At 46.5% G+C, this 42,825-nt stretch carries 40 protein-coding genes and 1 pseudogene; 36 read left to right on the forward strand and 5 right to left on the reverse strand.

Annotation, left to right across the window (positions count from 1 at the left end; translation table 11 throughout):
• Positions 1-423, forward strand: a pseudogene (locus KKC1_RS01100) (anaerobic carbon-monoxide dehydrogenase catalytic subunit); the annotation flags it as partial.
• Positions 424-478: 55 nt separating this feature from the next.
• Here the strand turns inward: KKC1_RS01100 and KKC1_RS01105 are convergent.
• Entirely contained in the window at positions 479-1,195 is a 717-nt protein-coding gene (locus KKC1_RS01105; protein ID WP_088552676.1) for a YybS family protein, read from the reverse strand.
• Positions 1,196-1,388: 193 nt separating this feature from the next.
• Here KKC1_RS01105 and KKC1_RS01110 point away from each other — a divergent pair, with 193 nt between their 5' ends.
• The 35 genes from KKC1_RS01110 to KKC1_RS01285 all read left to right on the forward strand — a co-directional run bounded on the left by KKC1_RS01110 (position 1,389) and on the right by KKC1_RS01285 (position 40,995).
• The gene (locus tag KKC1_RS01110) at positions 1,389-3,161 is read left to right on the forward strand and encodes a cytochrome c3 family protein (RefSeq protein ID WP_088552677.1); all 1,773 of its coding nucleotides are present in this window, start codon (positions 1,389-1,391) and stop codon (positions 3,159-3,161) included.
• A gap of 367 nt (positions 3,162-3,528) precedes the next feature.
• Positions 3,529-4,638: a cache domain-containing protein gene (locus tag KKC1_RS01115; protein ID WP_088552678.1), complete on the forward strand. Its 1,110-nt coding sequence runs from the start codon at positions 3,529-3,531 to the stop codon at positions 4,636-4,638.
• Between the two features lie 527 nt (positions 4,639-5,165).
• Positions 5,166-8,183: a formate dehydrogenase-N subunit alpha gene (gene fdnG, locus KKC1_RS01125; protein WP_143288648.1), complete on the forward strand. Its 3,018-nt coding sequence runs from the start codon at positions 5,166-5,168 to the stop codon at positions 8,181-8,183.
• 33 nt (positions 8,184-8,216) lie between these two features.
• A complete protein-coding gene (locus KKC1_RS01130) occupies positions 8,217-9,008 on the forward strand; it encodes a 4Fe-4S dicluster domain-containing protein (RefSeq protein ID WP_088552681.1) in 792 nt (263 codons plus the stop codon).
• Between the two features lie 6 nt (positions 9,009-9,014).
• Positions 9,015-10,199, forward strand: coding sequence for an NrfD/PsrC family molybdoenzyme membrane anchor subunit (nrfD, locus tag KKC1_RS01135; protein WP_238134155.1), 1,185 nt, complete (start codon positions 9,015-9,017; stop codon positions 10,197-10,199).
• A 79-nt stretch (positions 10,200-10,278) separates the two neighbouring features.
• Positions 10,279-11,088, forward strand: coding sequence for a formate dehydrogenase accessory protein FdhE (locus tag KKC1_RS01140; protein WP_192868018.1), 810 nt, complete (start codon positions 10,279-10,281; stop codon positions 11,086-11,088).
• 31 nt (positions 11,089-11,119) lie between these two features.
• Complete coding sequence (locus KKC1_RS01145; RefSeq protein WP_088552683.1) at positions 11,120-11,326, forward strand: Sec-independent protein translocase subunit TatA/TatB; 207 nt, start codon at positions 11,120-11,122, stop codon at positions 11,324-11,326.
• A 473-nt stretch (positions 11,327-11,799) separates the two neighbouring features.
• Entirely contained in the window at positions 11,800-14,037 is a 2,238-nt protein-coding gene (gene fdhF, locus KKC1_RS16970) for a formate dehydrogenase subunit alpha (protein ID WP_088552684.1), read from the forward strand.
• The gene (locus KKC1_RS01155) at positions 14,030-14,593 is read left to right on the forward strand and encodes a 4Fe-4S dicluster domain-containing protein (protein WP_088552685.1); all 564 of its coding nucleotides are present in this window, start codon (positions 14,030-14,032) and stop codon (positions 14,591-14,593) included. The genes fdhF and KKC1_RS01155 overlap by 8 nt, the downstream gene beginning before the upstream one ends.
• 6 nt (positions 14,594-14,599) lie before the next feature.
• Entirely contained in the window at positions 14,600-16,621 is a 2,022-nt protein-coding gene (gene hyfB, locus KKC1_RS01160) for a hydrogenase 4 subunit B (protein WP_088552686.1), read from the forward strand.
• Positions 16,622-16,637: 16 nt separating this feature from the next.
• On the forward strand, positions 16,638-17,579 hold the full coding sequence (locus KKC1_RS01165; RefSeq protein ID WP_088552687.1) for a respiratory chain complex I subunit 1 family protein: 942 nt from the start codon (positions 16,638-16,640) through the stop codon (positions 17,577-17,579).
• A gap of 18 nt (positions 17,580-17,597) precedes the next feature.
• Positions 17,598-18,248, forward strand: a complete 651-nt coding sequence (gene hyfE, locus KKC1_RS01170; protein ID WP_088552688.1) for a hydrogenase 4 membrane subunit — start codon at positions 17,598-17,600, stop codon at positions 18,246-18,248.
• 8 nt (positions 18,249-18,256) lie between these two features.
• Positions 18,257-19,735, forward strand: coding sequence for a hydrogenase 4 subunit F (locus KKC1_RS01175; protein ID WP_088552689.1), 1,479 nt, complete (start codon positions 18,257-18,259; stop codon positions 19,733-19,735).
• Between the two features lie 5 nt (positions 19,736-19,740).
• On the forward strand, positions 19,741-21,468 hold the full coding sequence (locus KKC1_RS01180) for a hydrogenase large subunit (RefSeq protein ID WP_088552690.1): 1,728 nt from the start codon (positions 19,741-19,743) through the stop codon (positions 21,466-21,468).
• A 26-nt stretch (positions 21,469-21,494) separates the two neighbouring features.
• A complete protein-coding gene (locus KKC1_RS01185; protein ID WP_088552691.1) occupies positions 21,495-22,049 on the forward strand; it encodes a formate hydrogenlyase complex iron-sulfur subunit in 555 nt (184 codons plus the stop codon).
• 1 nt (position 22,050) lies between these two features.
• On the forward strand, positions 22,051-22,830 hold the full coding sequence (locus KKC1_RS01190) for an NADH-quinone oxidoreductase subunit B family protein (protein ID WP_088552692.1): 780 nt from the start codon (positions 22,051-22,053) through the stop codon (positions 22,828-22,830).
• Entirely contained in the window at positions 22,820-23,218 is a 399-nt protein-coding gene (locus tag KKC1_RS01195; RefSeq protein ID WP_088552693.1) for a formate hydrogenlyase maturation HycH family protein, read from the forward strand. Before KKC1_RS01190 ends, KKC1_RS01195 begins: the two co-directional genes overlap by 11 nt.
• Positions 23,215-23,685, forward strand: coding sequence for a hydrogenase maturation peptidase HycI (gene hycI, locus KKC1_RS01200; RefSeq protein ID WP_088552694.1), 471 nt, complete (start codon positions 23,215-23,217; stop codon positions 23,683-23,685). The genes KKC1_RS01195 and hycI overlap by 4 nt, the downstream gene beginning before the upstream one ends.
• A 237-nt stretch (positions 23,686-23,922) precedes the next feature.
• A complete protein-coding gene (locus KKC1_RS01205) occupies positions 23,923-24,345 on the forward strand; it encodes a phosphate-starvation-inducible PsiE family protein (RefSeq protein WP_088552695.1) in 423 nt (140 codons plus the stop codon).
• A 331-nt stretch (positions 24,346-24,676) separates the two neighbouring features.
• Positions 24,677-26,059 (forward strand): sigma-54 interaction domain-containing protein, encoded by a 1,383-nt coding sequence (locus tag KKC1_RS01210; RefSeq protein WP_088552696.1) that lies wholly within the window; start codon positions 24,677-24,679, stop codon positions 26,057-26,059.
• A 194-nt stretch (positions 26,060-26,253) separates the two neighbouring features.
• Positions 26,254-26,838, forward strand: a complete 585-nt coding sequence (locus KKC1_RS01215; RefSeq protein WP_088552697.1) for a 4Fe-4S dicluster domain-containing protein — start codon at positions 26,254-26,256, stop codon at positions 26,836-26,838.
• Positions 26,835-27,695: a CoB--CoM heterodisulfide reductase iron-sulfur subunit B family protein gene (locus KKC1_RS01220; protein WP_088552698.1), complete on the forward strand. Its 861-nt coding sequence runs from the start codon at positions 26,835-26,837 to the stop codon at positions 27,693-27,695. Before KKC1_RS01215 ends, KKC1_RS01220 begins: the two co-directional genes overlap by 4 nt.
• Before the next feature lie 12 nt (positions 27,696-27,707).
• The gene (locus KKC1_RS01225; RefSeq protein ID WP_088552699.1) at positions 27,708-29,657 is read left to right on the forward strand and encodes a CoB--CoM heterodisulfide reductase iron-sulfur subunit A family protein; all 1,950 of its coding nucleotides are present in this window, start codon (positions 27,708-27,710) and stop codon (positions 29,655-29,657) included.
• Positions 29,654-30,085 carry a hydrogenase iron-sulfur subunit gene (locus tag KKC1_RS01230; protein WP_088552700.1) on the forward strand — a complete coding sequence of 144 codons (432 nt, stop codon included), beginning with the start codon at positions 29,654-29,656 and terminating at the stop codon, positions 30,083-30,085. Before KKC1_RS01225 ends, KKC1_RS01230 begins: the two co-directional genes overlap by 4 nt.
• Positions 30,078-31,046 (forward strand): NADH-quinone oxidoreductase subunit B family protein, encoded by a 969-nt coding sequence (locus KKC1_RS01235; protein ID WP_088552701.1) that lies wholly within the window; start codon positions 30,078-30,080, stop codon positions 31,044-31,046. Before KKC1_RS01230 ends, KKC1_RS01235 begins: the two co-directional genes overlap by 8 nt.
• On the forward strand, positions 31,040-32,500 hold the full coding sequence (locus KKC1_RS01240) for a Ni/Fe hydrogenase subunit alpha (protein WP_088552702.1): 1,461 nt from the start codon (positions 31,040-31,042) through the stop codon (positions 32,498-32,500). Before KKC1_RS01235 ends, KKC1_RS01240 begins: the two co-directional genes overlap by 7 nt.
• Positions 32,479-32,973, forward strand: coding sequence for a hydrogenase maturation protease (locus KKC1_RS01245; RefSeq protein WP_088552716.1), 495 nt, complete (start codon positions 32,479-32,481; stop codon positions 32,971-32,973). The genes KKC1_RS01240 and KKC1_RS01245 overlap by 22 nt, the downstream gene beginning before the upstream one ends.
• A 137-nt stretch (positions 32,974-33,110) precedes the next feature.
• Positions 33,111-33,443, forward strand: a complete 333-nt coding sequence (gene hypA, locus KKC1_RS17260; RefSeq protein WP_368731541.1) for a hydrogenase maturation nickel metallochaperone HypA — start codon at positions 33,111-33,113, stop codon at positions 33,441-33,443.
• Positions 33,444-33,455: 12 nt separating this feature from the next.
• A complete protein-coding gene (gene hypB / locus KKC1_RS01255) occupies positions 33,456-34,118 on the forward strand; it encodes a hydrogenase nickel incorporation protein HypB (protein WP_088552704.1) in 663 nt (220 codons plus the stop codon).
• Positions 34,111-36,402, forward strand: coding sequence for a carbamoyltransferase HypF (gene hypF / locus KKC1_RS01260; protein WP_088552705.1), 2,292 nt, complete (start codon positions 34,111-34,113; stop codon positions 36,400-36,402). Before hypB ends, hypF begins: the two co-directional genes overlap by 8 nt.
• Positions 36,393-36,623 carry a HypC/HybG/HupF family hydrogenase formation chaperone gene (locus KKC1_RS01265; RefSeq protein ID WP_088552706.1) on the forward strand — a complete coding sequence of 77 codons (231 nt, stop codon included), beginning with the start codon at positions 36,393-36,395 and terminating at the stop codon, positions 36,621-36,623. Before hypF ends, KKC1_RS01265 begins: the two co-directional genes overlap by 10 nt.
• Complete coding sequence (gene hypD, locus KKC1_RS01270) at positions 36,610-37,692, forward strand: hydrogenase formation protein HypD (protein ID WP_088552707.1); 1,083 nt, start codon at positions 36,610-36,612, stop codon at positions 37,690-37,692. Before KKC1_RS01265 ends, hypD begins: the two co-directional genes overlap by 14 nt.
• A 4-nt stretch (positions 37,693-37,696) precedes the next feature.
• The gene (hypE, locus tag KKC1_RS01275) at positions 37,697-38,704 is read left to right on the forward strand and encodes a hydrogenase expression/formation protein HypE (protein WP_088552708.1); all 1,008 of its coding nucleotides are present in this window, start codon (positions 37,697-37,699) and stop codon (positions 38,702-38,704) included.
• Between the two features lie 310 nt (positions 38,705-39,014).
• The gene (locus KKC1_RS01280) at positions 39,015-39,515 is read left to right on the forward strand and encodes a bifunctional nuclease family protein (RefSeq protein WP_088552709.1); all 501 of its coding nucleotides are present in this window, start codon (positions 39,015-39,017) and stop codon (positions 39,513-39,515) included.
• Positions 39,516-39,555: 40 nt separating this feature from the next.
• Positions 39,556-40,995, forward strand: a complete 1,440-nt coding sequence (locus KKC1_RS01285; RefSeq protein WP_088552710.1) for an MFS transporter — start codon at positions 39,556-39,558, stop codon at positions 40,993-40,995.
• A gap of 1 nt (position 40,996) precedes the next feature.
• Here the strand turns inward: KKC1_RS01285 and tatC are convergent, their stop codons facing one another.
• The 4 genes from tatC to KKC1_RS15930 form a co-directional block, all read right to left on the reverse strand.
• Positions 40,997-41,743, reverse strand: a complete 747-nt coding sequence (tatC, locus tag KKC1_RS01290; RefSeq protein WP_088552711.1) for a twin-arginine translocase subunit TatC — start codon at positions 41,741-41,743, stop codon at positions 40,997-40,999.
• A 52-nt stretch (positions 41,744-41,795) separates the two neighbouring features.
• Positions 41,796-41,999, reverse strand: coding sequence for a twin-arginine translocase TatA/TatE family subunit (gene tatA / locus KKC1_RS01295; RefSeq protein WP_088552712.1), 204 nt, complete (start codon positions 41,997-41,999; stop codon positions 41,796-41,798).
• A 133-nt stretch (positions 42,000-42,132) separates the two neighbouring features.
• Positions 42,133-42,594, reverse strand: coding sequence for a hydrogenase maturation protease (locus tag KKC1_RS01300; protein WP_088552713.1), 462 nt, complete (start codon positions 42,592-42,594; stop codon positions 42,133-42,135).
• Positions 42,595-42,627: 33 nt separating this feature from the next.
• On the reverse strand, positions 42,628-42,768 hold the full coding sequence (locus KKC1_RS15930; protein WP_153802834.1) for a hypothetical protein: 141 nt from the start codon (positions 42,766-42,768) through the stop codon (positions 42,628-42,630).
• Positions 42,769-42,825 lie beyond the last annotated feature (57 nt).

Below are 42,825 nucleotides of genomic sequence, written 5' to 3' on the forward strand. Positions count from 1 at the left end.
TGTAATCTTGCCGCCCTGGATATAGTTGGACCGGGTCTTAAAGAAGTTTGTGGCAGTTTAAAAATCCCGCCGGTTCTCAGTTTCGGTACTTGTACCGACACGGGACGCATTTCCCTTCTGGTAAACGATGTGGCTAATGCTTTAGGTGTAGATACCGCCGACCTGCCGGTGGCAGTGACTGCCCCCCAGTACCTGGAGCAGAAAGCTACCATAGATGCCATATTTGCCCTGGCTTTCGGATTGTATACTCACCTTTCCCCCACTCCGCCGATAGCAGGAGGGCCCGAACTGGTTAAATTGTTGACCGAGGATATAGAAAAACTTACAGGAGGTAAAGTGGCCCTGGGAGATGATCCCGTCAAAGCGGCCGATGGAATTGAACAGCACATCACCAGCAAAAGAGCCAATTTAGGATTAGCATGAACAACTCCTGCCTGAAGGCAGGGTTTCTATATGTCTGTGGCGCGCCCGGACGCGATCACATGATTGACTTTAAAATACGGTTGCATGTCATATCTATTAGAAATACCCAGGCTGAACTATAAACCAGGCAGAATAAAAAGATGAAGGAGTTGGCCAGGATTAGTCCTTGCTGTGCTATCATGCCGGAGAATTCTATGCCGGCGATAAAGGTCAGGGTAACAATGCCTGTAAAGAGTCCTAAGGCGCCGAACAAAACCAGTATTCTTTTGGCGAAACCGTAATAAATTCCGCAACCAATAATTAACCCCAATAGACCGGTATTGAAGAGAAGAATCAGTGTGCTTACAGGCTGAACGAAAAGAACCAAAGCTGCAGCGACTAATAAGGTGAACACCCCGTTTGCCGGGTTTAAGCTGGCCGCTATGGCTACCGGAAGGGTACTGAAGGCGCTGATAAAATATCCTGGTCCCGGAAAAAAGACGTACGAAATCTGTAACCCAAAGGTTAGCGCGGATAACATTCCGCCCATGGTTGCCATTTTAACCCAGCCATCAGCAGTAGAGGTTTTTCTAAGTTTTGGAACAGTAACGCTCACAGTTTTACGCCAGTATTTTCGGTCTTTTTGTTTAGTAGCCAGCAACAGAACAAGCAAAGTTCCACCCCATACCGCAAAGTTTAGGGTTAGGTGGGAGGAGCCTTTAATTTTAAAACTCAAAAGCCAGGCGGCTACTAACGCGAGGAGCAACATTTTCAGGAAAAAGTTTTTTCTCAAGAGCTTCTCCTCCTGGGGGTAGTAATTAAAAGAGTACGCTAACCTTGAGCCTTTAACTCTGAAGAGTCTCTATATGATGGTCATGTTTCCCTAACTATATTATTATGAAGAAACTACGTAATTGTGATTATAAAGATTTTTGTCTACGGGAATGTTGTTCGGGAAAGAATATATGTAAACGGAGGTGTTAAAATTGGTAAGGAAGTTCAGGTGGATTATTTTAATCGTGGCATTGTTTCTTCTCATAGGTGCTGGGATATACACTTTTTACGTCAAGGCTCCTCCCGTTCAGCTGGTCAGTAGTTGTGTCTCCTGTCATGGGGATAAAGAAGCTATGGAGAAAGCCGGATTCCCCGAATTCTACATAACAAATGAAATGGTAGTCAAACAAAGCCGCATGCCCGGAGTCAAATGTGAAGACTGCCATTTGGGCAATCCCAAAGCGACCGACAAGACCGAGGCACATGAAGGCCTACTCAGGGACATGGTTATCGGTGTCAGCAAGACCTACAAGATGGAACCCACCGATGATACCGTAGTGATCGGGGTCCGTAGTGATAATGATGTCAACAAGCTTCTTCCTTCTATAGAGGGGATAAAAGTTCTGGGCCTGGTTTACGGGCTAAAAGAGAAGGGTTTGTTGACTTACGATCCTGAATTAGCACAAAGGACTTGCGGTAAATGCCATGAAAAAGAGGTTACAGAATACAACGCAACACCTATGGCTTCTTCCAGGTTTCAGAGCCTGAATACCGATCTGTTAACCATTGCCCCGCATAATTGCAGGCCATGGTTAGTATACAGTGACGCACAGAAACGGCTCCTGAAAGAACAACTGGGCAAGGGAGCAGCCGAGATATATGTCTCGGGTCATAACCTGGACCGACTGAATTCGCAGATGGCAACCAAACTGGGTTTAAAAGAAGCTTCTGCAGCCCAGAGGGCGTGTAACCGTTGCCACGCAGGGTGCAACGATTGCCATTATGTACCCCAGAGTGGAGACGGCTCTCATGTTTTTACCAGAACCCCCCCGTCCAACACCTGTTATGGAGGGGGAAGAGGGTCCATATGTCACGCGGGGCCGGAAGACCGGCGCAGAGGTGCTGGATACTTTCGTGGAGATTATGCTTTTCCGGCGGGGTTGCCCACCGGTGCTCATGTTCAAGCCGGGGTTGAGTGCTTGAACTGTCATGAAACGAAAAATCATGATGTAGCCAGGCGAGTTGACCGACAAAAGGTTTGTGGTAAATGCCACCCCCGCCAGGTAGAGGATCTAAGCGCATCGGCTCATCGGAATGTGGCCTGTGAATCATGTCATATTCGAGAGGTAGGCGGATACCAGGCGACGGTCATGGGTTTCGGAAAGACCTCTGGTCTTCCTTTCCCGTTGACCAAGCACAAGCAGTATTACGGAATCCTTCAGCGGCCGCTGTTGATCAAAAACGGGGAAGGAGTATGGATCCCTGTAAAGCCGGTTCCGCATGTAGTACACGGCGTGAAAAAACAGGTCGATCCTGCGAAGCAGGTTGCCTTCCGGAATATCGTTCCTTACCGTACTGACTCTCAGGACGCTTACTATACTGTAGGTACCGTTGATGCCCCCGATGGAACCCGTTCTCTCCTCTGGATCCAAATGGACAAAATGTCTCATGCTTTAGGTCCGGGAAGAGAATGCCAGGACTGTCACGGGACGGGACGGCAAGTATATGAGGCCCGGTGGACTTACAGCGGTCAGGGGGTGACGGAGAAAATATCAGGAAGCCACCTTGTGGAGGCAGATGAAAAAGGACTGCGGATTACCCAGATTAAAGTACAAGATCCGGTTCCTGTAGGTGAAGGATATCGACTGGTAAATTTCGCCTATTGGATTTATGGAGAGAGCTTCCGGGTGCCGGGAGATTTTTCCTTGCCCCAGATTGATACTGAATTTTATCGAGGTGACCCGCATAAAGTAAAAGCGCAATAGAGCGGGGACTGTTATGGGAAATGATTTTGAGCCAGACGCGAAGAAAGGGTAATGAAAAACTAGAGGAGGTTTCGAAAATAAAGTAAATTATTTTATTTTTTTTATTTTTTTATTATACAAATACGCGTTTAATCATGGTTCACATCGGCACGCGTGGGACTTACACCCATAACCTTTTCCTGAAAGAACAACTCAGTGCCGTCAGTAAAGATAAGTTTTACTGAGATCCAGAAATCTAATGTTTGACAGGCCTGTTTTTGAGGTATATTATATTATTTGGTCAATATAATTGCGTAAGTTCTGAAAAGTATTTATTAATGGTTTAAGTTTTTTAATGAAGCTTTTACGATAAAGGTGGTGAGGGGTTATGCGTTCCCTCAAGCAGCAACTTCTATTTTTAGTAATTGGACCGTTGCTCCTGCTGTCCATCAGCACGACTTTTATTATTGGAATTCATATGAAAGACCGTGCTGAACTGGCTGCCATAACCAAGGCTAAAAGTGACCTGGCAACGGGTGAAGCCATTATCGATTTGATGTACCCCGGTCCCTGGGAAGTACGAGACGGCGTCCTTTACAAAGGTGGAGTCAAGATTAATAATAATTTCATTCCGGTAGATTTTATCGCTAATTTAACTGGCGATACGGTGACTATTTTTCTCGGTGATACCCGTGTTTCTACTACAGTGCGTAATAAGAACGGTGAAAGGGCGATAGGAACTAAGGTTTCGGATATTGTAGCCACTACCGTACTAAAATACGGTCAGGAATACCTTGGAGAAGCTAATGTGGTAGGTGAGTATTACCAGACGGCATACAAACCTATCCGTAATCAACAAGGGAATATTATTGGAATGCTGTACGTCGGAATTTCCAAAAAATTTTCTAATCAAATGATCCGCAACTCCCTAATAACTCTTGTAATCATCAGCGGAGGGTTAACTCTTTTGGTAGCTCTGGGGGCCTGGTATTTTACCCAGCAGGTAATTATCGGTCCGCTCCAAAAGATAACTATGGGTACCAGAGAGGTAGCTTCCGGTTATCTTGGGAATAAATTGGAAATTAAGAGCCAGAACGAAATTGGCGAACTTGCCGCTGCTTTCAACCAAATGGTGGAAGGGCTGCAACGTCTGGCCTTACAAATTTCTAAAGCTACCGGGAATGCTGGGAACGGTGCTGAAGGTAACCTTCCTGATGAAAATGGGAAAAAGCAAAGTCCTGGTTTCAACACTGAGAAAGCGGATGTAGAAGATGAATTACCCAAAGGTTTAAATGAGGTGACTTTAAGGCAAATATTGGCTTTTTTAGAAAGCAAAGATATAGCCATGTCTGCAGAGGAAGTAGGGGAGGGGGTTAATCTAACCAGGGTAACGGCGCGCCGCTACCTGGAATATTTAGAGAAAAACGGACATGTAGAGGTAGAACTCAAATATGGTACCGTAGGCAGACCTGTAAAATTATACAAAAAGATTTCCTAAGATCCCGGCAAGGGGTCTTTTTTATTGGGTTTTGAAAATTAAGATCTATAAATTAATTTTATTTAATTTAAAAATTTGTGCCCTGTTTTCTTTAATTTAATTATTTACAAAAAGTTGTACTGGCTAAGAAAAATTGTTAAATTCATTTTGCTACAATTTTTTGAATTTTAGTCTTTTGTTTGAATAAAGCAAAAGCTAAAGCTACCGGCGCTAATGACTTGATAATAAAGCCATTAGCGCTCAGGCTTTAGAGTTGTCCGATGGGCATTTTTATTCAGTCATTCTTACTAACTAAAGGGGGTGGTGCAAATAAGGGAGGGGGCAATGGCCGCGAGAATTTCCAGAAGAGATCTTCTCAACATTTCAGGCGTAACTGCCGCTACTATTACTGCAGCCCAGCCGGATAACAGTATGCAAATTTTGAGTTAACAGCGAGATGTTAAGAGATGAAATATTTATATTAGTTTGAAAATAATGAAAAATTATTACTTTTAAAAGAATTCTGGAAGGGAGGTCTGAAGAAAACGATGGCTGGATTAAGTAGGAGAGCATTTCTCAAATCTTTAGGTGCCAGTACTCTTGGTCTGTCTTTTCTGGGAGGGATTACTGATTCTGCTGATGCTTCACAAAAATCACCTATTGACCTGGGACCTTACCGCTTGAAGTTTACCCGGGAGACTACCACTATTTGTCCTTACTGTGCTGTGGGTTGCGGTATTATTGTTCACACTCAAGAAGGTAAGGTCGTTTATACTGAGGGAGATCCAGACCATCCCATTAATGAAGGATCCCTTTGCCCTAAAGGATTATCCATTTCTGATTTAAGTTTTATAGTGGACAAGAATAACAAACGTGTGCCAAATCCTAGACGTTTAACCAAAGTTTTATATCGCGCGCCTAGAAGTGACAGGTGGGAAGAAAAGCCTTGGGACTGGGCGCTGAATAAAATAGCTGAAAGGGTTAAGGCAACCCGTGATGCTACCTTTGAGATCAAGGATGAAAACGGGGTTGTGGTAAATCGCACCCAGGCCATTGCTCATTTGGGCAGCGCTTCTATTGATAACGAAGAAAACTATTTAATGCACAAGTTGGCCCGGGCTCTGGGTATTATCAACATTGAACACCATGCCCGTCTCTGACATTCCACTACTGTGGCCGGTCTGGCCAATTCGTTTGGTAGAGGAGCAATGACCAATCACTGGATTGATTATAAGAATTCAGATGCCTTTTTGGTCATAGGTGCCAACCCTGCCGAAAACCATCCGCTGGCCATGAAATGGATTAACAAGGCCAGAGAGACCAGAGGGGCTAAGCTTATCGTAGTAGACCCGCGATTTAGCAAAACCGCAGCTCAGGCGGACATTTATGTGCGCCACAGACCTGGCAGTGACATTGCGTTTATCAACGGTCTTATGAACTACGCCATCCAAAACAATCTGTATCACCACGAATATGTGGTGAACTATACCAATGCTTCCTTCTTGGTTAATCCGGAGTATGGCTTCCACGATGGCTTATTTTCAGGATTTGTTGATGGAAAATACGACAGAAATTCATGGCAGTACCAAAAAGATGGAGACGAAATTAAAAAAGATCCCACCCTGCAGGATCCTAACTGTGTATTCCAGTTGCTGAAGAAACATGTATCCAGGTATGATATTAAAACCGTGAGCGAAATAACCGGTGTACCGGAAAAAGTTTATCAAGAGGTATGTGAAACTTTCTGTGCAACCGGTCGACCGGGCAAGGCAGGTAACGTTATCTATGCCATGGGTATTACCCAACATACCCACGGGGCCCAAAACGTTCGGGCTTTGGCTATCCTCCAGCTATTATTGGGTAACATCGGTATTCCCGGTGGCGGGGTAAATGCCCAGCGCGGCGAAAGTAACGTTCAGGGATCCACTGATCTGGCTATGCTCTACCACCTCTTGCCTGGGTATCTAGGAATGCCACGGGCTAACAAACATGCAAATTTACAGGAATACATTGAAAAAGAAACGCCCAAGAGCGGTTATTGGTCCAATAAGCCCAAATTTTTAATCAGCATGCTGAAGGCCTGGTACGGTGAAAAGGCCACCAAAGAGAATGATTTTTGCTTCGATTACCTTCCGAAATTAACTGCCGGGGAACATTCCCATATGGCAATTTTTCAGGATATGATGAGAGGCAAAATCAAGGGCATGTTTGCCTGGGGGCAAAATCCAGCCGTGGGTGGTCCCAATGCTTCCATGGAAAGAAAGGCCCTGGAAAAGTTAGATTGGCTGGTAGTTATTGACCTCTTTGAGACGGAAACCGCTGCATTCTGGAAAGCTCCGGGTGTTGATCCTAGAAAGATTGACACGGAAGTATTCTTACTACCGGCTGCTGCGTCCTACGAGAAGGAAGGGTCCATTACTAACAGTGGTAGGTGGATACAGTGGCGTTATCAAGCCATAAATCCCCCCGGAGATGCTAAGAGTGATTTATGGATTGCTGATCGGTTATTTAAAGCTGTCAGGGAACAGTACCGGAAAGACAAATCTGCTGTATTCCCTGAACCAATATTGAATATGGTATGGAACTATGACAAACCGGGCCAGGAGGAGCCCGATGTTGAACAGGTGGCCATCGAGCTTAACGGCTATGATGTTGCTACCGGCAAACCACTGAATAGTTTCGGAAAATTAAAAGATGACGGCTCTACGGCGTGCGGTATGTGGATTTACACCGGTTACTATGCGGACCGGGAGAAGCCTGCTTGCAAGAACCGTAATCCGGAAAAGGATGGTCTGGGTTCTAACCTGGGCTGGGCCTTCGCATGGCCGCTGAACAGAAGGATACTCTACAACCGTTGCGCTACTGATCCTAAGGGTAAGCCCTGGAATCCTAAGCTCCCTCTTTTTGCTTGGAACGGCGTAGACTGGGTGAAAAACGACGTTCCAGATTTTAACGCCAAGGTGTCACCGGAGGTGTCGGCCGCAAATCCGTTCATTATGCTTCCTGAGGGCCACGGCAGGTTGTTTACCCAGGGTCTCAAGGACGGTCCCATTCCGGAGCATTACGAGCCTGTGGAAAGCCCGGTAAAGAACAAAATGTCCAGCAGGCAGTTTAATCCGTGTATAACCTTCTACGGTCCGGAACTGGGAGAGTTAGCCGAGGTAGGCAGTGATGAATATCCTTACATTGCTACTACCCACCGTTTAATCGAGCACTACCAGAGCGGTGCCATGACCAGGAACTGTCCATACTTGGTTGAGTTAATGCCTGAAATGTTTGTGGAAATATCACCAAACCTTGCCCGAAAGCTGGGTATCAGGAATGGGGATGAAGTGGAAGTAATTTCCAAGAGAGGTAAGATCCGTGCCAAGGCGTGCGTAACCCCGATCATGAGGGCTGTCAAGGTAAACGGTAAGGAATGTGAAGTTGTGGGCCTGCCCTGGCATTGGGGTTACCAGGGACTGGCTCCGGGTAGCACCGCCAACGACTTAACACCTTGTGTGGGTGATCCCAATACAGCTATTCCCGAGTACAAGGCGTTCCTTTGCAACATCAAGAAAGTTTAGGGTTGCCGGCAGGCATAACAGGAGGTGTGATAGGTGCCAAAGGGGATGCTGATCGATATATCGAAATGTATCGGTTGTCGAGCTTGCCAGGTTGCATGCAAGCAATGGAACAACCTACCTGCAGAGAAGACCACATTTAATGCAGATTGGAGTAACCCTCCCAAGCGTTCTGCTACTACCTGGACCAAGGTGGATTACCACCTACTGGAAGAGGAAGACGATATTAAATGGAAATTTGTGAAAACCCAGTGCATGCACTGCTTGGAACCGGCATGTGTGTCGGCCTGTTTTGTTGAAGCGTTTAAGAAAACTGAGGAGGGAGCGGTAGTATACCAGGAAAACAAATGCGTAGGGTGTCGTTATTGTATGTTGGCATGCCCGTTCGGGGTCCCCAAGTATGAATGGGAAAAGAGATTTCCCGCGGTGAGAAAGTGCCGGTTGTGCATTGACCGCCTGGCACAGGGACTGGAACCGGCCTGTGCCACGGCGTGTCCTACCGGAGCCATTAAATTTGGTGAAAGAGATAAATTGGTAAAGGAAGCCTGGGAGCGGATTAGGTCCGGTAGAGGAAAGTATGTCGAACATGTATTTGGGGAGAAAGAGGTTGGAGGGACATCGGTACTTTATATCTCTGACGTACCGTTCGAAAAGTTGGGCTTCCCCGCCAACCTACCCCATGAACCGCTTCCCGACTATACGTGGAAGGTGCTTACCAAGATTCCCGGCGTACTAGTTGGGTGGAGCGCTTTGCTAACCGCCATGTACTTCTATACCAAGCGGCGCAATGAGCTGGATAAGCCTGAGAAAGATAGCCATAGGGGGTGAAAAGAGTTGAAACGTAGAAAATTCAGCTTTAAGATAACTCCCTTTAGGGTAGTTTTGATGTTCCTGTCAGCCCTTTTTATAGGTGTTTCTATTTACCGTTTAATTAACGGACTGGGCGTCGCCACTAACCTCAGCGACGAATGGCCTTGGGGTCTATGGATCCTTGTAGATGTCAAGCTGGGCGTTGCTTTAGCGGCCGGTGGTTTCACCACCGTGGGACTTTACCATATTTTCGGCGTGAAGAAGCTAAAACCCATTGTTAAGCCTGCGGTCCTTACCGCTTGGTTGGGATACCTAATGGTAGGTGTTGGACTACTGTTGGACCTCGGGCGGTGGTATAACTTCTGGCACCCCATTGTATACTGGGGACACCATTCAGTAATGTTTGAACTTTTCTGGTGTGTGTTACTGTATACCCTTGTCCTCACGGGTGAGTTTGGCCCCACCATTTTCAAAAGACTGGGGTGGAAAGGGATTGCTAAAGGGTTAACTGGTGTTACCATACCTTTGGTTATTTTAGGGATTGTTTTATCCACCCTGCACCAGTCATCGCTTGGTTCTTTATACATCCTCATGGCTGGCAAGTTACACCCGCTTTGGTGGAGTATGTTGTTACCTGTGTTCTATTTCCTGACTGCGGTGGCGGTGGGTCCCGCTATGGTTACGGTTGAGTCATACTTAAGCGCCCGGGCCTATAAGCGGGAATTTGAACTGGATATTATGCAAACCCTGGGTAAATTCTCGGCCTGGGTTTTGGGCATATACTTTGTACTCAGGCTGATAGACTTGGCCTATCGGGGTTACCTGGGTGCCGTGTTTTCAGGGACCTTGGAAGGCAATATGTTTCTGCTGGAGATTATGTTGGGAGTAATTTTACCCCTTTTAATCTACCTTGTACCAAACTTCCGTAAAACGGTAGGGGGAGTGGTTACCGCTGCCACATTGACAATCGTGGGTGTGATTCTTAACCGTACCAATGTGGTGTTTACAGGTATGTGGGCTTCCGCCGGGACAAGTTATGTCCCGTCCTGGATGGAAGTGGCAATTACCCTTGGCCTGATATCCACTGGAGTATTAGCCTACCAGTTCTTTGTAGAAAATTTTGAGGTGTTCGCTGAAGAGAGCCATGAGAGTGAAGGTGCATTAAAGATGGGGAGACCACAAAAGTTCGGAACCCGGGTCGCCAGTTAAAATTTGTTTTTCATAAGCGGGAATGATTTTTGTCATTCCCGCTAATCTTCCAAAAGCTAGCGTAAAGGGAGTTGATTTCATGCCAACGGAAGAAGCTCGGCAAGTTATGTCCCGTATGATAAACTTTTACGATGAACTCTTACAACTGGATTTGGAGGAAGAGGCTCTGAAAATAAGCAAGCCGGGAGAAGATGCTCTACAACAATGGCTTTCAGGGACACCGCTAATCAAGTGTCATTTGCCCACTATAAATACTTCCTTTTTTTTACAGCTAATGGATAAAGTGAAAGATTTAATAGTTTCATACCAACCAGAACGTCAAGAGGAACTGAGCAAAATCATCGACGCTTTGAGGGATGATGTTCAGATGCAGCAATCGTTGGCTGCCGGTTTATTTAACCTTGACCAGCAATCGATATATAGTATAGCCGCGCAGTGGGGAGTAGCAGTGGAACAGCTAGAATTGTTATTAAATCACACATTAAAGTTATTTCTACAACGTTATGCCCAGCGTGTCGCTCCCTTTCTTGATCTAAAATATTGGGACAGCGGTATTTGTCCTGTTTGTGGTAATGTTGCCCATCTTGCTCGTCTTGAAAAAGAAACGGGTAAAAGATTTCTGTACTGTTCCTTGTGTGATACAGAGTGGCCGTTCAAGCGGGTGGCTTGTCCCCGGTGTCTAAACGAAAATCAAAAGGATTTGCAGTATTTCACCGTTGACGGCCAGGAGAAATACCGGGTCTATACCTGCGCAAAATGTAAGGGGTATATCAAGACTGTTGATGAAAGGAAAATGGGTGGAAAAACTGTTGATATGTTCCGGGAAGATTTGCAGACGATTCATTTGGATTTATTGGCCCGGCAGGAAGGCTACAATGTTATTAGTTAAGATAAAATTTGGTTAGGATGGTGATGGCATTATGTTCACTTTTGCATTGCTACCCAGCATAGGTATGCAGGAATTAATTATTATCCTTGTTCTTGTGCTTATTATCTTTGGCCCGGGTAAGTTGCCGGAAGTAGGCAAAGCTATCGGCAGGGGAATAAGAGAGTTTCGTAAAGCATCAACAGATGCTAAAAAAGAATTGGAAGAAGCTACTGACATTGCAATAGAAAAAAGAGAATAAGAGGGGCCAAATTTCGTTTTTATAATGTGTACACAATAGTGTACACTTTTTGTTTGTATGCCGGAGTTTCAGATCGCTGGGGTAACAAGTGGAATACTTTGGAAAAATTTTTTCTCGCCGTGGAATGGCTGGCAATAAGAAATTTTAGTCGTTTAATATTTTGATCACCGGTCGCGATTTGAAAAATATGGTTGAAATAAAAGTTATTCCGGATTGGACTGTACAAAAATTAGACAAATATAGACTGTTAACCAATGTTTACATAAAGAGTGGCGTAACGGGCCGAGTGTCAACATGGGTGAACACTTTTGGCCCTTTTTGATTTAATTTTAAACACCTTCCAAAGCCTCAATATAGCGGGTTTTATAAAAAGCAAGAGTCAGAAAATTATTAATGGCAACAATTTTGAATATCGTGATGTATTAATAATCTGATCCGTTCCAACTTGAAATGAGCCTAAGGAGGTTTTCGTCATGAAACATCATAAATCAGAAAAAGTTTTGACCATATGTCCTTTCTGCGGTACGGGTTGCGGCATCTATCTGAAAACCGCAGAGGGAAAGATTATTGGGGTTGAGCCGGACGACCTTCACCCTGTAAGTGAAGGAGAACTGTGTGTTAAGGGCTACTACGGATATGAACATGTTCGGGATCCCCGCCGCTTGACTTCTCCATTAATCAAGAAAAACGGAAGTTTTATTTCCGTTTCTTGGGACGAGGCGCTGGACTACATTGCCGACCAGTTAACAAAGATCAAGCGGGAGTCTGGACCGGACGCCTTTGCCCTAGTTACTTCAGCCCGAGCAACTAATGAAGATAACTATGTGGCCCAAAAGTTTGCTAGGGGGGTAATGGGTACCAATAATGTGGACCACTGCGCCCGTCTCTGACACGCGCCCACCGTCGCCGGTCTGGCGATGACATTGGGAAGCGGGGCCATGACAAATTCCATTCCTGAATTTAGTGCTCATTCGGATGTTATCTTTATTATTGGTTCAAATACTGCCGAGTGCCATCCCTTGATAGCCCGGCATGTTTTGAAGGCCAAGGAACGCGGTGCCAGGTTGATCGTGGCAGATCCGAGAATGACGGAGATGGCTAACAAAGCCGATATTTGGTTGAGGGTACCTGCCGGATACAACATCCCGCTTATAAACGGAATAATTCATGTAATTATCAAGGAAGGACTTGCCAAGACCGATTTTATCCAGGAACATGCTGTGGGTTTTGATGATCTGGCTCGAGCGGTGGAGAAGTATACCCCGGACTACGTTGAGGAGCTTACGGGGATTCCACAAAAAGATTTGGTCGAGGCGGCCCGCATTTACGGCCAGGCGCGGGCGGCGGCTATTCTGTACTGCATGGGTATTACCCAGTTTAGTCACGGTACAGGAAACGTGGTGAGCCTATCCAACCTGGCGGTGATTACCGGTAACCTGGGTCGCCCCGGGGCTGGGGTATGTCCGCTTAGAGGCCAGAATAACGTGCAAGGGGCTTGTGACATGGGTTGCCTACCTAATGTTCTACCGGGCTATCTGGATGTAACCAAAGAAGATCTCCGCGCTCGTTTTGAGAAAGTATGGGGGGGCAAGCTGCCGTCAAGCCCTGGATTCAAGCTGACAGAGGTTCCGGACGCTATTTTGCAACACCGGGTTAGAGCTCTGTATGTCTTTGGAGAAAACCCCGTTATGAGCGATCCTGATGCCGATCACCTGCGCCATGCGCTGGAGCACTTAGATCTGCTGGTTGTCCAGGATATCTTCCTTACTGAGACTGCGCGCCTGGCTGACGTGGTGTTGCCTGCCGCTTGCTGGGCAGAAAAAGACGGTACGTTTACCAACACCGAGCGCAGGGTACAGCGGGTACGCAAGGCCGTTGACCCGCCGGGTGAGGCGCAGCCTGACTGGTGGATTTTTAGCAGGTTGGCCCAGAAAATGGGTTATACCGGGATGAATTACCGCCATCCCCAGGAAATCTGGGATGAACTGCGGAAGCTGGTTCCGGAAAAATTTGGTGGTATCAGTTACGCTCGACTGGAAAAGGAACGGGGCATTATGTGGCCCTGCCCGTCGGAGGATCACCCGGGGACGCCAATACTGTATCTGGGAGGTAGGTTCCTGACGCCGTCCGGAAAGGCTAACCTTCATCCGGTGCTGTTTAATCCCGGCGAGTGTGATTTAAATCAGCACCATGAAGCGAAAGGGAAGGCAAAGGTATTTATGGGCCGTATTGATGAGCTGCCGGACCAGGAATATCCCTTTACTCTTACCACCGGTAGGCGGGCATATCATTACCATACTGGTACTATGACCCGCAAGTCCTGGGCTATTACCCAGTTTGCGACGGAGGAGATGATAGAAGTTAACCCGCGAGATGCTGAGAAGTTGGGCGTAAACGATGGTGAGTATATTAAAGTATCCACCCGACGTGGTTCTGTGGTGGCGCGGGCTTGGGTAACCGAACGGGTTCCGGAAAATACCGTCTTTATGACATTCCATTACTGGGAGGCTTGTGGTAACGAACTAACTAATACAGCTACCGATGATATTGCCGGTACGCCCGAATTTAAAGTTGCAGCTGCCAAAGTGGAAAAAGTATCGTCGGCGGAAGCTCGGGCCATCCGTCGGGAGAAAGAAGGCAAGTACCTGGTCAGTTTGGAAAAGGCTATTCCCGGACCGGCATTGGGGAAGGGAGGAAAAGAAGATGCCTAATCGTTTCGTAATTGCTGACCCTAACCGTTGCCTGGGCTGTTACACTTGTATGGCTGGCTGTGCCTTTATTCATAAGGAATACGGGTTGCAGCCTTTCCCCCGACTTTTTGTTACCCATACGCCTGAAGGAACAATGCCTATCCAGTGCCGGCACTGCGAGGATGCTCCCTGTGCCAAAGTTTGTCCCGTTAAAGCCATTGAGCTCAAGGACCAGATGGTAAAGTTAAACGAAGTTCTGTGTATTGGTTGTAAGATGTGTGCTCTGGCTTGCCCCTTTGGTTGCATTGAGATTCGGGGCACCCGAGCTCCCGCGGTTGAAGAAGTCGGTCTGGTAAACTCAAGTTTGATTCCTTTGCTGGTCGGGGATATTGGACAGAAAACTATCGCTGTTAAATGCGACCTTTGTTCTTTTACGGAGGGTGGTCCTACTTGCGTCCAAGTCTGCCCGAGCAAAGCGCTGAAAGAAGTTAAGGGTGAGGAGATAGAGCGGCTCAGTAAGCTCAAAAGGGATGCTAACATCGGTAGCACGGTTTCCATTCTTAGAAGTAGGAGGTAATTCGCTATGGCTGCTGGACAGTTTTTTGTAATCTCCATACTTCTCTATGCGGCTGGTGCCGGTGCCTCGCTGCTATTAGGTAAAGTGGATAGGTATGCTAACTATGTTGCTTCAGTCGCTGCTCTTTTTGCTGCTCTTACCGGGATGGCGTGGGCCGTCCCGGTGGTGGCTGGAGGAGATGGTTTTACGCTGGATTTGACCGGATTCATTCCAATTGCGAAATTGATTATTCGCGTAGATCAGTTGTCTGCCTTCATGACGCTGGCCATTTCGCTGCTGACTGCAGCTACATCCGTTTATTCGTTGTCTTACCTGGAAGAGTACAGCGGAAAGGGTAAGGGCCTTTTGGGATTTTTTATGAATGTTTTTGTTGGTTCCATGATTTTGGTGGTTACTACAGGAGATGCCTTTTATTTTCTGTTTTTCTGGGAATTAATGACTCTAGCTTCATACTTTTTGGTAAGTTTTGAACAGGAGAAAAAGGAATCAATCAATGCCGGTTTGGTTTACTTGATTATAGCCCATGTAGGTACGGCCTTGATTATGTTATCATTTCTTATTATTGCTAGCAAAACCGGCAGTTATGACTTTGCAACCTTTAAAGAGGCACCCCTTTCCGATGGATTAAAAACGCTGGCCTTCATCATGGCGTTTTTGGGTTTTGGGGCCAAAGCAGGTATTATCCCCTTACATATCTGGTTGCCTCAGGCCCACCCTGCAGCTCCATCTAACATTTCCGCTCTGATGTCGGGGGTAATGATTAAAACTGCAATTTACGGAATCATTCGCGTGGCGGTTGATTTCCTGGGAGCCTCGGATTGGTGGTGGGGCTTAGTAGTTCTGATAGCGGGTGCTGTCTCGGCCGTTTTGGGAGTGATGTATGCTTTAGTACAGCATGATTTAAAGAGATTGCTGGCCTTTCACAGTGTGGAAAACATTGGCATTATTTTGATGGGAGTAGGGGCCGGTATGCTGGGAGCTGCGCTAGATCAACCAGTACTGGCTGTCTTGGGACTCATGGCCGGGCTATACCATCTGATTAACCATGCCACTTTCAAAGGGTTGCTTTTTCTAGGAGCTGGCTCGGTTCTTTATCGTACGCACGCCAATAATATGGAGCAATTGGGCGGATTGGGCAAACGGATGCCTATTACCGCGCTGGCCTTTCTCGTTGGTGCGGCGGCTATTTCGGCTTTACCACCGTTCAATGGTTTTGTCAGTGAATGGTATACTTATCATTCGCTATTCCTGGCTGCTAAGTTGGGCAACTGGTGGGTGACCTTAGCTGCTTCCGTTGTTATCGTGATGCTGGCCTTTACAGGCGCCTTGGCTGTCATGTGCTTTGTTAAAGCTTATGGAGTGACCTTTGCCGGTTCGGCCCGTAGTCATTACGCCGAGACCGCTAGAGAGGTTCCGTCAACCATGATTGCAGGAATGTTTATCCTGGTGTTTGCCATCATTGCTCTTGGGATAGGTGCACCCTGGCTGGCTCCTTATTTTAGTTCCATAGCTGCGTCTGTGTTGAACCAACCTGCGGTTCCGGCATCTTCCGGATTGATTATGTATCCAGCTATATCAAGCCAGGGCACTCTTTCTACACCGCTCATTGCTGTGTTGTTGGTGGGTTTGGTTACTTTACCCCTGTTACTGGTATTGCTTTGGGGCGGGTTCGGTGCAGGCAAGCGAATGGATGAAGCGCCATGGGCATGTGGATTTACATACTCGTCTCGCATGGGTTACACCGCTTCTTCTTTTGCCCAACCCCTCAGGGTGATTTTCCGGGCTATCTATGCCCCTAATACCCGCGTTAAAGGGCCGCGTTTTACTTCCCGGTCTTACTTTGAAGGGCGTGTTCACTATGAGTCCCACGCTGTTTCGTTGTGGGAGAATTACCTGTATAAACCGCTGGTGGCTGCCGTCATGAGAACGGGAACGCGTATCCAAAAGCTTCAGGCCGGCAGTATACACCTGTATTTGCTCTATATCATTATTATTTTAGTAGGCTTTTTGCTTATGGCTACGAGATAACAGGAGGTTGTTGAATATGGAATACGGCAAATTATTCCTGGTAGGAATACTGCAGGCCGCCTTGATTATGCTGACCGCCCCGCTGCTGGACGGCATATCCCGACGGGTCCGGGCCAGAATGCACAGCCGTCGAGGCTGCAGTATTTTTCAGACCTATTACGATCTTTTTAAGTTACTGAAGCGGGAGCAAACCGTTCCTCCCCAGGCCAGTTGGTTGTTCACTACCACTCCTTATATCCTGGTGGCAATCCTTCTGTTGCTGGCTATGATAATTCCGTCAATTACTTTAATTTCCCCTCTGGGTTTGGTAGGGGACTTGTTTGCGGTTTTGTATTTAATGGCTTTAATTCGATTTTTCTTTTCTCTTTCAGGGCTGGATTCAGGGAGTACCTTTGCCGCAGCCGGTAGTAGTCGGGAAATGATGTTGGCCGTACTTATGGAGCCGGCTATGATAATGGTAATGTTGACCCTTGCTCTGTTGACAGGGTCAAGCAACCTGGGAATAATTAGTACCCAGGTAGCTTCCGGGCAAATTTCTCTGTTGAATCCTGCTTTTGGAATTGGCTTAATCGCTTTTTTCCTCGCCACTGCAGTTGAAACCGGAAAGCTACCTTTTGATTTGGCTGAAGCGGAACAGGAATTGCAGGAAGGTCCTCTTACCGAGTATTCAGGGCGGGGCTTGGCCTTAATGAAACTGGCCTTGTTAATGAAACAAGTAATTGTAATTGCTCTGTTTGTTGCTTTATTCCTTCCTTTTGGCGGTGCAGCTAACTTAAGTTTAGGTTCGTTGATTTGGGGGACCGTCATCTTCCTGGGTAAGCTGCTGGTATTTTACGTCCTGCTCGCTTTTGTAGAAAATGCCGTGGCGCGGTATCGCATTGCCGACGTCACCACTATTACATCGTTGTCCTTTGGGATTTCTCTGATTTCCTTTGTGTTTTATCTTGTGGCGAGTTAATGTTACGGAGGGTTGAAGATGACTACTTTGCCAATTGTGAATAGCCTGTCGGTACTGCTCATCCTAACTTCCCTTTCCGTAGTAGAAAGCCGCCGGCTCAAAGTTTCAGCTTACTTTTATAGTGCCCAGTCCTTGGTTCTAATTAGTATTTTTCTCACCCTGGCAATATTGAGTGAAGCAGAACAACTTTATCTTTGGTCTGTTACCGCTTTAGTCACCAAGGCATTTTTGGTACCTTTCATTCTACTCCGGGTCATCAGGACTACTGGAGTAATCGAAGAGGAGCCCCCTCTGATCAGAACAACGTGGTCATTACTTCTCGCGGCAGTAATGGTTGGAATAGCCTTTGTCTTGGTTCAGCCGTTTCATCTTTTTGCAGTACTCAAGTACAAAACGGCTCTGGCAGTTTCCTTGGCCCACTTCTTACTGGGGCTTCACTGCATGATCACGAGGAGAAATGCCTTAAAACAGCTGCTGGGATTTTGTCTGATGGAAAACGGTTCACACCTGACTCTTGCCATTATGGCATATAACGTGCCTAAACTCGTAGAAATCGGTATTCTTACCGACGCGGTGTTTGGTGTGCTGATTATGTCTTTGATAGCCAAAAAACTACATGATGCGTTCGGTAGTATGGATGCAAGTCAGCTAAAAATGCTGAAAGGGTAGGTGACTTCATGTCCCGAGAAGTGTTGCTCCTGATTATTTTAGCTATTCCTTTGGTGGCTGCGGCAGCTTCTTTTACGTTACGGTTGCGACGTTTCCTGGAGTTTATTCAAGTTGCCGCTAATGCAGGGGTCCTGCTTGTTACTTTTTTTCTTATCAAAGAGGTACTCGCGGGAGGGGCGGTTAGCGCCCTGGGAGGCAACCTTAAATTGGATGAACTTTCCTCGATTTTGACTCTAATCATTGGCGGTCTAGGATTTTTACTAGGTGTATACTCAATCCCTTATTTGGCTTATGAAACCAGGCGGGGTGAGGTCACCCCCCGTGACTTAGGTCTTTACTACGGTCTGTATCATTTGTTCATCTTAACTATGTTACTCACGGTATTATCTAACAACATCTTGATCATGTGGGTAGCATTAGAGGCCACTACTCTTGCTTCTGCGTTTTTGGTAGGCTTTTACCGGCATCGTTCATCCTTAGAAGGTGCTTGGAAGTACGTTTTGATCTGTAGTGCTGGAATCGCCTTTGCTTTGTTCGGGACCATTCTCGTTTTTGCTAATGCTTTTCAACTTACCGGGCAGGTCGAAAAAGCTACCCTGTGGACAGAGGTACTGAAGATAGCCGCGGCGATGGATCCGGTCATTCTAAAGATGGCCTTTGTGTTTGTTTTAATTGGATTTGGCACCAAGGCTGGTTTGGTGCCCATGCATACATGGCTTCCTGATGCTCACAGCGAAGCGCCGAGTCCTGCCAGCGCGCTTCTTTCAGGGGTTCTTCTCAATTGCGGTCTCTTGCTCGTGACTCGGTATTACGCTCTGATTGGGCAGGCTATTGGTTTTACCTTCCCGCGAACGTTATTGTTAGCTTTGGGTCTGGCTTCAGTTGTGATTGCGGCCTTCTTTATCCTGGTGCAGAAAGACATGAAGCGGATGTTGGCTTACAGCAGTATTGAAAATATGGGTATTATCGCCTTTGGACTCGGAATTGGAGGGCCAGCTGGAATAATGGCTGCTCTTACCCAAATGGTCAACCATAGCGTTACCAAGGCTCTCATGTTTGGTGCAGCAGGAAACGTAGTTCAAAAGTTCGGAACCCGGGATACGGAGAAAATTAAAGGAGTACTGAAGATTGCCCCGGTTACGGGTCTTCTCCTGATTGCGGGCGCCCTTTCGCTAGGTGGCTCTCCACCTTTTGCCATCTTCATTAGTAAATTCCTGACGGTAACGGTTGCTCTTAAGGAAGGTTATTTGTTATTGACGGTGATCCTACTGGCAGCGCTGGCAGTTGTCTTCGGTGCGATGTTAAATTTCGTGGTCAGAACTGTTTTTGGGGTTCCTGGGAAAGAGCATGAAAAGGGAGATCTTGGGTTAGCGATGCTAGTTCCTTTGGTAATATTATTTGTAATTATGTTGACTCTGGGTATCGGCATTCCTGAATTTTTGAACCAGTTATTGGAGCGGTCTGCTGAAATTATCTTGGGAGGTTGATGAATATGTCGCCTGGGACCCAGAATAAACGAGGAAAAAAATACCTGGACGCCTTGCGGGTGAAATTCGGCGCTGGAGTAATTCTCGAAGAGACCTACCAAACGCCCGAACAGCTGACCATTACAGTTGACCGTAACGATCTTCCGGAAGTAGTAGCCGAACTCTACTACAGCCACCATGGCTGGCTTTCCAGCATGGTTGGTAATGATGAGCGCAATATCAACGGGTATTTTGCCTTGTATTATGTCGTTTCCATGGAAGGCAATAAAAATCCCCAGGATAACCTGTGGGTTACCGTCAGGACATTAATTCCTGAAAATGATCCGCAGTTTCCATCGGTCACCCCGCGGGTTCCGGCTGCCGTATGGTACGAGCGGGAAGTTCGCGATATGTTCGGTCTAGAGCCGGTGGGCATCCCTGATGCCCGGAGGTTGGTGCTGCCCGACGACTGGCCGGACAACTTGTATCCTCTCCGTAAGGATGCCATGGATTATCGTTACCGTCCCGAGCCTGTGGAAGAAAAGTACGATTTTATCGAGGTCGAAGGGGAGGGAATCGTGGAGGTTCCCCTGGGGCCACTTCATATTACTTCTGATGAGCCCGGGCACTTTCGTCTTTTCGTGGACGGCGAGCATATCGTAGATGCGGACTACCGTCTCTTTTATGTGCACCGGGGCGTGGAGAAAATGGCTGAAAACCGGATGGATTATGATCAGGTTAATTTTTTAGCCGAGCGGATTTGCGGTATTTGCGGCTATACCCATAGCGTGGCTTATGCTGCCGCGGTGGAAAATGCCAACGGTATTGAAGTGCCGTTGCGGGCCCAGTATATCCGGACCATTTTGTTGGAAGTAGAGAGGCTGCACAGCCATCTTTTAAATATCGGGTTGGTTGCTCATCTGGTGGGTTTTGATTCCGGTTTTATGCACCTTTTCCGGGTTAGAGAAAAAGCGATGAGGATGGCCGAGATCCTTACAGGCGGCCGGAAAACTTATGGTATGAACTTGATCGGTGGTGTACGCAGGGACATTTTAAGAGAAGAGAGAGAGCAAATTTTGCAATTGATTAGAGAATTGCGTTCAGAGCTAGATGAACTGTTAGACATTCTGATAAATACTCCTAACTTTACAATGCGGACTCGTTGTGTAGGACAGCTGGAACGGGAAGTGGCCCGCGACTTCAGTCCGGTGGGTCCTAACATGCGGGGTTCCGGATATGCCAGAGATAACCGGGCAGATCATCCCTTTGGTGCTTATGAGCGGGTACCATGGGAGGTAATTAGTAAGGACGGATGTGATGTGCTTTCCCGGGTATTGGTTCGGGTAGAGGAACTCTATCAATCTTTCCATATTATCGAAAGGTGTCTTCTGGAAATGCCTCCCGGTCCCATCCTAGTTGAAGGGTTTTCCTATAAACCTTACACCTATGCCCTGGGTGCTACCGAAGCTCCCCGCGGTGAAAATGTTCACTGGGTAATGACAGGGGATAACCAGAAACTGTACCGCTGGAGAGCTAGGGCTGCTACTTATAACAACTGGCCGTCCCTTAGGTATATGTTTAGAGGCAATACCATCTCCGATGCACCCCTGATTGTGGCCAGTATTGACCCGTGTTATTCCTGTACCGAAAGGGTTACAGTGGTTGATGTACGAAAAAGAAAGACGAAGAGCATTTCTTACAAGGAACTAGAAAACTATTGCCGGGAGCGGAAGTATTCGCCTCTTAAACTTTAGTTCGATTCCTGAAAGGGGGCCAAAGGATGTTTAAACTGCTTAAGAAAGCGCTACAGGTGGGAGAGGCTACCGTTGAATACCCTTTCAAGCCGCTGGAGGTGTCTCCCGGCTTCCGCGGGAAACCTGTTTACAACTTTGAACAGTGTATAGCCTGCGGTGCGTGTGCGCTTGCCTGTCCCGCCAATGCTATTACTATAGAGTGTAATTTGGATGAGGGAATTAAATCCTGGAATATCTTCTATGGCCGCTGTATTTTCTGCGGCCGTTGCGAGGAAGTCTGTCCAACAGGGGCCATCACCCTTTCGCCAGAGTTTGAGCTGGCTGCTACTACCAAGGAAGATCTTTGTTGTCGGGCGGATTTCCGGTTGGTACGGTGCCGCTCATGCGGTGAATTCTTTGCTCCGGCCAAGGAACTGGAATATATACTGGCAAACCTGGAAAATATCGGTCTGCCGGAGACGGCAGTGGCTACCACCAGGCAGCTTCTGGAGGTTTGCCCCCAATGCAAGCGGCGGCGAGGAACCGACGCTGCGATAAAATCCCTGTATTGGTCGGGCAACCACAAGCAGGGGAGGAAATAAAATGACAACCGTCGAAAAAGATTTTGGCCCTCGAGAGCATGCGAAGCTAGCAGAAATGAAGGAAAAGCTTAAGAAGGTTATCAGGCGGTCGGTGTATGTATACCGGGTCGACTGTGGAGGATGTAACGGGTGCGAAATCGAAATTTTTGCATCTATCTCCCCTGTCTATGACCCGGAAAGGCTGGGCATTAAAGTAGTTGCTTCACCACGGCATGCCGACGTGCTACTTTTTACCGGGCCTATGACTCGGCCTATGCGTCTGCCGGCGCTGAGGGCATACCGGGCGGCCCCCGATCCCAAGATTGTGGTAGCCTACGGCACCTGCGGCTGCAGCGGCGGGATCTTCCACGATTGTTACTCGGTATGGGGCGGGGCTGACAAAATCTTTCCGGTCGATGTTTACATTCCCGGCTGCCCCCCAACGCCCGCTGCGACGCTCTACGGGATGGGAGTTGCCCTTGATATTCTCCAGCAAAAGATTAAAGGTGCGCACCATGTGGAAGACGAAGTTGTCCGGGTTCAACCGGCGCACCCGAATGTCCACCCCGACCTGCGTAAAGGTATTGAGCGGGAAGCTCGCCGTTTGTGTGGGTACTTGCAAGGCAAACAGATAGCGGATAAGTACCTGCAGTTTCTTGAAGAAGGTGATCTGCAGGCAGTTGACCGGAAGGTTAAGGAGCTTTTGAAGGATGAAAAAGACCCGCGACTGGTAGAGGTTTATTTGAAGTTACACCAGATTTTTACGGATAGCATGGAGAGGGCGACTGGTAATGGCGGGTAAAGTTGAATTTTACCGGCTGAGTAAAAAGTTTGTTAGCGAAAAGGAAGCATCTCCACGGGTCAAGCAGTTACAATACTATGCCTTGGCCATCGGTCATCATGTGGGAGTAGTAGACTGTCTTTCTCCCGTAATGAATATGTCGCGGGAGGAGTATTTACAATGGATAGCCAAGCTTCCTCCAGGAGAGGCCAGGCGTAAGATGGAAGGCGTAGTCAAGTGGGGAGAGGTGGAAATAACTAAAGAGCATGTGCGGTCGTTAACTAAAGTCTTGACTGGTGCTGCTCCCGCTTTCCTTCCAGAAGAGAAGAAACGGGCCGACTGCCTGTTACAGCTCCTGCGGTCTATAGAAAGGGAGCCCGCTATCTATCTGGTGGTGCGGTCTTTATGAAAGGACTTATTATCACGGTGGGTAACGATATGATGGGGGATGATGGGGCCGGGCCGCTACTGGCCCGAACCCTGAAGGAATCACCGCTCCAGGGATGGCAGGTCATCGATGGAGGTTCAGCTCCAGAAAATTACCTACACGTGGTTAACGAACTCAGGCCCGATGTGGTAGTGGTTGTGGATGCGGCTGAGATGGGGCTTGAGCCGGGGAGCATTCGGCTTCTTTCCGAAAAAGATATAGCCAGGCAATTTATAGTGACTACGCATAACTTACCCCTCTCGATTTTTATCGGTGCTCTCAAGGAGATAACTCCGGCAGTTTACTTTATCGGTATCCAGCCCCGGACGGTTGCCTTCGGTTTTCCTTTGTCAGCTGAAGTTGAGAGGGCAGTTGAAATTATATATAAAAAATTACAGGCCGGAAGTTTGGACTTTCCGGCTCTTGAAGACAACCGGGAGATGGGATAATGTACGAGCTTTCTACGTCGAGTTTGACGAAGGAGACTAATGGATTGTAGTTAGGTTTCTGGAATGCCCCTTCAATTTGTTGCTACAAACTTTTCTCAGGAGTTTTGATAACCCTGTATTGACAGCATGGGTGATTCTGCTATACTACCGTTAGGCTTAAAAATGATTGGTGTCCTGTAGAAACTGGATACTGATGATTCTAGGAGGAGAGATTAAACGAAGGAGGGAGCAGATGTTTTGAAAATTTCACGCATCCTTATTGGTGCTGAATACCTGATCCATATTTTGATAGCTGTCATACTTCTTTTTGCTACCGCCGGGATTTTTCTTTTATCTATACGGGAACTGCAGGAATTTTCATTACTTACCATCCTCACCCTTATCAGCAATGCTCTATTAATGCTTATTGTTAAAGAAATTCTCTGGACTGTTCTTAGATTCTTGAAACGCCAGGACTTTAATATCAGCTCTTTTCTTTTCATTGGTATTATATCCAGTATCCGCCAGATGCTTTTTGTTGAAGCTCAAAAATCCATTGCAGAGGTTGATGTGGTTACTTATTTTATAGAATTAGGGCTTAATGCAGCAGTTATTCTTATTTTGATGGTTTCTTATTTCCTTTGGAAAAAAGCGGAAAATTATTCCCGGCCTTACAATTAAGGGAGGTAAGAAGTGGTTAATTGAATGGAAAGCAAATCCTATCAGAGAAAACTTTACCATGAATTTATACTATAAACGCTATATCTTTTTATACCTTAACAAGACCAAAGAATGGATAGACCTTCTAAAGAGAACTATAGGGTCTATCCTTTTATGTATAACCGTTAAGATTAACCATGGTATGTAGGCAGGGGTAGCAGCGGTTCAACTGAGGAACAGTAGCGAAATTCCATTTCTCCTGTAATAGTGTACACCTTTGTGTACACTTTTTGTTTATCCGGAAGGGTTTCAATATTTTTATGTCGAAGTAGAGTGATGAGGTGACATAAAAGTGGAGGACAATTTTCTAGAAAATCTTGTATTTCTCGCCGCGGAAAGTCTGCCCATAGGGATACTGGTTGTTGATGAGGTCGGGAAAATTATCTATTTGAATAAAGCTTTTCAGAATTTAGCTGGGATACCCAACGAGGCAGTTAAAAAAAATATAAACGACGTTATGGAAGAAACGCTTATGTCCCAGGTATTAAAAACGGGAGAAATTGTGACAAAGATTATATTTACCGCTAATGGCCAGGAAGCGGTTCTGGAGGAAAGACCGCTTTTCCATAACGGTAAATTAGTCGGAGGGATAAGTTTACTCATTTCTCAGGAAGTGCGTTCAATTCAAATGTTAAAACATAAACTTTCTTTATTAGAACAAGAGATAGAACATTACCAGGAAAGGCTGGCAGTAAGAAACATTCCCGACAAGCACTTTCAACCTTTTATCAGCAATAATCCCAAGATGCAGGAAGTAGTGAAATTGGCAGAGCGGGTGGCCGCCAGCGATGTCAACATTTTAATCACTGGGGAAACCGGAACGGGAAAGGATCTATTAAGTACTGCGATTCACCATAAAAGTAAACGGGCGAACCGACCATTTATTAAGATCAATTGTGCAGCCATACCGGCGAACCTGCTGGAATCGGAACTTTTTGGGTACGAAGGAGGGGCCTTTACCAGTGCCCGAAGTACCGGAAAACCTGGCAAATTTGAACTGGCCCATAAAGGGACGATATTTCTGGATGAAATTGGTGACATGCCTTTGGAGATGCAGGCAAAAATTTTACGGGTAATTCAGGAGCGGGAGTTTGAGAGAGTAGGAGGTACTAAACCAATTAAAGTAGATGTGAGAATCATTGCTGCCACCAATCGGGATTTAAAGGATATGGTCGATAAAAAGTTATTCCGGGAGGATTTATATTTCCGTCTCAATGTAGTGGAACTGCATCTTCCCCCCTTAAGGGAACGCCGGGAAGACATTCCCTATTTAATACGTACCATACTGGCAAAACTTTGCCACCGATATGAAATACCGGCCCCAGAAATTGATCCTGCAGCCTTTCAAATGTTGATGAATTATGATTGGCCGGGTAATGTTAGGGAATTGGAGAATGTATTAGAGCGGGCCATAAATCTTGCGCCATCGAGATATATTGGGCCGGAACATCTTCCTCCAGCCCTTCGCGACGGAATGCCAGTTGGAGAAATGGACCCCAAAGGTTTGTTGGGGATGATGGTGGATAATTTTGAGAAACAAAAGATTATTGATGCCTTGAAAGCAACCGGTGGGAATAAAGTACGAGCGGCCAAAATGTTGGGAATTTCCCGCACCGGACTATACAAAAAATTAAGAAAATATGGACTGTTAACTAAAGTGTACACAAAAAAGTGATGCAATAGGCCGAGTGTTAACAGAGGTGTACACTTTTAGCCTTTTTGATTTGTTTTGAACACCTTCCGAAGCGTTAATATACGCGGGTTTTATAAAAACAAAGAGTCAGAAAATTGTTAATGGCATGAATTTTGGATGTAATATAGGTGCTTCAATGGTAGCAGTTCAAAGCAACCGGAAAGGAGGAATATTACTTGCCCGCATTAGCCAAGTTGCCAAAGGAACGAACCGATACAAATTTTTTGGAACAAATTTTAGCCCTGCCTGGCGGAGAAACCATTCTGAAATGCATGCAATGTGGCACCTGCTCGGGTTCATGCCCGACCAGTTATCAAATGGATTACACGCCCCGGCGGATCATCGCTATGATACGGGCGGGAATGAAAGAACAGGTTTTACGAAGTGCCGCCATCTGGTTATGCGCGTCCTGTTATTCATGTAGTGTTCGCTGCCCCCGGGGTATAGAATTTACAGAAATCATGTATTTGCTCAAATCTCTAGCTATAAAGGAAAATATTTTACCGGAAAAGCACGACAGTTCTACTTTTTACCGCGTCTTCAGTGATATTGTGATAGACACCGGTCGACTGAATGAAAACAAACTAATTGCCCGGTATTCCTTTGAAACAGACGCCAGCCGGCTCTGGAAGCAATTTGCGCCTTTAGGCTTTAAACTCTTGCTCCGCCGGCGTATAAGCTTTATTCCTGCCAAAATCAAGAATAAAGAGGAGTTTAGGCGCTTAATTCAAAATGCTCGCATAAGAGGTGACATCCAATGAAATATGCGTATTATCCCGGATGTTCCCTTCACGCCTCGGCGAAAGATTACGACCTATCTTTAAAGGCGACATGTAAAAAATTGTCTATTGATTTAATCGAAGTAGATGACTGGAATTGTTGCGGGGCGACTGCAGCACCTTCAGTGGACCCTGTATTAGCCATTGCACTGGCAGCCAGGAATTTAGCCCGGGCGGAAAGCAAAGAAACCGACGTGGCGGTAGCATGTAATGCATGCTACTCAGCATTAAAGCGGACGGCGGAAAAGTTGAATAAGTATTCCCAGATAAATGAACAGGTGCAGACAATGCTACAAGAAGTGGGTTTGAATTTTTCCGGAAAGATAAAGGTTAAACATTTGCTGGAAGTTCTTGCTTCCCTCGATGCCGAAGAGTGGGAAAAGCATATTGTTAAACCCCTGACAGGTTTGAAAGTAGCTTGCTATTACGGGTGTCAAATTGTACGTCCCAGAACCTTCGATGACCCTGAGCAGCCCCGAACGCTGGACATGTTAATGCAGCGCCTCGGGGCGGAAGCAGTACCGTTCTATCATAAAACCAAATGCTGTGGCGGTGCGCTATCGACTACCAAAGAAAAAGTGGCGTTAAAAATGGTTAAGGAAATTTTACTTGAAGCTGCTTCGCAACAGGCAGACCTTATCGTAACCGTTTGTCCTTTATGCCAGCTAAACCTCGATGCCTATCAAGATAAAGTTAATGAAACATTTGGGACCAATCTGGAGATACCGGTAATTTATTTTACCCAGCTTACCGGTCTGGCCTTGGGTGCCAACAGTCGCCAATTAGGACTGGACAAGCCCATTGTTTCTCCGGCCAAAGCTTTAGCAAACTTCCTTTAGGAGGTGTGAAAATTGAACGCAAAAATTGGTGTCTATGTATGCCACTGTGGATACAATATTGCGGGTAAAGTAGATGTGAAAGAAGTAGCCGAGTATGCCGGAACTTTGGATAACGTAGTTATTGCTCGTGATTATAAATATATGTGTTCTGATCCGGGGCAGGACCTAATCAAAAATGATATCAAGGAATATGGTCTAACTAGGGTGGTTGTGGCATCGTGCTCACCGCGCATGCACGAACCCACTTTTAAATCTGCTTTGGAAAAAGCGGGATTAAACGGGTATTTGTTAGAAATGGCCAATATTCGGGAGCAGTGCTCTTGGGTCACTGAAGACCCCCGGCAGGCTACAGAAAAGGCTAAGGCCTTAGTGCACGGAGCAGTGCGCCGGGTTGTTTACCATGAGCCCATCGAAGAGCGGGAAGTGGGGGTAAATAAAGCTACCTTGGTGGTCGGTGGTGGTATCGCCGGTATCCAGGCTACCCTTAAAATTGCAGAGGCTGGTCATAAAGTATATCTAGTGGAGAGGGAACCCAGTATTGGGGGGCAAATGGCCAAGTTTGACAAGACTTTTCCCACCATGGATTGTGCCGCCTGTATTCTTACCCCCAAAATGGTTGCCGTAGCCCAAAACCCTAACGTGGAACTGCTTACCTATTCCGAAGTTCTGCATGTCGACGGCTACGTGGGCAATTTTACAGTCACCGTGAAGCAAAAACCCCGTTACGTCGATGTAGATAAATGTACCGGGTGTGGCGATTGCCAAAAAGCCTGTGTATTAAAGGACAGAATTCCATGTAGTTTTGAGGAGGGATTAAAGAAACGGCCGGCCGCTTATATTCCTTTTCCCCAGGCGGTACCATTAAAAGCCGTTATAGATGACAAACACTGTCTACAATTGACCAAAGGCAAGTGTTCTAAGAAATGCGTAAAGGCTTGTCAAAGAGATGCCATAGATTTTTCTCAGAAAGAAGTAATTCGTCAAATTGAGGTAGGTTCTATCATTTTAGCCACTGGGTATGAACTGTTTGATGCCAGAAAAGCGCCTCAATATGGTTATGGGATATACGACGATGTTTATACAGGTATTGAGTTTGAACGTATTACCAATGCTTCTGGCCCCACTCAGGGTAAAATCCTTAAGAAAAATGGAGAAGAACCTAAAAGGGTAGCGGTGTTGCATTGTATTGGAAGCAGGGACGAGAATTACCAAAAGTATTGTTCACGCGTTTGTTGTATGAGTTCAGTCAAGTTTTCCCATTTAGTAAAAGAAAAGACCGATGCCGAAGTGTTTGAATTTTATATTGATATGCGTACCTTTGGAAAACAATATGAAGAGTTCTACAAGCGGGTTCAGGAAGAAGGTGTCAACTTTATCCGGGGTAAGGGAGCGGAGGTTGCCGAGGTAAATGGACAGTTGGTTGTACGGGCAGAGGATACCCTTTTGGGGGCTTACCGGGAGATTCCTGTAGATATGGTGATTTTAAACACTGCCCTTGTGCCTCGGCATGATGCCGACAAGGTTGCCCAGATTTTCGGTATTTCCCGGAGTCCGGATGGTTTCTTTCTGGAATCCCACATTAAACTTGACCCGGTAACCACTTCAACAGACGGTATCTATATTGCCGGATGCTGTCAAAGCCCCAAGGATATTCCCGATTCTGTGGCTCAGGGCTCTGCAGCAGCAGCGGAGGCGTTGGCTACAATCGCCACCGGTAAAGTGAAAATTTCTCCGGTAACGGCTTCATCAAACCCAGACATTTGTGCCGGTTGTCGTATTTGCATTGGGTTGTGTCCATTCAAAGCCATTACCTTTAATGAAGAGAAAAAGGTTGCAGAAATTAATCAAGCCGTATGTAAAGGGTGTGGAACCTGTGCTGCTGGATGTCCGTCTAATGCCATCTCCATTGCCCATTTCAACAATCAACAAATTCTGGCTGAAATAGAGGGGGTTTTGCGATGAATACGGAATTTGAACCTAAAATCGTAGGAATTCTATGTAACTGGTGTTCTTATACCGGTGCTGACCTGGCAGGAATATCTCGGATTAAATATTCGGCTAACGTAAGAATTGTACGGGTAATGTGTTCCGGTAGAGTGGACCCGACTTTCATACTTAAAGCTTTTCAGGAAGGGGCCGACGGAGTGTTGGTAAGCGGGTGCCATCCAGGCGATTGTCATTATGTAGATGGAAACATAAAAGCTATGCGCCGCGCTCCGTTAATCACTGAATTGCTTAAACAAATGGGGATTGAGGAAGAGAGATATAAGCTGGTCTGGGTATCGGCTTCCGAGGGTGATAAGTTTGCCAGAATTGTAGAAGAGATGGTGGCCACTTTGAAAAAGCTGGGGCCTTTTAAGCCTCAAGGAGGTGTGAAAAAATATGCCTAAACTCAATTTAGCTGTATACTGGACTGCTGCTTGCGGCGGTTGTGATGTATCCATCCTGGACATTGACGAAAAGATTCTTCAGGTGGGAGAACTGGCCAATATTGTGTTGTGGCCCCTGGCTGCGGATGGAAAATACGAGGACGTTGAAAAAATGGAAGATGGCGCCATAGATGTTTGCCTCTTTAACGGTGCCATACGTCTATCGGAACAGGAAGAGATGGCGCGTTTATTAAGGAGAAAAAGTAAGATTCTTATCGCCTATGGCTCTTGTGCCTGTTTTGGAGGCATCCCCGGCTTGGCCAATTTCTTCACTAAGGAAGAGATAGTCGACCGCGTTTACAAAGACACTCCTTCTACAGACAATGCTGAGGGAATGGTCCCTCTTGCCACTGTACAAGTACCGGAAGGTGAATTGAGTCTTCCTGAGTTTTATAACGATGTGTTTACCTTACCTCAAGTGGTGGAGGTAGATTATTATATTCCCGGCTGTCCGCCTCCGGTGGATTTAATTGTCAGGGCCATTGACGCCATCGCTACCAACAAATTACCTCCCAAAGGTACAGTAATTGCCGGGCAAAAGGCTTTATGTCATGAATGCGGCAGAGTAAAGGAAGATAAAAAAGTAAAAGAATTTAAGCGCCCTCATGAAGTAGAGGTCGACCCGGAAAAATGTCTGCTGGAGCAGGGAATTATCTGTTGCGGTCCGGCTACCCGGGGAGGATGCGGGGGGCGGTGTACCGGCGTGAATATGCCCTGCCGCGGGTGCTTTGGTCCTGCTGCGGAAGTACTTGATGAAGGCGCCAAAATGGTAGGTGCTATTGCTTCCATTATAGATTCTGCGGACCCTGAAGAAATAAAGAAAATTAATAAGATGATAGTTGATCCAGCGGGTACTTTTTACAGGTTTGGATTGCCCAATTCCATGTTGAGGCGAAAACGCAAGGAGGGGAAGGTATCTTGAAAAAAATATCCATCGACCCGATTACCAGGTTAGAAGGGCATGGCAAAATCGATATATTTTTGAATGACGAGGGTAATGTAGAAAACGCCTATCTGCAAATCCCTGAGTTGCGGGGTTTTGAAAAATTCTGCGAGGGGCGCCCTGCGGAAGAACTACCCCGTATAGTATCCCGCATTTGTGGGGTTTGTCCCGAAGCACATCACCTGGCTTCAACGAAAGCCCTGGATGCAGTGTGGTCTGTAGAGCCGACTCCTACTGCCAAAAAGCTACGGGAGCTAATGTATTGTGCCCATATCATACATTCCCACACCGCCCATTTTTACGCTCTGGCTGCACCCGATTTTGTGCTGGGTCCTGACGCAAAACCGGAAGAAAGAAATATTCTCGGGGTTATAGCAAAGGTCGGTTTAGAAATTGGGAAAGAAGTTATCAAGCATAGGTCTTATGCCCAGCAAATTCAAGCGATAATAGGGGGTAAGGCTACTCATCCGGTATGCGGGTTACCGGGCGGTATGAGTAAAGGCCTCAATGAGGATGAGCGGAAAGACATTGAGGAAAAGGCTAAATCTTGTGTAAAGTTTGCTAAACTGTCGTTAAAGATTTTTGAGGATGTGGTACTCAAAAATAAAAGTTATGTTGAGTTGATTCAGGGAGAAGTTTACCGTATTAATACGTATTTTATGGGTTTGGTCGACGAGAACAATAAGGTCAACTTCTATGATGGGAAAGTTAGAGTGGTTGACCAGGAAGGTAAGGAATTTGCGAAATTTGATGCCCAAGAATATCTTGACCATATTGCTGAACATGTGGAGCCTTGGACATATTTGAAATTTCCGTACCTGAAAAAAGTAGGATGGAAAGGCTTCGTGGATGGTGTTGACAGTGGGATCTACCGGGTTGGGCCGCTGGCTCGTTTAAATGTTGCCGATGGAATGGCTACACCAATGGCTCAGGAAGCCTATGAAAGGATGTACGAAACTTTAGGGAAGAAACCCGTCCAGGCTACTTTAGCCTACCACTGGGCAAGGCTGGTGGAATTAATGTATGCCGCGGAAAGATTACTGGAATTGGCCGTTGATGAAGCGATTACAAGTAAAGATATTCGTCGTCTCCCCACTGCTACGCCGTCAGAAGGGGTGGGAATTGTGGAAGCTCCCCGGGGTACTTTATTTCATCACTACCGCACCGATGCTAATGGTATGATTGAAAAGGTTAACCTGATTGTGGCCACCGGAAATAATAACGCGGCTATGAATATGTCCGTGAAGAAAGCAGCGCAGGAATTAATTAAAAACGGCCAGGTGGAGCAGGGGCTGTTAAATATGGTTGAGATGGCATTCCGAGCTTACGATCCCTGCATGGCATGTGCTACCCACTCTCTGCCGGGTCAAATGCCTCTGGAAATTCGGATATTTGATGCGGAGAAAACCTTATGTCACAAAATAATACGGTAGCCCCCAAAACCATTGTCATCGGATTGGGCAATCCCATCCTGGCAGATGATGGCGTGGGGATTTATGCTTTGCAGGAACTGCAAAAGTCGGTCGCTCACCCCGATGTCACCTTTATGGAATGTTCTTTAGCCGGTTTTAATCTCCTAGACCTTTTACAAGGGTATCAGAAGGCTATTATTATCGATTCTATTAAAACCGGTAAAGGAGAAATCGGTGAAGTCTACAGACTAGATATCGACTCCCTGTTCTCCACGGTACGTTTGGCTTCCGTCCACGAGATTAACTTTGCTACCGCTTTAGAACTTGGACGCATGATGGATCTAGATATGCCCAGTGACATTGAAATCTATGTGGTGGAAGTGGAAGACAATAGTACCTTCCGGGAAGGCTGCTGTGCCAAAGTAGCAGCGGCCATCCCGGTCATTAAAGAAGCTGTGATTAAATCTTTGGAAAAAATTTATGGGAAGGTATAAATGAAAGATACGGCATGCTGGCCGTTTGAACCCAAAAATACCAGGAAAGAAGCCCTTTTCTTATAGGGGCTTTTTTGTTAAAGTATATCTAGGCAAAACGGAAATACTGTGGCTAAGGTGATAAAATAATGCATGAAATGTCGTTAATGATGCAAATATTCGATATTATTAACCAGACCATTTCGGACTATAAAGTAAAAAAAGTTAAGAGGGTAACACTTAAAGTGGGAAAAATGTCTAATGTAATGCCTGATTCCCTAAGCTTTTGCTTTGAGGTGCTTTCTGAAGGGACAAAGTGCGAAGGGGCTGAATTAGTAATACAAGAAACCCCCTTAACCGGCCGATGCCTGGATTGCCAAAAGGAATTTACCAGTGAGGGGTTTCCTCTCGCATGTCCAAATTGTGGCAGCAGGAATACGCGGATGATCGGTGGCACTGAATTGGCGATAGAAAGTATAGAAGCGGAATAGGAGGAACATTTCATGGAAATTAAAGTGATGAAAGGTGTTTATGATTCCAATGAAAAAATAGCGGCGCATAACCGGCGGAATTTTGCGGAACACCGCACTTTGGCCGTCAACATTCTGGGGTCACCCGGTTCGGGCAAAACTACTCTATTAGAGGCATCCATAGGTATGCTAAAAGAAAAAATCCGACCAGCGGTTATCGAGGGAGATTTATCCACGGACCGTGACGCCAGTCGTATTGCCGCTCACGGTGTTCCGGTAATTCAGATTAACACTAACGGTGGCTGCCATCTTGATGCCCAAATGATTGCTAAAGTATTGCCGGACTTTGATTTGTCTCAAGTTGATTTAATGATTATTGAAAACGTAGGTAACCTGGTGTGCCCGGCGGCCTTTGACCTGGGTGAAGATTTTAAGGTCGTAGTATTGAGCATTGCTGAGGGGGCAGACAAGCCGGCAAAATACCCCAGGACCTTTTTGGAGGCGAGTGCTGTAGTGATTAATAAGATTGATTTACTGCCCTTCAGTGATGTGAATTTGGAGGAATTAAAAAGAGATATTAGGAACATTAACCCTGATATTAAAATATTTGAAGTTTCCTGCCGCCTCCGGCAGGGGTTAGATAATTGGGCTGAATGGCTGGTAAGTAAGGTGAGGGAAAAACAAGAGAATGAGTAAAAGAGCTGCTCTCCGGGTTTCCGGTATTGTACAAGGGGTGGGGTTTCGCCCTTTTGTTTACAACCTGGCTGTAAAACTAGAGTTGAATGGCTGGGTAAAAAATACTGCCCGGGGCGTATTTATAGAAATTGAAGGAGAGCCGGAGAAAATAAACGAATTTATTTTTTGTTTACAAAACGGCGGCCCTCCTTTGGCCCGGGTTGAGAAGATAGATATTTCGTATTTACCTCCAGCAGGGTACGAGACCTTTGAGATTCAGGAAAGCAGCGGCGGGGAGACATCTACGTTGGTATCCCCGGACGTGGGTACCTGCGATGATTGCCGGGCGGAATTGTTTGACCCCAGCGATAGAAGATACCGTTACCCTTTCATAAATTGCACCAACTGCGGCCCCCGCTTTACTATAGTGGAAAAAATTCCCTATGACCGTAAAAATACAACCATGAAAGAGTTTACTCTTTGCCCGGAATGCGCGGCTGAGTATCATGACCCTTCCAACAGGCGTTTCCATGCCCAGCCCAACGCTTGTCCTGTTTGCGGACCTAAGGTTTATTTAAAAAATGCCCGGGGAGAATTGATAGAGGTTAAAGATGTCTGGCAGCGGGTCAAAGAAGAACTAAAAAATGGCAAAATTGTGGCGGTGAAGGGGCTGGGTGGCTACCATTTGTGTTGCGATGCCCTGAATAATGAAGCCGTATCCGCTCTGCGTAGCAGAAAGGCCAGATGGGAAAAGCCCTTTGCGGTAATGATGCGGAACATCGAAACGGTTAGGCGGTTCTGTGAGTTAGAACCGGTGGAATGTGAGCTGTTGGAATCGCCACGGCGTCCTATTGTGTTGCTTAAAAAAAGAAATGATGTTGTGTTGCCTGAAGAAATTGCGCCTCGTAATCGCCGGTTAGGGGTGATGCTTCCATATACCCCTCTACATTATCTGTTGATGGAAGAATTTCAAGTTCTGGTGATGACCAGCGGAAATATCTCCGATGAACCCATAGCGTATCGGGATGAGGATGCACTGGAGCGCCTTAAAGGAATTGCCGACCTGTTTTTGATGCATGACCGCAAAATCTACCGGAGATGTGACGATTCCGTGGCCTTGGTCAACCAGGGGAAAGAAGTCTTGATCCGGAGGTCGCGAGGGTATGCCCCCGAACCGATAAAACTTCACTTACACGTCCCACACATACTGGCTTGCGGTGCGGAACAGAAGAATACCTTTTGTCTGACTAAAGGTGATAACGCGTTTATTAGTCACCATATTGGGGATTTGAAAAATTTACCCACGCTGGTGAGTTTTGAGGAAGGTATCAATCATTTTAAAGAGTTGTTTGATATCAGTCCAGAAATTGTGGCCTATGACCTTCATCCGGAATACCTTTCCACCAAGTATGCTCATGATTATCCAGGCAACGTAACGAAAATCGGGGTACAGCATCATCACGCTCACGTTGCCTCTTGTTTAGCGGATAATAGGGAAAACGGACCGGTGATCGGTGTGAGTTTTGACGGTACCGGTTACGGCACGGACGGGTGCCTGTGGGGCGGTGAATTTCTGCTTTGTGATTACGAGAATTTTCAGCGGGTAGCCCATTTTGCTTATGTCCCCATGCCGTCGGGAAGTAAGGCTATTGAGGAGCCCTGGCGTATGGCGGCTTCTTATCTTTTCGCTACTTACGGAAGTGAGATGGACAAATTGGATATAAGTTTTGTCAGAGCTTTGCCCGGAGTTTGGCCTGCGTTAAAGCAGGCTATTTTGCAAAATATCAATGCGCCTCTGACCTCCAGCTGTGGTCGCCTGTTTGATGCTGTGGCTGCGTTAATTGGCATAAGGAATACAGTTACTTATGAAGGGCAGGCTGCGGTGGAGCTGGAACAGGCTATAACTCCGGGAGAAACTGTTACGTATCCGTTTGAAATCCGTTCCGGCAGTCAATGGCAAATTGACTGGAAACCACTGTTCCGGTCCCTGGTGGAGGACATCAAGGAAGGAACGGAAACGGGGAGGATGGCGGCAAGATTTCACAATACCGTGGCCCGTATCATATTGGAAACCTGTCTTTCAATACGGAAAGAGTACCATGTGGACAAAGTGGCCCTCACCGGAGGGGTATTTCAAAATATCTACTTGTTAAATCTGGCTGTCCAATTATTAACTGAACACGGTTTCAGGGTTTTGACCCACAGCCGGGTGCCTCCCAATGACGGGGGGCTGTCTCTGGGGCAAGCTTTAATTGCCTACCATAAAGTATTAAAAACCGGGAAGGAGAATGGTCCATGTGTTTAGCAGTACCTGGAAAAATAATTAAGATAAAAGACGAAACCAAGATAGCGGAGGTAGATTTCGGCAGCGTAGTGCGAAAGGCAAGTCTCCGATTGCTTCCCGATGCCAAGGTTGGGGATTGGGTATTGGTACATGCTGGATTTGCCATTCAAGTACTTCATGAACAGGACGCAATGGAAACACTGAAGCTCTTAGAGGAGTTGGCGCAGTGTGAACCCGAATAAAGGATATCGAGATCCGGCGCGGGTAAAAGCGGTATTGGACAAAATCTACGAAATTGCCGACCGACCGGTGACGCTCATGGAGGTTTGTGGAACCCATACCATGGCTATTTTTCGGCATGGTATTCGAAAACTTTTGCCCGCTAACGTAAAGTTGATATCGGGTCCCGGCTGTCCGGTATGCGTGACGTCACACAAGGCAGTCGATGAAGCGGTGGCAATAGCCTTAGAGCCCAATGTTATTTTTACCACTTTTGGAGATATGATGAGAGTCCCCGGTTCCCGGATTAGTTTGGCACAAGCAAAGGCATCGGGAGCTGATGTCCGGATTGTCTATTCGCCCCTGGAAGCGGTAACTCTGGCCCAAAGTAACCCGGATAAAGAGGTGGTTTTTTTTGCCATTGGTTTTGAAACCACTTCGCCAACCATTGCTGCCTCGGTTTTGACTGCCGAGGAATTGGCCGTGAACAATTTCAGCATTCTAGGTTACCTTAAGACTATTCCCAACGCCCTAAGGGTCTTGTTGTCCAGTGAAGAAGTGAAAATCGACGGGTTGATTTGTCCGGGTCATGTCAGTGCGGTTATCGGCAGTGAACCTTACGAGTTTGTGGCACGAGAGTTTGGCATTCCTGCGGTCATTGCCGGCTTTGAACCGCTGGACATTCTGCAAAGTATATATATGATATTGTGGCAATTGAAAGCCAACCTGGCTAAGGTGGAAATTCAATACAGGCGAGGGGTACCTAAGGAAGGCAATCTTCATGCCATGGAAGTCCTCCGACAGGTGTTTGAACCCGCAGATGAGTACTGGAGAGGTTTAGGAATTATTCCCGGTACGGGTTTGCGGTTAAAGGATGCCTATCAAAAATTTAACGCTAAAGTTAAATTTAATGTTGAAGTGCCCGATCAACCGGAGCCCAAAGGATGTCGTTGCGGCGAGGTTTTGCGAGGAGCTATTACTCCGCTGGAATGTCCTTTGTTTGCCAAAGTTTGTACTCCGGAAAAACCGGTGGGTGCCTGTATGGTCTCCGTGGAAGGTACCTGTGCCGCATACTATAAGTACGGGAGGTGAGGACGTGGAAGATAAAATTCTGCTGGCTCACGGAAGTGGAGGTAAATTATATCGTCGTCTGGTTAACGAAGTTTTTCTTCCGGCCTTTCAAAACCCTGTCCTCGCAAAGTTGGAGGATCAGGCAAATCTTACTGTGCCCAAGGGAAATATAGCGTTTACTACTGATTCTTATGTGGTTAATCCTTTGTTTTTTCCAGGGGGAGATATAGGCAAATTAGCCGTTTGTGGCACAGTAAATGACTTAGCCGTGGGTGGAGCTAAGCCTTTATATTTAAGCGTCGGTTTCATCATTGAAGAAGGATTTTCCCTAAGCAGTTTGCGGGACATTGTAAATTCCATGAAAAAAGCGGCGGAAGAAGCCGGGGTGGAAATTGTTACCGGTGATACCAAAGTGGTAGAAAAGGGTCTTGCTGATGGGCTTTACATTAATACCGCAGGTATAGGGGTGACCCGTGAGGGTATTAATCTTTCATCCACGAATGCCCAACCGGGGGATTTGATATTACTCAGTGGGACTATAGGGGACCATGGTATAGCGGTGATGGCTGCCCGGGAAGGGTTGACGGTTATGTCTCCGGTTTTAAGTGATGTGGCTCCTTTAAATGGCATGATTAGTGATTTGATAGATGCGGCTCCAGGAGTACGGGTAATGAGAGATCCGACCAGAGGGGGGGTGGCCACTACCCTAAACGAGCTGGCTGCAGCCTCCCGGGTTTCCATGAAGATTTATGAGACGGAGATCCCGGTGAGGGAAGAAGTGGCCAGCGTCTGTGAAATTTTCGGATTTGATCCTCTATATGTGGCCAATGAGGGCAAAATACTGGCTGTTGTACCCAAGGACCAAGCGGACGATGCCTTAAGGGCTTTGCGACAGCATCGCTACGGTCGCAATGCTGCTATCATCGGCGAGGTAACGGCCGGTAACCCGGGCAAAGTATATCTTGAAACGGCTATTGGAGGCTCACGGGTGATAGATATGATGGCAGGAGAACAATTACCGAGAATCTGCTAGCCTATCGACGGTTAAAGAAGCGCCCTGACCCAGGGTTTTGGCACATGTTTTTCTAAAATGCTGCATCGTTTTGTTCCTCCTCATTACTACTGTAACCGGGTTTGTAAAACGACAAAGTGGGCGTGAAGAAAAATGATTACGACCAAATGACCGGTATTCGCCGTTTAGGAGCGGGCTTGTGAAATATGGGTGAGAAGCCCGCATTTAAATTTTGGGGTTTATTATGTTACTATGTAGTTAAGAGGCTAATTTGGGAAAGAGTGCGGTCTGCTCCTGTAAAATTGGGATAACCGGAGAAAGGAGAGATAAAATGCTGGTCCCGTTAAGAGTTTACCGGGTAGTTTTTGACCAGTCTATGAGCCCGGTAGTGCTATTGGTGGATAAGGAAGAAAAGAAAGTGCTGCCTATTTGGGTGGGTCCTTTTGAGGCTCAGGCCATCGCGCTGGCCTTAGAAGGTATAAAGATACCGCGGCCTATGACCCACGACTTGTTAAACAACGTGTGTCAAAAATTAGGAGCCAGAATAAAAAAAGTTGTGATCCATGACCTTAAGGAAGGCACCTATTATGCGGAGATCTGTATTGTCCATGACGAGCAGGAGATCTACGTAGATTCCCGCCCCAGTGATGCGATTGCCTTAGCTTTACGGGCCGGTGCCGATATTTTTATGACCGATAGGATGGCTGCTTTTACTCTTTCCCTGGAAGAACTGATGAGCCAGGCGCAAAGCGATAGTGGTGAAGTGAAAGGCAGCAAGGGGAAAGAGGTTAAGGTGGTTAAATTGGAGGATTACAAGAAAAAACTGCATTAAAGTTAGATATTAATTAGAGTCATGAACTAGGGGATATCACATGCGCAGGTGGTCGAGACTGTTAGGGAAAATAAAACATTCTTCCTCTCAGCGCTGGTGGGTATTGGCCAATGTTTCTGTAGGAACTTTCATGGCCACTCTCGACAGCAGTATAGTAAATGTGGCCCTTCCTACCATTGGTAAAGAACTATATGGAGACGTTAACCGGTTGCAGTGGGTAGTAACCGGCTATCTCGTAACCATAGCCAGCCTGCTGCTGGTATTTGGCAGGCTTTCCGACATGGTGGGCCGCAAAAAGGTCTATTCCACCGGTTTTTTCATCTTCACCGGAAGTTCTACCCTCTGTAGTATGGCTCAAAACGTGGGGCAATTAGTTGTTTTCCGCGTATTGCAGGGCTTCGGGGCAGCCATGCTCATGGCTAACACCCTGGCTCTGGTTACCCAAGTGTTCCCCGAAGAAGAACGGGGTAGGGCCTTGGGTATCAGCGGTATGGTGGTTTCTGCCGGTTCCCTGACCGGCCCGGCTCTGGGAGGAATTCTGGTTGGCACCTTGGGCTGGCGTGCTATTTTCTGGGTAAATGTACCGGTAGGTTTACTGGGGAGTATCCTCTCTTATTACGTTTTACCTTCAGGTGGTGTCGGCCGAAGGGAGAAATTGGACTGGGTGGGGGCGCTAACTTTTGCAGTGGGCATCAACAGCCTTCTCTTTCTTTCTTTTCAGGTTTCCGAGCAGGGTTGGAACGGTAGAACCTTTACTTTGCTACTGATATCGATACTGTCCTATGGGTTATTTTATATAATTGAAAAGAGGACTCAGTTTCCCTTAGTTGATTTAACGCTTTTTCAAAATCGCGTTTTTTTAGTTGGAAACGGAGCAAGATTGTTAATTTTTGTGGCTGTAGCTCCCGTAATGTTTCTTTTACCCTTCTACTTGCAACTGGTTCAACACCTTTCCCCCCAACAGGTTGGCGCAGTTATGACCGCCTTCCCCCTGGCCATGGCTGTTACGGCCCCGTTAAGCGGGCGCTTGTCTGATTATCTTTCCCCTCGACCTCTGACGGTTATCGGACCGCTGGTCCAGATTTCGGGTTTGCTTTTGCTGGCCGGTTTGATTACAGAGAACAGCTTGATAGTGATCCCTGTCGGTTTGGCCCTATTGGGCATGGGGATGGGAATTTTTCAGGTACCCAACAATACTCTGGTCATGGGCAGCGTACCTGACCGAAGGTTAAGTATCGCCAATGCCCTCATTTCCGTTATGCGCAACATTGGAACCATTCTAGGTGTGGGAGTGGCCGTTCTTATTTTCAACTGGCGAGGTGCAGCAGACGCGATGGTGATAACCGGGAATGCGGGACCAGCTTGGGAAGCGGGAGTGATGGTCAGAACTATAAATTCTGCTCTATATTTTTCTCTGCTAATTGTCGGTTTAACAGCCCTTTTAGTCTGGAAAGGCTACCGGCGTTATAAGGAAGCATGAACTAGGTGTCCTGTTCTTGCACCATTCTTTTGGACCTGACAGCCGCCAGGCGGGATAGCCAGATACTAACTTCATATAGTAAATACATAGGGCCTCCCATTAGTATCTGAGAAATAACATCCGGGGGTGTCAAAATGGCTGCTACGGTAAAGATAAGCAGGAGGACATATTTCCTGTTGGCAGCTAAAAGCCTGTGGTTAACCACTCCAATGCGGGTTAAAAAAATGATTACCAATGGCAGTTGGAAGATTAACCCAAACGGGATTAGAAAGGATATAAGAAAAGAAAAATATTTGCTTATAGAAATCATGGGAGTTAATCCGGGAACCACGCCGCCCTGGATAATGAAAAATTGGACGGCGAGCCGAAAAACCGTCTTGTAGGCAAAGAGTATACCCCCGATAAAAAGAATGGTGGAGACAGGGACTAAAAGGAGTATATACTTCTTTTCTTGCGGCTTCAAAGCCGGGACAATGAAACTCCAGATCTGCCACAGAATGATGGGAATAGCCAGGACTATTCCGGCTAGCAAGCTTGCTTTGAGCTGAGTAAGAAACGCTTCCGTAAATGTTATGTAAACTAATGAGATTTTGAAGGGCTTGACCGGCTCAAGCAGGATGGCCATAATTTGTTCGCGTAGGAGGAAATAAGAAACGACGGTAGTAAAGACTAAGGTTACCAATGATATTATTAGTACTTTTCGTAGTTCCTCCAGGTGCTCTCTCAGCGACATTACTTTTTCTTCCACTGGCTATCCCTCCTGGCTGGACCCAACCCGCAGTACATGGTAGCCATTGCTGTTACTTTTCCCCCGCCTTCTCTTTGTCCTCTAATTCTTCCGAGATTTTTTCGGTTACTTCACGAGAAGCCTTCCTAAATTCTCTCAAACTTTTTCCTATGGCCCTACCTACCTCCGGGAGCTTGCCTGGGCCGAAAATTATCAACGCTAAGATCAAAATTAATATAAGTTCCCAAGGTCCGGGAGTGGAAATGATTCCAAACATTATTGCTGCCTCCTTCAACTGGAATAGTCTCACTAGCTATTTTTATTCTAACATATCAGGGTAACCTTTCATAGATTTACCCAACTACAAATTTTGTGAGCGCCAAGCTTTTTTTTTAAAAATTGTTTTCCTTTTAAGTCTTGTCTCCTTTTTCTAGCTCTTCCAGAACCAAACTGACAATTCGGGGAAGTTGTCTTTTCAGTTCTGGAGACAATTTCAGGCTATAGCAGATAGTCTTTGGTTCTACCCCGATGATGGTAACCACAGTTTTCTTTTCGGTATATTCCAACCAACTCAAGATTTCCTTTAAGCCGACTTGGTGGAGGGAATAGGTTTCTTCCTCCTGAAACCGGAGGTTTCCGGGAACCAGGCGATAAATAGTTCCAGGCCGGCATCCTGCTTTCATGGCATCGATAATAATAGTTTTTTGAGCCGACTCCAGGTAGGTCAGCAGTTCGAATCCGGAGGTTCCCCCGTCTGCCAGTTGGACGTTGGAAGGTAAAGGTCTTTTCTGTAACTCGCGGATAACGTGAATTCCTACCCCATCGTCACCTAATAGAAGGTTACCTAACCCAAGTACTAATTTTTTCTCCATTTTTCTTACCCTTTAACCCGGCGTTTTATATTGTTACCCAGCTTTCCGGCCGGTGAGCGGATTCTCGGTAGCCGGACCCATCAATACTATCATAATAGCATGTCCCCGATGGAGCACTCTTATCCCCATCGGGTGCCGCAGTTCGTTCGTTCGAACCACCGTTCCACCTTTCATAGAAAAATATCTCTACTCAAGGCTTCCTGCTTCCACGACCGGGTGCTCGTAGACCAG

It is taken from the genome of Calderihabitans maritimus, assembly GCF_002207765.1.
Taxonomy (GTDB): Bacteria; Bacillota; KKC1; order Calderihabitantales; family Calderihabitantaceae; genus Calderihabitans; species Calderihabitans maritimus.

Bases quoted from the DNA above. Each gene is read 5' to 3' on its own strand.
- KKC1_RS01115 (WP_088552678.1), top strand. From the start codon at position 3,529: ATGCGTTCCCTCAAGCAGCAACTTCTATTTTTAGTAATTGGACCGTTG.
- KKC1_RS01140 (WP_192868018.1), top strand. From the start codon at position 10,279: ATGCCAACGGAAGAAGCTCGGCAAGTTATGTCCCGTATGATAAACTTT.
- KKC1_RS01145 (WP_088552683.1), top strand. From the start codon at position 11,120: ATGTTCACTTTTGCATTGCTACCCAGCATAGGTATGCAGGAATTAATT.
- KKC1_RS01155 (WP_088552685.1), top strand. From the start codon at position 14,030: ATGCCTAATCGTTTCGTAATTGCTGACCCTAACCGTTGCCTGGGCTGT.
- hyfB (WP_088552686.1), top strand. From the start codon at position 14,600: ATGGCTGCTGGACAGTTTTTTGTAATCTCCATACTTCTCTATGCGGCT.
- KKC1_RS01165 (WP_088552687.1), top strand. From the start codon at position 16,638: ATGGAATACGGCAAATTATTCCTGGTAGGAATACTGCAGGCCGCCTTG.
- hyfE (WP_088552688.1), top strand. From the start codon at position 17,598: ATGACTACTTTGCCAATTGTGAATAGCCTGTCGGTACTGCTCATCCTA.
- KKC1_RS01175 (WP_088552689.1), top strand. From the start codon at position 18,257: ATGTCCCGAGAAGTGTTGCTCCTGATTATTTTAGCTATTCCTTTGGTG.
- KKC1_RS01180 (WP_088552690.1), top strand. From the start codon at position 19,741: ATGTCGCCTGGGACCCAGAATAAACGAGGAAAAAAATACCTGGACGCC.
- KKC1_RS01185 (WP_088552691.1), top strand. From the start codon at position 21,495: ATGTTTAAACTGCTTAAGAAAGCGCTACAGGTGGGAGAGGCTACCGTT.
- KKC1_RS01190 (WP_088552692.1), top strand. From the start codon at position 22,051: ATGACAACCGTCGAAAAAGATTTTGGCCCTCGAGAGCATGCGAAGCTA.
- KKC1_RS01195 (WP_088552693.1), top strand. From the start codon at position 22,820: ATGGCGGGTAAAGTTGAATTTTACCGGCTGAGTAAAAAGTTTGTTAGC.
- hycI (WP_088552694.1), top strand. From the start codon at position 23,215: ATGAAAGGACTTATTATCACGGTGGGTAACGATATGATGGGGGATGAT.
- KKC1_RS01220 (WP_088552698.1), top strand. From the start codon at position 26,835: ATGAAATATGCGTATTATCCCGGATGTTCCCTTCACGCCTCGGCGAAA.
- KKC1_RS01230 (WP_088552700.1), top strand. From the start codon at position 29,654: ATGAATACGGAATTTGAACCTAAAATCGTAGGAATTCTATGTAACTGG.
- KKC1_RS01235 (WP_088552701.1), top strand. From the start codon at position 30,078: ATGCCTAAACTCAATTTAGCTGTATACTGGACTGCTGCTTGCGGCGGT.
- KKC1_RS01245 (WP_088552716.1), top strand. From the start codon at position 32,479: ATGTCACAAAATAATACGGTAGCCCCCAAAACCATTGTCATCGGATTG.
- hypA (WP_368731541.1), top strand. From the start codon at position 33,111: ATGTCGTTAATGATGCAAATATTCGATATTATTAACCAGACCATTTCG.
- hypB (WP_088552704.1), top strand. From the start codon at position 33,456: ATGGAAATTAAAGTGATGAAAGGTGTTTATGATTCCAATGAAAAAATA.
- hypF (WP_088552705.1), top strand. From the start codon at position 34,111: ATGAGTAAAAGAGCTGCTCTCCGGGTTTCCGGTATTGTACAAGGGGTG.
- KKC1_RS01265 (WP_088552706.1), top strand. From the start codon at position 36,393: ATGTGTTTAGCAGTACCTGGAAAAATAATTAAGATAAAAGACGAAACC.
- KKC1_RS01280 (WP_088552709.1), top strand. From the start codon at position 39,015: ATGCTGGTCCCGTTAAGAGTTTACCGGGTAGTTTTTGACCAGTCTATG.
- KKC1_RS01285 (WP_088552710.1), top strand. From the start codon at position 39,556: ATGCGCAGGTGGTCGAGACTGTTAGGGAAAATAAAACATTCTTCCTCT.
- tatA (WP_088552712.1), bottom strand. From the start codon at position 41,999: ATGTTTGGAATCATTTCCACTCCCGGACCTTGGGAACTTATATTAATT.
- KKC1_RS01300 (WP_088552713.1), bottom strand. From the start codon at position 42,594: ATGGAGAAAAAATTAGTACTTGGGTTAGGTAACCTTCTATTAGGTGAC.
- KKC1_RS15930 (WP_153802834.1), bottom strand. From the start codon at position 42,768: ATGAAAGGTGGAACGGTGGTTCGAACGAACGAACTGCGGCACCCGATG.